The following is a 56,409-nucleotide window of genomic DNA, read 5'->3' as shown; positions in this document are numbered from 1 at the left end:
GGGGCCGGGCGGGAGCCGGTCCATCGGGACCGGCGGCAGGTCGCCGCCGCCGACGACGCTCATCCGGCGGAAGCGCCGCATGGTCAGCGGCAGGGTGTCCTCGCGGTCCTCGACGGTCGTCACGGAGCCGACGCTACGCCGCGGCCCGGGCCCCGGCACCCTCCCACGGTAGGAGATCGCCGGGTGCCCGATCGCCGCCCGGTCCGCGACGCGCGCCCGCCCGATCCCTCGGAACCGGTCGCTACGGCAGCAGGTGGTCGCGGCGGGCGATCGCGGCGGCCTCGGTGCGTCCGGCGGCGCCGAGCTTGCCGAGGATGTTGGAGACGTGGACGCTCACCGTCTTGGTGCTGATGAACAGCTGCTTGCCGATCTCGCCGTTGGAGCGGCCTTCGGCGACCAGGGCCAGGATCTCGAGCTCGCGAGCGGTCAGGGCCGCGCCTCCCGTGTGCGTCGTGGCCCCCGCGGCCCGCCCCGCTCCGGGCTCGGCGTGCAGGTCGGCCACCAGGAGCGGCGCGCGGAGCCGGTCGGCGATCGCGCGGGCCTGGTCGGCCTCCGCGCGGGCCCGGGCCGGGTCGCCGGTGAGCCGCAGGATCTGGGAGTACGCCGCCCGCACCCGGAGCAGCTCGGGCAGGTCGCCCACCTTGAGGGTGGAGTCGAGCACGGCCTCCCAGGCGGCGAGCAGCTCACCGCGCCGCGACTCGTCACCGCCGGCACCACCGAGCCAGTGCACGCGGTGGTGCTCGGCGACGAGCCGGTCGGACCACATCCGCCCCTCGGGCCCCCACGGGCCGCTGCGCTCGCGGATCGCCGTGAGCACCGCCTCGCCGTCGGCCAGCAGCCGGTCGGCATGCGCCACCAGGGCCCGGCGCTCGGCCGCGCTCGCCCCGGACATCGCCCGCGCGATCGCCACCAGCGCGAGCGCGGCCAGCCGGATCCGGCCGCCGAAGTACTCGCCCCAGATCCGGCCGAGCACCTCGACGACGTCGTCGTAGACGCTGAGTGCCGCGGCGGCGTCGCCGCGCAGACCGTGGACGTCGATCTCGGCGCCGGCGCTGTAGACCGCCACGCCGCCCTCGTCCTCCCAGAGCCCGCGCAGCGCGAGCAGCCGGTCGAGCACGTCCTCGCCCCGCGCCGCCAGCACCGCCAGGCGGGCCGGCTCGAGGATCCCCCGTGGGATGGGCGGACCGCTCATCGCGTCGACGCTGTCGACGAGGGCGACGACGTCGTCCCAGTCGCCGAGGAGATAGCTGATCCGGGTGAGCTGCCACCGGGCCTCGATGCTGAACGGCGCCCAGACCAGTCCGGCCTGCTCGCCCTGGGCCATGGCCGAGCGGAACCAGCGCGCGGACTGCTCCCAGTCGCCGGAGTCCTGATAGGACCGGCCGAGCAGCCAGCGGCCGCGGATCTCGGCCTGGAAGGCGCCGGCCCGGACGGCGCTGTTGACCGCCGACTCCAGCGCGCCGCGCAGGGCGTCCTGCTCGGATCCTGCAGCGGTCTTGACCCGCAGGCCGCTCAGGGTCGTGACGATGTCGGAGGCCAGCTCGGGCATGGCGAGCCGTTCGGCGAGGGCCAGCGCCTCGGTCGCGAAGGCCTCGGCCTCGTCCTGATGGTCGGGCCGGTAGGCACCGAGGATCCGGGCGTGGTTGGCGAGCACCTTCGCCCGCAGCGGGCTCTCGCCCGCGGGAGCGAGCGCCAGGGCCCGTGCCGAGACCTCGACCGGGTCGAGCTCGGTCTCGGTCATCGACAGCACCTCGGCCTGGGCGTTGAGCAGGCGGGCGCGGTCGGCGTCGGGCGCCCCGGGCGAGAGCTGGCCGAGCCGGGCGGTGACCAGCTGGCCCGCGCGGACGGCGTTGCCGCCGGTGATCAGCGCGTCGGCGGCGCGGACCACGAGCCGGGCGTGGTCGACGCCGAGCCGCTCGACCCGGGCGGGGTCCTCGAGCAGCTCGAGCGCCTGCTGGTAGTGGTCGGCCGCCTCGTCGGGCCCGCCGACGGCCATCGCCTCGTCCCCGGCCTCGATGCTCGCGGTGACCGCCCGGTCGAGGTCGTTGGCCCGGCGGGCGTGGAGGGCCAGCTCGGCGGAGGTGCCGCGGGCGGCACCGGTGGAGAGCGCGTCGACGTACCGCGCGTGGAGCCGGACCCGCTCCCCCGGCAGCAGGTCGTCGTAGATCGCCTCGCCGAGCAGCGCGTGGCGGAAGGCGTAGAGGTGGCCGCCGACCTCGAGGACGTTCATCTCCACGGCCTGCCGGATCCCGGCGTCGAGCTCGTCGGCAGGGATGCCGGCCGTGGCGGCGAGCAGGTCGTGGGCGACGCGCCGGCCGGCGACGCTGGCGACCCGGGCGACCTGGCGGGCGCCCTCGGACAGCCGGTCGAGCCGGACGAGCAGTAGGTCGGCCAGGTCACCGGGGACGTCGCCGTCGGCGCAGGAGCCGGAGGCCACCAGCTCCTCGACGAAGAAGGCGTTGCCCTCCGCCCGGTCGACGATCCGGCTCACCGACCGCTCATCGAGTCCGGTCGGGGCGAGCTCGTGGACCAGAGCCCGCACGGCTTCGGGGGGCAGCGGGCCGAGCGCGAGCCGCCCGACCTGCGGGAGGCGGGTCCACTCGGCCACCTGACGGCGCAGGGGGTGTCGGCGGTGCAGGTCGTCGGAGCGGTACGACGCCACGATGGCGACCGGGCGCGCGAAGGCCCGGGTGAACAGGAAGCCGAGCATGTCGCGCGTGGACTGGTCGGCCCAGTGCAGGTCCTCGACGACGAGCAGCACGGGCGCCTCGGTGGCCGCCGCCTCGAGCAGGGCGTGCACGGCCACCAGGGTGTCGCCGCGGTCGGAGCCGCGGCTGTGCTCGTCGGAGGTGTCGTCGCCGACGACGCGGGTACGCCGTCCCGGCTGGAGCCGCGCGAGGGCCGGGTGGACGGCGGCCACCGCCTCGACCAGGTCGGGGTGGCTGGCGTCGAGCCGACCCAGCACCTCGCTGAAGGGGAGGTAGGGCAGGGCGCTGTCGCCGAAGTCGAGGCAGTGGCCGGCCAGCACCTGCCAGCCGGCGTCGAGGGCATGGTCGCGCAGCGCCCGCAGCAGGCGGGTCTTCCCGACTCCGGCGTCGCCGGACAGCAGCACCGCCCGCTGGGACGTCCCGGCCTCGGCGGCGCTCACGGCGTCGTCGAGCACGGCGACGGCCTCGGCGAGCTCGGTGTCACGCCCGACCATGGTCAGGCTGCTGTGTGCGGCCACGGACACCATCATGGCGTCCGCCGCCGACAGGACCGGCACGGGTCGGACCGGGGCTCAGCGCGAGCGGCGCTCCACGCTGGGGTCGGTGGCCGCGAGCCGGCGCAGCCAGGACGCACGGCTGCGTCCCGCACGGCTGGCGGCCATGGTGCGCGCCGCCTGCTGACGGCGGTAGTCGTTCTCCGCGGTGATGAAGTAGTCGTTGCTCATGACGTAGAGACTCCTCGCCTGAGGTAGGTCCCTACATCGGACAACTGCCTTATCCGGACATCCCGGCTACCTCAGGTTCCGCCGTGCGTCGCCCCTAGGCTGGGCGGGTGGAGTTCTCCGAGGTGGTACGCCGACGGCGGATGACCCGCGCCTACACCTCGGACCCGGTCGACCCGGGAGTGCTGGAGCGGGCGCTCGACGACGCCACCCGGGCGCCCAGCGCCGGCTTCTCCCAGGGCTGGGCGTTCGTCGTGCTCGACACGCCGGAGGCGGTGCACGGCTTCTGGGCCGCGCAGACCGACGACGCCGGCCCGCAGGGCGTCCCCGACCGCTGGCTGGCGGGCATGATGAGCGCGCCCGTGGTCGTCGTGCCCTGCAGCCGTCGCGACGCCTATCTCGACCGGTACGCCGAGGCCGACAAGCGACGCGCCGGCCTGGGCGGTCACGACGAGGGCCGCTGGGCGATGCCCTACTGGCACCTCGACACCGCCATGGCCGCGCTGCTGGTGCTCCAGTCGGTGACCGACGCAGGGCTCGGCGCCTGCTTCTTCGGGCTGGTCCCCGGCCGGGTCGAGGCCGTCAAGGAGGTCCTCGGCCTCCGGGACACCGCGCAGGACGAGGCACCGCACCCGATCGGCGCGATCACCATCGGTCATCCCGCCCCCCCGGCGATCCGGGCGACGGGCGCGCAGGGCTCCGCGAGCCGCCGGCGGCGTACGCCGTGGCAGGAGGTGGCCCACCGCGGCCGCTGGGGCGCCGGCTGGTCCGGGCAGGAGGCCTGATGCCCCGCCCGAGCCCGGTCGTCACGCACCTGACCGCGGCCGACCTGCGCGGCCGGGCGCCGGTGCTGCCCCGGATCGCCCGCCTGCTACGCCCCTACCGCGGCAAGATCACCCTGGTGCTGGTGGCCGTGCTGGCCGCGGCCGCGCTGCAGGCGATGGTGCCCTTCCTGACCCGGGCGGTGTTCGACGACGCGCTGTTCCCCCTCGACGGCGGCGGCCCGCGCCTGGACCTGCTGGCCTGGCTGATCGGCGGCATGTGCGCCATCCCGATCGTGGCGGCCCTCATCGGCATCGTGCAGATGTGGCTGACCTCGACGGTCGGGAACTCCGCGATGGCCGACCTGCGCGGCGACCTCTTCGAGCACCTGCAGAAGATGGAGCTGGCGTTCTTCACCGCCACCAAGACCGGCGCGATCCAGTCGCGGCTCGCCAACGACGTCGCCGGCGTACGCACGGTGCTCACCGACACCGCGACGACGATCGTGCAGAACTCCGTCACCGTCACCGCGGCGTTCGTGTCGATGGTCGTGCTGAGCTGGCAGCTCACCGTGCTCACGCTGTTCGTGATGCCGCTGTTCATCGGCCTGCAGTTCCGGGTCGGTCGCGCGCGGCAGCGGCTCGCCCGGCGCACCCAGGAGTCCCTCTCGGAGATGACCGCGATCACCGAGGAGGCCCTCTCGGTGAGCGGGATCCTGCTCGCCAAGGTGTTCAACAGGTCCGAGTCGGAGGTCGAGCGCTACCGCGAGGCCAACCGCCGCCAGACCCGGCTCCAGGTCGACCAGGCGATGACCGGCCGGACCTTCTTCGCGATGGTGCAGACCTTCTTCGCGATCACGCCGGCGCTGATCTACCTGGCGGCCGGCTGGATCATCACCGGCCACGTCCCCGTCGGCGCCGACACGATCACCGCCGGCACCCTGGTCGCGTTCACGACCCTGCAGAGCCGACTGCAGATGCCGCTGCTCCAGCTGATGCGCGTGACGCTCGACGTCCAGACCTCGATGGCGCTGTTCCGCCGGATCTTCGAGTACCTCGACCTCGAGCCCGCGATCACCGAGCGGCCCGGCGCCGTCGCCCTCGAACCCGACCGGCTGCGGGGGCGGGTCGAGCTGCGCGGCGTCCGGTTCCGCTACCCCGAGCCGCGCTCGCTGTCCGGCACGGTCGACCGCGACCGGTTCGGTGGGACGGGGGTGCGGATCGAGGCCGACGCCGACGACGGCACCGACCGACCGGTGGGATCGGGCTGGGCGCTGGACGACGTGTCGCTCGTGGTCGAACCCGGGCAGCTCGCCGCCATCGTGGGCCCCTCCGGCAGCGGCAAGACCACGGCGACGTACCTCGTCCCGCGGTTCTACGACGTCACCGAGGGCGCCGTGCTCATCGACGGGTACGACGTGCGCGAGCTCACCCTCTCCTCGCTGGCCGACGCCGTCGGGATGGTCACCCAGGAGCCGTATCTCTTCCACGGCACCATCCGCGACAACATCGCCTACGCCCGCCCCGACGCGCGCCCGGAGGAGATCGTGCAGGCAGCGCGCGACGCCAACATCCACGACCGGATCATGAGCTTCCCCGCGGGCTACGAGACGATCACCGGCGAGCGCGGCTACCGCCTCTCCGGCGGCGAGAAGCAGCGCCTCGCCATCGCCCGGGTGCTGCTCAAGGACCCGCGGATCCTCATCCTCGACGAGGCGACGTCCGCGCTCGACAACGAGACCGAGCGGCTGGTGCAGGAGGCCCTGGAGCGCGCCACCCGCTCGCGCACCACCATCGCCATCGCCCACCGGCTCTCCACCATCCGCTCCGCCGACGTGATCTTCGGGCTGGAGGACGGCCGGCTCGTCGAGCACGGCAGCCACGACCAGCTGATGGCGGCCGGCGGCCTCTACAAGCGGCTGTACGACGAGCAGTTCTCCCGCGCCCCCGCCGGCACCCCCTGGTGCGACCCCCGGCGCGCCGACGTCCCGCTGTGAGGGCGTAGGAACAACCGGTCGACCGGCGAAACTGTCACTTGTCGGGCGTTGCAACGCCCGACAAGTGACAGAACAACCGGTCGACCGGTTGTTCCGACACGACTCACGGCTCCACGAGACCGGCCCGGATGGCGTAGCGGGTCAGCTGCGTGCGGTCGCTCATCCCCAGCCGGGCGAGGATGTTGGAGCGGTGCTTCTCGACCGTCTTGACGCTGATCGAGAGCAGCCGGGCGATCTCGCGCGACGACCGGCCCTCCGCGATGAGCTTGAGCACCTCGTCCTCACGCGGGGTGAGCACCGTCTCCGGCACCCGCTCGCCGCGGGCCAGCCGGTCGAGGTAGTCGCGCACGATGGCGCCCATCGCCCCGGGGTAGACGAACGCCTCGTCGCGCATGGCGGCCCGGCACGCCTCGACCAGGTCCTCGTCGACCACCGACTTGAGCACGTAGCCGCTGGCGCCGAGCTTGAGCGCCTCGAAGAAGTACTGCTCGTTGTCGTGCATCGAGAGCATCAGGATCCGCGGCGGCTCCCGGCGCCGGTTGATCTCCCGGGCGGCCTGCAGCCCGGTCATCGTGGGCATCGCGATGTCGAGGACGACGAGGTCGACGTCGTGCTCGCGCAGCAGCGCCACGGCCTCGGCCCCGTCGGACGCCTCGGCCACGACCTCGATGTCGGGCTGCTGCTCGAGGATCAGCCGGACCCCGTGCCGGACCAGCGCATGGTCGTCGGCCAGCAGCACCCGGATCCGGCGACCCGTGACGAGGGCGCTCATGCCGGCACCCGCAGCCGCACCGTCGTCCCCTGCCCCGACGAGACGACCTCCACCGACCCGGTCACCAGGTCCGCCCGGTCGCGCATGCCCGCGATGCCGGTCCCGTTGCCCCGGCCGCCGGCGGGGGGCAGTCCCTGCCCGTCGTCGACGACCTCCAGCACCACCTCGTCGCCCAACCGCAGCAGGGACAGCTCGACCCGGGACGCGCCGGCGTGCCGGACGACATTGGTCAACGCCTCCTGCGCGACCCGGTAGATCACGATCTCGGCCTGGGGGCTGAGATCGGGCAGCCCCGGCCCGAAGGTACGCCGCACCGCGGGCCCGCCGTACCGCGCGACGTCGGTCGCCAACGACGCCAGCGCCGCCTGGAGGCCGAGGTCGTCGAGGACGCCGGGGCGCAGCTCGCGGGCCACCCGGCGTACGTCGTCCAGGCCGGCGCGGGCGCTCTCGCGGACCGCCGCGAGCTCGTCGCGCAGGTCCGGGGGCGCCTGCTCCTCGAGCCGCTTGAGGCCCAGCAGTACGACGGTCAGGCTCTGGCCCACCTGGTCGTGCAGCTCCTGGGCGATCCGGTGCCGCTCGGCCTCCTGCGCCGCGAGCGCCTGGGCGCTGCTGGCGCGGCGCTCGTCGTCGAGCCGCTCGAGCATGGCGTGGTAGCTGCGCACGAGCTGGGCGCCCGGTCCCTCGCCGCCGGCGTCGAGACGCTGGCCGACCCCGCCGAGCCGCACCGTCGCCATCTCGTGGATGACCCGGTCGACCGGCGCCAGCGCCCGCCGCAGCAGCACCGCGGTGACCCCGAGAACCAGGGCCAGGCCGACCACGAGCACCACGGCCTCGGAGACCACGACCTGCCGGGAGACGCGGGCGGGTGAGAGCAGGAGCACCAGCAGGCTCGCGCACAGCACGGCGCCGTTGATCAGGGAGACCTTCCAGTAGAGGGAGGAGTTCGCGAGCCGCACGGTGTCCACCTTCGCCGACCGGGGCGCCGCGGACCAGCCACCACCCCTCACCGGCACCGAAAATGGGGGCTAGCACCCATACCGTGCCACGCTCCCGGCGACTTGGCTTGAGCCATGGCGTCCACCCTCTCCTCCTTGCGTCGCGCCCTCGGCCTGCGTTCCGGCAGGCGGCACGACGCTCCCCGCTCGCGCGGCGGTGACGCGCCGGGCCAGCCGGTGTTCGTGGTGCCGGTGACCGTCCGCGACCGCACCGACGACGACGCCGACATCCGCCTCCTGCTGGAGGCCAAGCTGTCCTCGGCCACCCTGCCGCGCGCGGAGGTCGACCGGATCGCGCTCGCGCTCGTCGTACCCGCTGCGGGCGCGTGGGTACGCCGCCAGCGGCTCGCCGCCCTGGAGGACTCCCTCGGCCCCCGCCTGCGCGAGGTCGAGGAGGGCGTGTGCCACCAGACCCGCGCGCTCGGCGCGGACCTGCTCTCCGTCGAGGTCGTGGCCGTCGAGCACCTCCTCGTGTCCCCGTCGGCCGACGCCGACCAGGGCGGTGAGCATGGGGACCGCTGAGCTGGAGCTGGCCGTCGCGGTCGGGATGCTCTGCGCGGCGCTGGGATTCGCGATCGGGCTCGCGGTGGGGCGCGGCAGGCAGCCGCGCTGGGCCGAGAAGGGCAGCTTCGTGCACAAGGTCTCGATCGGGTTCGCGACCCTCGACCGGATGGACGGCGTGCTGCTGCGCTTCGAGGTGGAGCCGGAGTCGAGGATGACCGGCGTCGAGGTCGGCGAGCTGCGCCTGCCGCCCGGCGCGGCGGTCTCGCTCATCACCCGCGGCAAGGACGCACTGGTGCCGTCCGGCCGCACGACCCTGCGCACCGGCGACCAGGTGCTGGTGGTCACCGCGCTCGGCAAGGTCGACGAGGTCGAGGAGCGGTTGCGCGCGGTGAGCCGGTACGGCCGGCTGGCCGGCTGGTACGAGTCGCTCGAGCCGCCGAACTCCGCGCGGGCGTTCGGCGTCCGGACCGCCGGGGAGAGTGCGGCGTGATCCTCACCTCCGCCGCCCTCTCCATCTTCATCGTCGCCTACGCCCTCATCGCCACCGAGCGGGTGCACCGCGTGGCGGCGGCGCTCGGCGGCGTGGCCGGCATGGTGGTGATCGGGCTCGTCGATGCGAACTCCGCCTTCTTCGACCACCACACGGGCATCGACTGGAACGTCATCTTCCTGCTCTTCGGGATGATGATCATCGTCGGCGTACTGAAGCAGACGGGCCTCTTCGAGTTCCTCGCGCTGTGGGCAGCACTCAAGTCCGGCGGTCGGCCCTACCGGCTGCTGGTGCTGCTCGTCCTGATCAGCGCCACGGTCGCCCCGATCCTCGACAACGTCACCTGCGTGCTGCTCGTGGCGCCCGTGACCATCTCGGTGTGTCGCCAGCTCAACCTGCCCTCGGCGCCGTACCTCATCGCGCTCATCCTCGCCTCCAACATCGGCGGTACGGCCACCCTGATCGGCGACCCGCCCAACATCATCATCGGCAGCCGGGCGGGCCTGAGCTTCCTCGACTTCCTCATCCACTCGCTGCCGCTGACGATCATCCTGCTGGTCGTCTTCGTGGTCATGGCCAAGTGGCTGTTCCGTCACGATCTGTCCCGGTCGGTCGATATGGGTGACGTCCTGGGCGACCTCCACCCGCGCGACGCGATCACCAACATGCGGATGCTGCGGCGCTGCCTGATCGTGCTGGGCCTGGTCATGGTCGCCTTCAGCCTCCACACCGTCCTGCACCTCGACCCGTCGGTGGTCGCGATGATGGGGGCCGGCGCCACGGTGCTGGTGTCGCGGACCGAGCCGGAGGAGTTCCTCGAGGAGGTCGAGTGGGGCACCCTCGCCTTCTTCATGGCGCTCTTCGTCCTGGTCGGCTCGCTCGTCCAGGTCGGCGTCATCGGCCGGATCAGCGAGCTCGCCGCCGAGGCGATGGGCGACCGCGAGCTGCTGGCCTCGACCGCGCTGCTCTTCGGCTCCGGGATCGTCGGCGCCTTCGTCGACAACATCCCCTACACCACGGCGACCGTCCCGATCGTCGAGGAGATGGTCGCGGCGACCGGGACGTCGGGCGCCGACAGTCCGCTGTGGTGGGCGTTCGTCTTCGGCGCCGACCTCGGCGGCAACGCGACGGCGGTCGCGGCCGGCGCCAATGTCGTCGTCCTCGGCATCGCCGCCAAGTCGGGCGAGCCGATCAGCTTCTGGAAGTTCACCAAGTACGGCCTCGTGACGACCGTGGTGACGCTGATCATCGCCTGGGTCTACGTCTACCTGCGCTACTTCCTGCTGGCCTAGTCGCGGCCCGGTCTGATCGTCGTACCGGACATTCCGGTCGTGTCTGCAGGAGATTCACGACCGGGATGTCCGGTACGACGCGCTCACCCAGCCCCAGGATCCGGACCCGGGCGCTCAGGGCTGCGCGGGTACGACGTGCGCATCCGGCCCCGGGAAGGCGAGCGACTCGTGCCCGTCCTCCCAGCGCACGAGGTAGGGCGGCCCGCCGTCCGGGCCGCGCACCTCGAGCACCTCCGCCTCGCGGCGGTGCATCGAGACCGTCCGCCCCTCGACGACCAGGCGGTCACCCACGCGCGCGTGCATGTCTCCACCATGCGCCTGACCCGGCGTCGGCACAAGGGCCGCCGGGTGGTCGGCTGCCGGAGGCGGCGGCCGGCATGTAACACGCTGTCCACCTGACTACCCGGCGGTTCTCAGCAGGATCCAGCCAGCTCGCACGGCGTGTCGTGCTGAAAGGCGGCGACCAGTCGGGCGGACAACGTGTTACTGCCCCGCCCGTACGCTGGGCCCCGAGGTGAGCGCGATGCCCGAGAGCGACGACCGGAACCAGGACCTGCCCGGGGACCGGCCCGCCTCCGCCGGGGAGGCCGACCAGTCGGACCGACCGGCCACCCGCCCGGTCCAGGACCCCCGGGCGGGGCAGGCCGCCGCCCGCGCCCGGATCGAGCAGCAGCAGAGCTGGGTCGACCTCCAGGTGCGCCAGGCGATGGAGCGCGGCGACTTCGACGACCTGCCCGGTGCGGGCAAGCCGATCGCCGACCTCGGCGCCACCCACGACCCGGACTGGTGGGTCAAGCGGCTCGTCGAGCGCGAGCAGATCACCGTGCTGCCCGCCGCACTCCAGCTCCGCAAGGACGACGCCGAGCTCGACACCGCCCTCGACCGGCTCGGCTCCGAGCACGAGGCGCGCGCGTTCGTCGAGGACTTCAACGCCCGGGTCCTCCGCGCCCGCTACACCCCGGTCGACGGCCCGCCGCTGATCACCATGCCCCGCGACGTCGACGCGACCCTGGCCGCGTGGCAGGAGCGCCGGGCGGCCCGGCGTACGACCGCGGTGGCCATGGAGCCCGCGCCGAGCCGCCACTGGTGGCGGCGCCGCTGGTCGCGGCGTCGCTGAGTGCCCCACCGTCTCGCGAGACATCCGTCATACCCGGAGGGCGTGACTCACGGGTAGGTTCAGCCGACGTGAGCCACAAGAGCGCCAAGGACTTCTTCCGACCGCTGGCGGTGGGTGCGCCCCAGCCGCTGCGCGAGATCCCCGCCCGGCCGAGCCGCGCGATCCACTTCTTCGATCCCAGCAACGAGAAGATGGCCGCGAAGATCCCGGCCATGGTCGGCACCGTCGACGTCCTCCTGGGCAACCTCGAGGACGCGATCAAGGCCGACAACAAGGTCGCTGCCCGTACGGGCCTCGTGAAGATCGCCCAGGAGACCGACTTCGGGCCCACCCAGCTCTGGACGCGCATCAACGCGCTCGACAGCCCGTGGGTGCTCGACGACCTCACCACCCTGGTGCCCGCGATCGGCGAGAAGCTCGACGTGATCATGGTCCCGAAGGTGCAGGGCGCCGAGGACATCCACTACGTCGACCGGATCCTCGCCCAGCTCGAGGCCAAGGCCGGCATCACCAAGCCGATCCTGATCCACGCGATCCTCGAGACCGCGCGCGGCGTGGCCAACGTGGAGGAGATCTGCGGCGCCTCGCCGCGCATGCAGGGCCTCTCCCTCGGCCCGGCCGACCTCGCGGCCGACCGCAAGATGAAGACGACCCGCGTCGGCGGCGGCCACCCCGGCTACCTCGTGCGCGAGGACGCTCCGCGGGGCGCGGACGGCCTGCCGGTCCTCGACGCGCAGCGCGCGATCTTCCAGCAGGACCTGTGGCACTACACGATCGCCAAGATGGTCGACGCGTGCGCGACCCACGGCATCTACCCCTACTACGGGCCGTTCGGCGACATCAAGGACACGGTCGCCTGCGAGGACCAGTTCCGCAACGCGTTCCTGCTCGGCTGCGTCGGCACCTGGTCGCTGCACCCGGTCCAGATCAAGATCGCGAACCGGGTCTTCTCCCCCTCGCCCGAGGACATCGCCCACGCCCGGCGTGTGGTCGCCGCGATGGGCGACGGCACCGGCGCGGTGATGATCGACGGGAAGATGGAGGACGACGCCTCCCTCAAGCAGTGCCTGGTCCTCGTCGAGCTCGCCGAGAAGCTGGCCGAGATCGACCCCGACCTCAAGGCCGTCTACGACGCCATCCCCGCCCCCGAGGAGGCCTGATGTCCGAGTTCAAGCCGCTGCGCTCCGTCCTCTACATGCCCAGCTCCAACGAGCGGGCGCTGGAGAAGGCGAAGACACTGCCCGCCGACGCGATCATCTTCGACCTCGAGGACGCCGTCGCGCCCGACGCCAAGCCGGCCGCCCGGGAGGCCGCCGCGGCCGCCGTCCGGTCCGGCGAGTACGGCGGGCGCCACCTGATCATCCGGGTCAACGGCATCGGCACCGAGTGGCACGTCGACGACATCCGGGCGGCCGCGGCGGCCGGGCCGGACGTCGTCCTCGTCCCGAAGGTGAACTCCGCCGACGAGGTCCGCCAGCTCGTCGCCGCCCTCGAGGCCGCCGGCGCACCGGAGCGGACCACGCTGTGGGCGATGGTCGAGACGCCGATCGGCATGCTCAACGCGCTCGCGATCGCGCAGGCCTCCGAGCGGCTCACCGGATTCGTGATGGGCACCAACGACCTGGTCAAGGAGCTGTACGCCGAGCACGTGCCCGGCCGCGCCCCCGTGATCACCGGCCTCGGCCTCGCCCTGCTCGCGGCCCGCGCCGCCGGCATCGTGATCATCGACGGCGTCTACAACGACGTGAAGGACATCGACGGCTTCCTCGCCGAGGTCGAGCAGGGCCGCCAGATGGGTTTCGACGGCAAGACCCTGATCCACCCCGGCCAGGTCGAGGGCGCGAACGCCGGCTTCGCCCCCGACGAGAAGGCCGTCGAGGATGCCCGCGGCCTGATCCGGGCGTGGGAGGACGCGCGCCGGTCGAGCGACACCGGCGTCGTCACCTACAACGGCAAGATGGTCGAGAGCCTCCACGTCGAGTCCGCGGAGCGCACGCTCGCGATCCACGAGGCGATCCAGGCGCTGCAGTCCTGACCGACCCGTCGCATCTGAACGTCCCAGAGGCACCGACCCGTCGCGTTTGAACGCGACGGGTCGGTGCGTTCTGGGGTCGGTCCGGGCCGGAGCGGCGCGCCGGACCATGTTGCTGCCGCACACTATTGCGCGAGCCGTAGTAGTGTGCGGCGCATGGACACCACCCAGCTCCTCCGCGGCGTGCTCGACCTCGCCGTCCTGGCGGTGGTCGAGCGCGAGGACGGCTACGGGTACGACGTCCTGCGCCGCCTGCGCGCCGGCGGCCTGGCCGAGGTCGGCGACGCCTCCGTGTACGGGACCCTGCGCCGCCTCTACGCCGCGGGCGCACTGACGTCGTACGTCGTGCCGTCCGACGAGGGCCCGCACCGCAAGTACTACGGCATCACGCCCGCGGGCCGCGACCAGCTCGCCCAGCAGGCCAAGGAGTGGGTCTCCTTCGCCGGCACCGTCACCTCCCTCCTCCCGACAGGAGCCTCGGCATGAGCACCGACCACACGCTGGCCCGCCCCGAGGTCACGGCCTTCGTCGAGGAGGTACGCCGCCACCTGGCCGACCTCGACGAGGAGACCCGCGACGACCTGGTCGGCGGGCTCGAGGCGGACCTGGCCGACCAGCTGGCCGACGGCACGCCGCTGGCCGACCCGGCGGCGTACGCCACCGAGCTGCGCGCGGCCGCGGGACTGCCCGAGCGGGTACGCCGGCGCCGCCGGATCGACACCAGCGGCTGGCCGCGGACGCCTGGCGAGCTGCTCGACCGCAGCCGGGATGCCTTCCTCGACCGGGCGACGGACCCACGGATCCGCCCCGCCTGGGACCTGCTCGTGACGCTGCGTCCGGCGTGGTGGGTCGCGCGCGCCTGGGTCGCGGTCACGCTCGTCGACGTGGCGGCGGGCGGCTGGGAGGCGATCAGCCTGATCCCGACCCTCGTCGTGCCCGGGCTCGGCGCCCTGCTGCTGCTCGTCGCGATCGTGCTCAGCGTGCTCATCGGCACCGGCCGACTCTGGCCCGGCTCCGGACCCGACCGCCCGATCGCCAAGCGAGCGATCCTGCTGGCGGCCAACACCGCCGCCGTGCTCATCCCACTGACCTGGAACCTGCCGTGGCCGTCGTACCTCAGCTACGACCAGTACGGCGACGACGGCTACGCGCAGGGCTGGTCCGACGCCACCCGCCAGGGCCTGCTCAACCACGGCGAGCCGGTGACCGACATCTTCGCGTACGACGCCGCCGGCCAGCCGATCCCGCTGGTCCAGCTCGTCGACCAGGACGGCCGGCCGCTCGACATCGCGCCCGGCGCCGCCGTCCGGTGGGACGACCGCAGCGGCGAGCCGATCGTCGCCTGCCCGGCCCGCAACGGGGACGCGCCGGTCCGCAACGCCTTCCCGTTCGCTCGGCTCGCACCGGGGTCGGGTGGACCGTGCACCCCCGAGCGTGCCCTGGCCGCCTTCGCGCCGAGCTTCCCGCTGGCGACCCTGCCGCCGGTCGCGCCCGCGTGGCCCGCGCCCGCCGAGCCGGTCACGCCGGTGCCGACCGACTGATCAGCGCTCCTCGACGCCCAGCGCGATGGTCAGCGCGAGGACGGTGTCCGGCTCCTCCAGCCGGTCGCCGTACAGGTCGCGGACCTGGGTCATCCGGTAGCGGATCGTCTGCGGGTGCACAAACAGCGCGGCCGCCACGTCGTCGCGCCGCCCCTGGTGGAGCAGCCAGGCGCGCAGCGTCTCGCGCAGCTTCGCCGCGGTGGCCGGGCGCAGCGCGTCGAGCGGCGCGAGCACCCGGGTGCGGAGGTCGTCGAGCGCGGCCGGGTCGGCGGTGAGAACCAGTCGCGGCAGGTGCGCCTCGGTGTCACCGGCCAGGCCGAGGTCGCGGGCCCGCACCGCCCGGTCGTACGACGAGCGCACCTCCAGCCACGCACGCGGGGGACCGACGACGCAGTCGCGCCCCTGCACCGAGCGCAGCAGGGTCGGTCGCCGGCGATCGTGGGCGTCGGGGACGAGCAGCAGCGCGGCGCCGTCGAGCTCGGGCAGGTCGCTGGCCTGGATCGTGCCGCGGCGCAGGGACTGCTGCAGCGCGCCGGCCTGGGACTCGGGGACGATGACGGCGGTCAGGGTCGCCGGCGGCGTCCACTCCGCGCGCTCGGCGGCGGCCAGGACGCTCGCCTCGGGAGCACCGGTGAGGAGCTGGCGGGCGAGGCGCTCCATCATCCGCTGGCGGACCCGGCCCTCGGTCGCGGTCTCGTCCTGGTGTCCCGCGACGCACGCCGCGGACAGCTCGTCGATGTAGGCGAAGACCAGGGCGGCGAAGGAGGCCATCGTGGCCGGCTCCATGCCCTCCTCGACCGCACGCGCGGAGAGCCGCTGCCAGCACACCCGGGCACCGATCCGGAACGCGGAGAGCAGCGCGTCGGTGCTGCGTCCGCTGCGCGCCTCGCCCCGGCCGAGCTGGTAGGCGCCGTCGACGGCCGAGGCGCGCGGAGCGAGCGCGTCGGGCCCGCGCCGGTCGCTGGTCAGTGAGAGGAAGCCGCCGAGCGCGACCTGGACGGCACCCCGGATGGTCTCGCCCATCGGGCCGCCGAAGGCGTCCTCGTAGGCCGGCACGTCGCGGATGATCTGGTCGACGACGTCGTCGGCGACGGCCGCGAGCTCGGCCCGGATCGCCGACACCGTGGCCGGCGGGAGCAGGACCCGCTCGTCGGTCCCGGCCTGGCGCAGCACCCGACGTGACATCGCGACCCTTTCTTTGTCTTCTCTGAACAAAACCGGGGAGTAGATTCACCGGCTGAGGTCATGAGTTTAGCCTTCCCGGCTGGGACTCTTGAGATGTGAGTACGACGACCGCCGCCCCCGACGCGGCCGCCCGGACCGGCCGCCTCCGCACCGGCCTCCGCTCGCTCCTCGACGCGGCCGTGACGCCGCTCAGCGTCGACGACCTGCTCGACCACTTCGCCCCCCTCCGCGCCGGCGCCGCGACCGGCCTCCAGGGCCGGATCGTCTCCGTCGAGAAGGAGACCGCCGACGCCGCGACCCTGGTGATCAGACCCGGCCGCGACTGGGCCGGGCACATCCCCGGGCAGTACGTCCGCGTCGGCGTCGACGTCGACGGCACGCGCCTGTGGCGCACCTACTCCCTGACCCACGGCCCCCGCCGTGACGGGCACATCTCGATCACGGTCAAGGCGATCCCCGACGGCGCCGTGTCCCAGCACCTGGTCCACGGCGCACGGGCCGGCCAGATGCTCCACCTGGCCCAGGCCGAGGGCGACTTCGTGCTCACGCCGCCGCGGTCCGGGCGTCGCCAGAAGCTGCTGCTCGTCACCGCCGGCTCCGGCATCACCCCGGTCATCGGCATGCTGCGCAACCTCTACTCGCGCAACGAGTCCGCTCATGACACGGCGACGGCGGCGTACGACATCGTGCTCGTGCACTCCGCGATGAAGCGCGACGAGGTCATCTTCGGCGCCGAGCTGCGCGCCCACGCCGAGGCCGGCCGGCTGCGCCTGATCGAGCGGCACACCGACACCGACGGCCTGCTCACCACCGACGACCTCGAGACCGAGGTCCCCGACCTGGCCGAGCGCACGGCGTACGCCTGCGGTCCGGCGGGGCTGCTCGACACGCTCGAGGCGTTCTACGACCAGCGCCGGATGACGCTGCACACCGAGCGCTTCCGCCCGACCGTCGTCGACGTCGCCGCCGAGGGCGGCACGCTGACCTTCGCCGGGAGCGCCGCCACGACCGTCGAGACCGACGGCTCCGTCCCGATCCTCGACGCAGCCGAGTCGGCCGGCGTCCTCATGCCGAGTGGCTGCCGAATGGGCATCTGCATGGGCTGCGTGCTGCCCATGAAGTCCGGCGCGGTGCGCGACCTGCGCAACGGCGAGCTCACCGTCGCCGTCCCCGGCGAGACCCACCCCGACGGCGTGAAGATCCAGACCTGCATCAGCGCCGCCGCCGGCGACTGCACCCTCGACCACTGACCCGTCGCATCTGTACACCTGAATCACGCCGACCCGTCGCGTTCAAACGCGACGGGTCACCGAGAAGGAGCCCCCATGACGACGATCACCAACAAGCCCGAGAACCCCACCGCCCACCTGTCCCCCGAGCAGATCGAGGAGCTCGGCGCCGAGCTCGACGCGATCCGCCAGGAGATCCTCGACGCGCGCGGCGAGGAGGACGCGGCGTACATCCGCAGGATGGTCGACGTGCAGCGCAAGCTCGAGCTGGGCTCGCGCGCGGTGCTCCTCGTCAGCGCGTTCCCGCCGGCGTGGCTGCTCGGCACCGCCGGCCTCTCGGTCGCCAAGATCCTCGAGAACATGGAGATCGGCCACAACGTCATGCACGGCCAGTGGGACTGGATGCGCGACCCGAAGATCCACTCGACCACCTGGGAGTGGGACAACGCCTCCACCGCCGAGGGCTGGAAGCACTCGCACAACGAGGTCCACCACACCTACACGAATATCGTCGGCAAGGACAACGACCTCGGCTACGGCATCATGCGCGTCGACGAGGAGCAGCGCTGGTACCCGCTCTACCTCGCGCAGCCGCTGTGGAACTTCATCAACGCCTGCTTCTTCGAGTACGGCATCGCGGCGTACGACCTCGAGCTCGGCCGCAACCTGCGCACCCCCAAGGAGAAGCGCAGCGAGGAGTTCAAGCGGAACCTCTCGAACACGCTCAAGAAGATCCGCAAGCAGGCGACCAAGGACTACGTCGTCAACCCGGCGCTCGCGCTGCCGACCGGCTCCTTCCTGCCGGCCCTCGCCGCGAACTTCACCGCCAACGTGATCCGCAACCTGTGGTCGCACTCCGTCATCATGTGCGGCCACTTCCCCGAGGGCGTCGAGACCTTCGAGCTGAAGTCGATCCCGGAGAAGGAGACCCGCGGCGAGTGGTACCTGCGCCAGATGCTGGGCTCCGCCAACATCTCCGGCTCGAAGCTGATGCACATCATGACCGGCAACCTGTCGCACCAGATCGAGCACCACCTCTTCCCCGACCTGCCCAGCAGCCGGTACGCCGAGGTGGCGCCGAAGGTGCGCGCCGTCTTCGACAAGTACGGCCTCAACTACCACGCGGCACCGCTCCCCCAGCAGGTCGGGAGCGCCTGGCACCGGGTGATCCGGCTGTCCTTCCCGAACGGCTGGCTCGCGACCACGAACGCGAAGAACCTGCCGAGCCAGCTCAAGCTGCTCTACGCAATGACCACGGCCGACAAGCGCAAGCGCCGCGTCATGCAGCGCCTGCTGGAGAGCGCCGCCGCCAAGAAGGACCTGGCCAAGGCCGCCTGAGCCGTCTGAGCCGGCTGAGCCGGCTCAGCCCACCGCAGGAGCAGTGGCTCGGCCGACCTCCCAGGCGAATCCCACCGTCGGCGCGTAGAGCCGGGCGAACAGCTCGGGGTCACGCAACGCCAGCCACTCCCGGAGACCGACGAATCCGGCGACCGTCCCGAGGTGGGGGAAGCGATCCCCCACCGCGGGGTCGGCGTCCTCGGCCGCACGCGCGGTGCTCGCCTCGTGCTCGGTGAGGCGATCTCCGAGCACCACCGGGACGGCGGCGCGGACGTGCTCGGTGTAGTCGGGCTCGCCGAACGCGAGTGAGCTGAGGAGCCGCGGATGGCCGCAGATCCATGCGGTCGTCCCCGTGATGCGCGCCAGCTCCTCCCAGTCCGCGAGCTCGAGCACCTCACCGAGGCACCAGCCCACCGCCGTCACGAGCACGTCGGGATCCAGGTCGTCGCGCCAGGGTTGCGTGGTCGACCGGCTCCCGTGACCGCCCGCGACGGCGGTCATGACCGGATGCGGTCCAGGACGCGGAGGAACGCCTCGTTGGCCTTCGCCAGGACCTCCTCCTGGTCCAGGTTCAGCAGTCGTCGCTCCCGCATCACGATCTGGCCGTCGATGATGCTGGAGTCGACGCAGCTCCCGTTGGCGCTGAAGACCAGGTGGGAGTAGAGGTGGTCGGGGTCGCCGTGGATCAACGGCGTGAACATCTCGTTGCGGAGGTCGAGCGTGATCACGTCGGCCTTGCGGCCCACGGCCAGCCGGCCCGTGTCGTGCTTGAGCGCGTCCGCGCCGTTCCGTGTCGCCATCCGGACGACGTCGGGCGCCTGCTGGAGGCTGGGGTCGACGCGCGCGGCGCGGTGCATGAGCGAGGCGAACTTCATCACCTCGAACGGATCCCGGCTGTTGTTGCACTCGGCCGCGTCGTGGCCCAGGCCGACGTTGATGCCGGCAGCGAGCATCTCCGGCAGTCGGGCGATCCCGTTGCCCAGCTTGGCGTTCGAGCTGGGGTTGTGGGAGATGTGCGTCCCGGTCTCGCGCATCAGCGCGATCTCCACGTCGGACAGCCACACGCAGTGGGCGGCGATGCAGTCGGGTCCGAGCAGGCCCGCCTCGTAGGCCACCTCCGTCGGGCGCTTGCCGAAGCGCTTGACGCTGTCCTGGACCTCGGTGAGCGACTCGTTGAGGTGGACGTGGATGCCGGTGCCCAGCTGGTCGGCCAGCGCCCGGGCGTCGCGCAGCAGGCCCGGGTCGGCGAGCGGGAGCCACTCGATCCCGACGTACACCTCGATCCTCCCGTCGCCCCAGCCGTGGACCTCGCGGTGAGCGGTGAGGTTGTCCTCCAGCGTGTCCAGGTCGTGCTCGTCGAGGGCGACGTCGTTGGAGAGCACCGCCCGGATGCCGATGTCGCGCGCGGCGCGGGCGAGGTCGGGCAGCCGCCGGTACATGTCGTTGACGGTGGTCACACCGGACCGGATCGACTCCATGTAGCTGGCGGCCGCTGCCCAGTAGGCAGCCTCCTCGTCGAGGTTGCGGATCAGGGGGTACCAGCAGGTATCGAGGTACTCCCACAACGGCAGATGATCGCTGTATCCCTTGCCGATCGCCGTGTGGTAGTGCAGATCGACCAGGCCGGGCATCACCAGCTGACCGGACGTGTCGAGCACGACGTCGCCGGGACCGGTCGGCGCGTCGCCCGCGCCCACCTGGACGATGCGGTCCTGCTCGATGACGACGTGGCCCTCGGGGTGCACGGACAGGTCGTCGTCCATGGTGAGGACGGTGCCGCCGTTGAGGACGATTCTGCTCATCGGAGCCTCCTAGGGGTGTGGGGTTCGGGGGTGTCTCTCACCAGACGAGGACGTTGCGGCCGTTGACCTCACGCCGCCGGAGGCGCTCCAGGCCGGTGCCGACCTCGTCGATGCCGTAGCGGGTGTCGATCTGGGCCGAGAGCTGTCCCCGGGCAGCCAGCGCGATCGCCGTCTCCAGGTCCTGCTTGGCCGCGGCGACCGAGCCCATCACCCGGACCTCCGAGAGGATGAGCTCGACGGGGTTGATCACCAAGTCCTCGCCGGTGTAGCCGATGATGACGGCGCTGCCGTGCCGACCGAGTCCGCGGATGCCGGCCAGCATGCTCGCACTGGTGCCGACCAGCTCGAAGAAGTGGTCCGCACCCAGTCCGTCGGTGGCGGCTCTGATCCGGTCGGCGACCGGCTCGTAGCCGGCGTCGTCGAGGACGATGACGTCGCTCGCCCCGGCCTCCCGGGCGAGCGTGGCCTTGGCGTCGGAGTCGGCGATCGCGATCACCCGGGCGCCCGCGGCCCGGGCGACCTGGATCACCATGAGCCCCACGCCGCCGACGCCGTCGACGACGACGGTGTCGTCGAGGGCGACCTCCGAGAGCCGCAGCGCGTGCACGGCCGTCATCCCGCTGCAGCTGAGGAGGGCCGCGTCCTCGAAGGTCACGTTGTCGGGCAGCTTGATCAGGTTGGCGGCCGGCACCGGGATCACGTCGCGGAAGGTGCCGTCCTGGGTGAAGCCGATCTGGCCACCGGGGTCGGCGCACACCTCCTCGCGGCCGGTGCGGCACCACAGGCAGTGCCCACAGCCGATGAAGTTGTAGATCGCGACCCGGTCGCCGACGGCGACCCCTGTGGTCCCCGGAGGCACGTAGCGCACCACGCCCGCGCCCTCGTGACCGAGGATGAAGGGATAGGCGGGCGGTTCGAGCATCTTGTCGAGGATGTGGAGCTCCGTGCCGCAGATGCCCGCGGCCCGGGCCTCGACCAGGACGAGGTCGCTCTCATCCGGCTCCGGCACCTGCTCGACGTCGAATGACCCGTCGGCGCTCATCACTACGGCTTTCATTGCTGTCCTTTCGCACGCATGGGTGGGGCTCAGTCGAGGTTGACCCAGACCGTCTTGGTCTGGAGGTAGTGGTCGAGGGCCTCCTCGCCGAGCTCCTTGCCGAAGCCGCTCATCTTGAAGCCCCCGAAGGGAACGGCCGGGTCGAAGTAGCCGTAGGTGTTGGCGTACACGGTGCCTGCGTGGATCGCGGCGGCGATCCGGTGCACCCGCGCCACGTCGCGGGTCCAGACGCCCGAGCAGAGACCGTACGACGTGTCGTTGGCCGCCGCGACCGCCTCCTCCTCGGTGGCGAACCTGCCGACCATCGCGACCGGGCCGAAGATCTCCTCCCGCATGATCCGCATGTCGGGGCGGACGTCGGTGAAGACGGTGGGCCGGACGAAGTTGCCGACCTCGGGAACCGCCGAGCCGGCGTCCGACGCGATGCTCGCGCCCTCCTCCAGGCCGGACCTGATGTAGCCGTTGACCCGCGCCTGCTGCTCCTCGCTCACGAGCGGCCCCATCGTCGTCCCGGGCTCGAGGCCCGATCCCAGGCGCACCTCCGCAACCCGCTCGACCAGCCGCTTCGTGAACTCGTCGTAGATGTCGTCGTGGACGTAGACGCGCGCGCCGGCGATGCAGCACTGGCCCTGGTTGAAGAAGACCGCGCCGAAGGTGCCCTCGACGGCCGCATCGAGGTCGGCGTCGGCGAACACCAGGCTCGGCGACTTGCCGCCGAGCTCCAGCGACACCTTCTTCATGTTGCCCTTCGCGGCCTCCATGATCTTCTGGCCGGTGGAGGTCTCGCCGGTGAAGGTGACCTTGTCGACGTCGCCGTGCGCGGCCAGGGGGGCGCCGGCCGAGGGGCCGAGGCCGGTCACGATGTTGACCACGCCGGGCGGGAAGCCGACCTCCGCGAGCACCTCGGCCAGCCGCAACGCCGCGAGCGGCGTCTGCTCCGCGGGCTTGAGCACGACGGTGTTGCCCGCGGCCAGCGACGGCCCCAGCTTGTAGCCGCACATGAGCAGCGGGAAGTTCCACGGGATGATGGCACCGACGACGCCGACGGGCTCGCGCCGGGTGTAGACATGGAAGTTCGCACCACCCATGGGCGCGATCGTGCGCCCCTCGATCCGGCTCACCGCACCCGCGTAGTACTTGAACAGCCCTGCCGTCAGCGGTACGTCGACAGCCAGCGACTCCGAGGTCGGCTTGCCGTTGTCGATGGCCTCGAGCTGGGCGAACTCCTCGGCGAGCTCCTCCAGGCGCGCGCCGAGCCGCCACAGCAGCTCGCCGCGCTGGGCGGCCGGCAGCGCGGCCCACGCCGGCAGCGCGGCGCGCGCGGCGGCGACGGCCGCGTCGACGTCCTCGGCGTTGGCCGAGGCGACGGTGGTCAGCAGCCGTCCCGTCGCCGGGTCGTGCACATCGATGCGTTCACTTCCGCGCGACGCGACGAACTCTCCCCCGATGAAGAGCCCGTGCTCTCGGGACGAGAAGGCCTCTACTGACTCGAGCAGTGCAACCATGGCGCATCCTCACATGTAATATCTGAGATCTGACATCCACCTTAGGTGGGCCATGTGATCTGCGTCAACGAATTGCGCGGAGCAGTCCCCGGTTCACCCGGCCCTGCTCGAGGGGACGCCGACGCGCCCGCCCGCTGTCCCGGATCCGACGATCCGGGACAGCGACGGGCGCGCTGCGCCGGCACCTCGCGAGGTGCCTCAGGCCTCCTCGGCGCGGAAGCTCCGCAACTGGTCGGTCATGACCGACCGCACATGGGCGCGCATCCGCTTCTCGGCCGCGGCGGCGTCGCGCTTCACGATGGCGGCGCAGATCTTCTCGTGCTCGCTCAGGGAATGCTCGATCCGCCCCGGGATGCCCACAGTGAGCCGACCGATCCGCCGCTGGTGTCCGTCGAGGTCGTGGATGATGTCGTTGATCCACTTGTTGTCGGACGCGGAATAGACCAGGCGGTCGAAGTTCTCGAAGAGCTCGATGACCTTCTCGAGCCGATCCTCCTCGACAGCACGACGGGTCTCCTCGACGTTGCGCTGGAGGTCGGCGCGCACCCGGTCGTCCTCGACCTCGGCGGCCCGCGCGGCACAGCGCCCCTCGAGCAGCTCGCGCACCTCGTACATCTCGCGGAGATCCCGCTTGCTGTAGCCGGCCACGACAGCGCCGCGGTAGGGGATCAGCTCGACGAAGCGGTCCTTCTGCAGGCGGACGAAGGCCTCGCGCACCGGGGTCTTGCTGACTCCCAGGGACGTCGAGATGTCGACCTCCCGCAGGGCCGCGCCGATGGCGTGGTCCCCGTCGATGATCGCGTTGCGGAGGTGCTCGTACACCCGGTCCTTCAGCTGGAGGTGGCGCAGCTCCCCGCCCACCCGTTCAGTCGTGCTCATCGTCGGCACCTCCTCGAGACCCTCGTCATCCGGACCGGCCACAGCGGGCCATTACGATCTCACATTGGAGATACAATATTCTACTTGTCGGCCACCGGCACACCCTCGACCATCACCGGCCGACCGTCGAGCTCCAGCGTCGCGCGCTGCATCACGCAGTCCAGGTGCGCCGGTGCGTCCACGGTCCCGCCGTAGGCGATCGAGTTGCCGAACGCGACATGCGCGCTCCCCAGCGTCGACTCGGTCTCCATCGGGACGCCGCAGACCCGACCGTTGGGGTTCAGGCCGAGCGAGACCTCGGCCAGGTTCTCCATCCGGCCGTCCGCGCACCGCTCGATCATCGCCGTCAGCCGCTCGCCCTCGGCACCCTCGACCCGGCGCAGCGCGCCGTTCTCGACGTGGAGCGCCACCGGCCGGGCGACCGGCCCGCGGCCCATGAAGAGGAAGTCCGCGTCGACGACCACGACCCCCGTCGAGCTGCCCTCCACCGGCGCGGTGCCCGACTCGACGTCCGGCGGGCACATGTAGGCACCCGGCTCCCGGGCGATCCCGTAGAGCGCACGTCCGCCCCGGCCCCGCACCGAGCCGCGGAGGTCGGTCCCCGCGGGGGTCGTCAACCGGTAGGTGTCGGCCGCGGCCCACGCCTCGGCCAGGCGCTCGGTGACCGAGCGCAGCTCGTCGAAGTCGACGTCCAGAGGACCGCCCAGGCGGAAGGTGTCGGCCACGACCCCCGGCATGCACAGGTAGCGGGTGCCGCCTGCCGTCGCCTGCTGCCGGGCCCGACTGGACCCGATGAACGTCGACGTCAGCTCGATCGCCGCCGAGGCCCCGTCGAGGATCCGGGCGACCGCTTCGGGAGGCTCGCTCCCCGGGACGGCGTAGCGCGGCATCCGCGCCACCACCGCGATGCAGCCACGGTGGTCGAGGCCCCCCACCAGGGCCTCGACCACGAGGGGATCGGTCTCCTCGTCGACGAGGAGCACCACCTCCTCCCGCCTCCGGACGGCCAGGCACTGGTCCAGGACGGTCGCGAGGGTGCGGTCGGGGACCAGGTCAGGAGACACGGGTCCCGCCCACGACCTGGTCGAAGACCCCCTTGAAGTTGCGCATCGTCGCGAATCGGTCCTCCCCGAGCGGGAAGACCGTGATGCAGTCGATCCCGAGGTCGAGCATGTTCTCGACGTGGGCGCGGGCGCGATCCTGACCGCCGGCGAGGGCCATCCGGTGTACGAACTCGTCCGGAAGCAGGCGCGCGGCCTCCTCCGCCTCCTGGAACTCGCCACCGACGTACATCGTGCGGACCTTGTCGATCAGCTCCCGCGACAGGCCGGCCATCTCGCAGTAGCCCGGGGCCGTCTGCGGGAACCAGGCCGCGATGGTCCGGCCGGCGGCCAGCGCCGCCTCCTCGTCCTCGTCGACGGCACCGTAGGCGAACACGGTGATCTTCGGTCGCTCCGAGCGCCCGGCGGCGTCGACGCCCCGGTCGATGTGGTCGAGCGCCCACTGCAGTCCCTCGGGGTGCAGGCCCGCCAGCAGGATGACTCCGTCGGCCACGCGGCCGGCGAGCTCCAGCGTCTTGGGACCGCTGCAGGAGATGTAGATCGGGATCTCCCGGTCGGCGGCGACCCGCATGTGGGCATCGTCGAGGCTGAAGCCCGCACCCTCGAGCGTCACGTGCTCACCGGTCCAGAGCTGACGGATCGCGCCGATGGACGACTCCAGGCGCGCGAGCGTCGCCGGCTTGGACCCCAGGGCCAGGAGCGGTCGGTCGCCGGCGCCGATCCCCAGCGAGAAGCGGCCGTCACTGATCTCGTCGATGGTCGCGGCGGCGGTCGCCGTCACCGCGGGATGCCGGGTCACCGGGTTGGTCACCGCGGTGCCCAGTCGCAGCGTGACGCTGCGCCGCGCGGCGAGCGTCAGGTAGGCGTAGACGTTACGTGCGTGCAGCGAGGAGTCGGTCAGCCAGAGCTCGTCGAACCCCGCCCGTTCGATCTCCTCGACCGCGTCCTCGAACTCCCGGGGCGGGTCCACCGGCTGAAGAGCGACACCACTGAGCATTTGTTCCGTCCTTTCGAGGTCAAGCTGACCGTTCGGTGATGGTACGAGCGAGCGCGTGCAGGCCGAGCCGGATCGCGTCGGGATCGATCCACTCCTCCTCGGTGTGGGTGCCGTCGCCGTAGGTGATCCCCAGGGTCACGGCCGGGATGCCCGCCGCGTAGGCGACATTGGCGTCGGTGCTGGCCGCGGTGAGCCGCGCGGTGATGCCGACCTCGGCCAGGGCATCCACCGCCGTCCGCACCAGCGCGTGATCGGGATCGATCCGACCGGCAGGCCGGTTGCCGAGGGGCTCCACCTCGACGTCGACACCCTCGTGGCGCCGGGCGACGATCTCGTCGACGGCTGCGCCGAGCGCGGCGAGGGCTGCCGGATCCTCCGCACGGAGGTCGACGTCGAAGCTGGCGTGGATGGCTCGGGAGTTGATGGACTCACCGCCCCGCAGCAGACCGACGTTGCGGGACGACCGGACGCCGGCCGGCTCGGGCAACTGCGCGATGGCCTGCACCATCGCGGCGGCGATGTGCACCGCGCTCGGCGCAGCGGCGTCCTCCCACGCGTGACCGCCTCGGCCGGAGATCCGCACCCGCTTGCGCACCGAGCCGACCCCCACGACGTTCACCCGCCCGAGGTAGTTGCCCTCGAGCGCGACGAAGGTCTCCACCGGCTCGGGGAGGTGTGCCAGAGCGGCCCGGGCACCGGCGAGGTCGCCCAGGCCCTCCTCGCCCACCGTCGCCAGGACCCACACCGGCGCCGCGGTCCGCGAGGGCAGGAGGCTGTCGAGAGCCGACAGCGCCGCGACGGCCACGGTGTCGTCCCCGCATCCCGGTCCCACGACCCGGCCCGCCTCGCGGCGCAGCCCGTGGCGCACCTCGCGGCCGAAGACAGTGTCGAGATGGGCGGCCACGACGACGGCGCCCCGCCCCGGATCCGTGCCCTCGCGCAGGCGCGCCCAGAGGTTGCCGACCGGTTGCCGCTCGACCTCGAGCCCGTCGGTGTGCCACCAGTCCGCGACGCGGGCGACCCGGTCACCCTCGTCGAAGGGCGGCGCGGGGATCTGGGCGAGTTCGAAGGTGCGCTCCAGCACGCGGGCCGCCTGGGCCGCACAGTGCGCCAGCGGCGCACCCGCCTCGGGGCCGGCCTCCCGCTCGGTGCCGCTCATCGAGCACCGGGCCGGGTGCGCAGCTCGGCGAGGATCTCCGCGGTGTGCTCCCCCAGCCGCGGCCACCGGCCCGCGCTCGGGAGCGGTCCGTCGACCTGGAGCGGGACGCCCAGGACGGGCGTCATCGCCGGCGCCCCGGGATCGGCCTGGACCAGCCCGAGGTGACGCACCTGCGCCGAGTCGAGGACCTGGGCCAGATCACGCACCTCGGCCGCCGGAACCCTCGCCGCGTCGAGCCGGCTCAGCCAGTGCGCCCGGTCGCAGCGCCGCAGACGTGCTTCGAGCTCGTCGGTCAGGACCGAGCGGTTGCGCACCCGCGCGGCGTTGTCGGCGAAACGCGGGTCGTCCGCGAGCTCCGGAGCATCCAGTGCTTCACACAGCCGCTGCCACAGGGCCTCGCTCCCCGCGCCGGCGATGACGAGATGGCCGTCCTTGGCCCGGAAGGCGCCATAGGGCGCGAAGGTCGGCGAATGGCTGCCGATCCGGCCCGGCACCTCCCCGTCGACGAAGTACGACGGTGCCACGCTGGTGAAGCTCGCCACCGCGAACTCGAGCAGCGACGCGGCCACCCGGGCGCCCCTGCCGGTGCGGTTGCGTGCGTAGAGGGCCGACACGACACCGAGCGCGCACGAGACGGCGCTGCCGATGTCGAGGGCCGGCACGCCGACCTTGACCGGACCACTGTCGGGCTCCCCGGTCACACTCATCAGACCGCCCTCCGCCTGGAGGATGAGATCGAAGCCGCCGCGCCCGGCGTCCGGGCCGCTCTGGCCGTAGCCGGAGATCGATCCGTAGACGACGTGCGGGAAGCGGGCCGCGACACTCGCCGCGTCGAGCCCGAGCTTCGCCAGCGCACCTGGCCTGCCGTTCTCCAAGAACACGTCGGCGGTCTCCAGGAGCGCGTCCAGCTGGGCGCGGCCCTCATCGGCGGCCAGGTCGATCAGGATCGATCGCTTGCCGCAGTTGAGCGCACCGAAGAGCGCGCTCTCGTCGCCCACGAACGCCGTGCCCTGCTCGCGGTAGGGGTCGCCCGTCTCCGGCAGCTCCACCTTGATGACGTCGGCGCCGAGCGCGGCCAGGAGCCGGCCGGCGTAGGCACCGGACACGAACCGGGTCAGGTCCACCACCCGGACGCCGTCCAGCGGAAGATCACCGCTCACCACGGCTGCGGCTCCCGGTAGACGCCGAAGACCGCGCGCATCGTGTCGGCGATCTCGCCCAGCGTGGCACCCACCCGACCGGCCTGCATGATGTGGGGCATGCTGTTGGTCCCGTCGACCAGCGCCGTCCGCAGGGTCGCCAATGCGGCGGCGACGGCGTCGCCGTCACGCTCGGCGAGACGACCGGCGAGTCGCTCCCGCTGTCGCGCCGCGCTGGCTCCGTCGACCTCGAACAGCGGCGGCACGACACCGTCGTCGTCGACGTACCTGTTGACGCCGACCTTGACCCGCTCGCCGGAGCGGACCTCCTGCTCGTAGCGGTACGCCGACTCGGCCACCCAGCGCTGGGGGACGCCCTGCGCGAGCAGCTCGACGAGTCCCCCTCCGTCCTCGACCCGGCGGACGAGCTCCCAGGCCCGTTCCTCGATCTCGTCGGTGAGGTGCTCCACGAAGTAGGAGCCGGCGAGCGGGTCGATGACCTTCGCGACCCCGGACTCGTGGGCGATGATCTGCTGGGTCCGCAGCGCCAGCCGCACCGACTCCTCGGTGGGGATCTCCAACGCCTCGTCGTAGCCCATGACGTGGATGGACTGCGCGCCGCCGAGGACCGCGGCGAGGCACTGCAGCGTGGAGCGGACGACGTTGTTGAGCGGCTGTTGCGCCGTCAGCGTGGCGCCCGAGCAGCCGGAGAAGAAGCGCAGGCGGGCGGAGGTCTCCTTCTTCGCCCCGAACCTCTCCAGGGCCAGGCTGCTCCACATCCGGCGCGCCGCCCGGACCTTCGACGCCTCCTCGAACAGGTCGAGCTGACTGGAGAAGTGGAAGGACAGCCGCGGTGCGAACGCGTCGAAGTCCAGGCCGCGCGCGAGGAACGCCTCCGTGTAGGCGATCGCCGAGGCCATGGTGAGCCCGATCTCCTGGACGGCGTCGCATCCCGCCTCCCGCGCGTGATAGCCCGTGATCGAGATGCCGTTGAACCGCGGCAGGTGCTCCGAGCAGTACTCGACGACGTCGGCCACCAGCCGGATCGAGTGGTCCGGCGGGAAGATGAAGGTCTTGCGCGCCAGGAACTCCTTGAGGATGTCGTTCTGGAGCGTGCCGGCCACCTGCGCCAGGTCGGCGCCCTGGCGCTCGGCGGCCACCAGGTAGAACGCCAGGATGATCGGGGCGGTGCCGTTGATGGTGAAGTTCACCGAGAGCTGGTCGATCGGCAGGCCGGCGAAGACCGCCTCCATGTCCTCGACGGAGTCGATCGCCACGCCGACGCGGCCCACCTCGGAGAGGACCAGCTCGTCGTCGGAGTCGTAGCCCAGCTGGGTCGGCAGGTCGAACGCGACCGAGAGCGCCGTCTGGCCCTGGTCGAGCAGGTAGCGGAAGCGCGCGTTCGTGTCGTCCGCCGAGCCGTAGCCGGCGTACTGGCGCATGCTCCACAACCGCTCGCGGTACATGGTCTGATACGGCCCGCGGGTGAAGGGCGGCTCGCCCGGTCGGCCGAGCCGTCCCGCCAGGTCGTCGGCGACGGAGGTGGCGTCGTAGATCGGGTCGAGCGGGATGCCGGAGTCGGTCACGACGGGCCGAGGCTCACTGCTCATCGGGCACCTCCTCCTCGGTGGCGGCGATCGCGAAGATGCGCGCGACCAGGTCGTCGAGCGGCGTCCCCACCGGGAAGACGTCGCGGACGCCGAGGTCGCGCAGGCGGATGACGTCCGCGGGCGGGATGGTGCCGCCCACCACCAGGGGTACGTCGCCCAGGTCCTCGCCCGCGCAGGCGGCGAGGACCTGGCGGGCCACGTCGACGTGGACGCCGGAGAGCACGGAGAGCCCGATCACGTCGGCGTCCTCCGCGGCCGCCGCTCGGGCGATCTGGGCCGCTGTCTGCTGGAGCCCGAGGTAGACGACCTCGGCGCCAGCGTCCCGTAGCGCCATGCCGACCACTTTGACCCCCCGGTCGTGCCCGTCGAGCCCCGGCTTGGCGAGCACCACGCGGGGGCGCGGACGCACCCCAGTGCTCACGCCGATTCCCGAGGCGTGAGCGCCCGGACGGCGAACTCGGTGTAGACGCGGGTGGCCTCCACGATGTCGGCGACGGAGAGATGCTCGTCGGGGCAGTACACCGGCTCCCCGCCGGGCCCGAAGATGACGGTCGGGACCTTGTCGCCGAAGCTCGCCGTGTCGCCGAGCCACCCGGCCGCCTGGAGCGGGGGCTCGGCTCCGTCGCGCACCGACCGCACCGAGTCGCGCATCAGCTCGACGACCTCGTCGCCGGGCTCGGCGAGATAGCCCTTCTTGACGTCGACGAGCTCGACCTCGGCGCGGAAGCGGCTGTCGCGCGAGCGCGCGGAGTCGAGGCAGCGCTCGATCTCCGCCCGGACCTGATCGACCGTGACACCCGGCTGCGGGCGGCAGTCCACCCGGATCACGCACTCGTCGGGGATCATCGACGGTCCGCCCGGCGGCAGCCCGCCGTAGACGCGTCCCGGAGCCATATAGGTCTCGGCACCGAACAGGTCGACCACCCAGTCCTCGAGGACCGGCGTCAGGCGTGACTGGTCGAGCTCGATGATCGCGTGCGCGGCCAGCAGGTTCGCGTTGACCGCGAGCGGCTTGTGGCAGGTGTGCGCCGAGCGGCCCTGCACGGTGATGTCGAAGTAGTAGCGACCCCGGTGGCCGAGGAAGATCTCGTTGCCCGACAGCTCTCCGAGGACGGCGAGGTCCGCGGCGTACTCGTCGAAGTAGCGGATCGAGCCGAGCTGGTCGCCCATGTGGTCGGACACCGCGGCCATGGCGACCGTGCCGGCGAGGCCGACCCCCGAGTCGCGCAGCGCCTCCATGGCCACGATCTGGCACACCAGCGCGGCCTTCATGTCCATGATCCCGTGACCGTAGATCGCGCCGTCGATGAGCTCCCCGGAGAACGGCGAGGTCTTCTCCCACCCGATGGACACGGGCTTGGTGTCCATGTGGCCGGTGAACACGATCCGCTTGCCCGTCCCGAAGGCGAGCTCCCCGACCGCGTTCGGACGCTCACCCACGACGTCCTGCAGGCCCACGCCCTCGAACCCGGAGTTCTTCATGTAGTCCGCGAGGAAGCTCGCGAGGGGTCCCTCGTCCCCGAGCACGCTCGGGATCCGGCACACCTCCTGAACGAGCTCGTTCAGGCGCTGGTAGTCGATCGCCTCGACAGCCTTCTGGGCCGCGGCATCGATCAGGTCGGTCATGGATGGGTCCCTTCTTCTACCCGGGGCGAGGTGTACATATCTCGCGCTTGAGATCTGATATTCAATGTAGCGGTAGGCGCGGCAGCGCGCCAGCCCCCGGGCGGGACAACTCCGGACGCGCGGCGAGAAGCGCGCGGGACCGGCGAGGTACGACAGCTCAGCCCGAGGCCGCGCCACCCCGGGCCGAGCGGGCGGAGCGTCCCGCGCGGGACCGGGACGACCACACCCGCCGGCACCCGAGCCCGCAGCCGGCCGCCGTGAGCACCGCGATGCCCGGCCCCAGCCAGGTCGCCGGGGCCGCCTCCTGGAGGAGCACGAAGCCGCCGACCAGCAGGACGAACCACCCGAAGCAGCGGCGCAGCCGGTCCTCGGACAGGCGGCCCGCGAGCCGGCTGCCGAGGATGCTGCCGGCCACGGCCGCCGCGGCGACGCCGGCGGCGAGGCCCCAAGGGACCGACACATGACTGGCATAGCCGGCGAAGCCCGCGAGCGACTTCATGACGATCACGACCAGGGACGTGCCGACAGCGGCCGACATCGCGATGCCGCCGCGCAGGACGAGGGCGGGTACGACGAGGAAGCCGCCTCCGGCACCGACCAGGCCCGTCACCGCCCCCACCACGACGCCGTCGACGAGTGCTCCCAGCACCTGGGGCTCGTCGGCCGCCTCGATCTGCCGGGTGTCGCGCAGCATCGCCAGGGCAGTGGCCAGCATCATCAGCGCGAAGCCGACGAGCAGCAGGTGACCGGGCACCCGCGAGCCGAGGACGCCGCCCCCCAGGGCGCCCACGGTCCCACCCGCCCCGAACAGCAGCCCGGTGCGCCAGCGGATCCTCCCGGCTCGCGCGTGCGCCAGCGCCCCCACCCCCGACGTGACGCCGACGACCAGCAGCGAGGTGGCGATCGCCTGCTTCGGCTCCAGACCCGCGACATAGACCAGCAGCGGGACCGTCAGGATCGACCCGCCGCCTCCCAGGGCACCGAGGGCCACCCCCACCATGAGCGCCAGCGCGAGGACGACGGCGAGCGTCACCCGCTCGCGACCGTGACGGGAAGGCCGACCGCGCCGGCCGTGGCGAAGTGGTCGTCGACCGCGACCACGCGGCGCCCGGGCGCGAGCAGGAAGGACGCCGCGATCGACGCCCGGTAGCCGCTCTGGCAGTGCACCCAGACCTCGTCGTCGGCGACCTCGGCGAGCCGGGCCCTGAGCTCATGGAGGGGGATGTTGCGTGCGCCGACGACATGTCCGGCGGCGAACTCCTCCGCCCGACGTACGTCGAGCACCGGCACCTCGCGGGCCGACGCCTCGGCGGCGAGCGCTGCGAAGTCGGCCTGCTCGAAGCGCACCAGGTCGCGATCGCTCCACCGGCGCACCTCACCGGTGGCGGCGCCCGCGGGACGATCGAGGCCGATGCGGACCAGCTCACGCTGGGCGTGAGCGAGGTCGTCGGGCGTGGCCGCGAGCAGGGTGAGGGGGACGTTCCAGTCGATCAGCCAGCCCAGGTTGGTCGCGAACGCACCGTCGGTGCCGACGTTGTAGCTGCCCGGGACGTGCCCGTCGGCGAACTGCGAGCGATGCCTCACGTCGACGACCCACTCCCCCGCGTCGATCCGGCGGCGGATCTCCGCGGCGCCCATCGGCCGGGGCGGACTGAGGTCGGCGGCCGCGGGACCCGCACTGTTGAGCGGCGCGATGTGCGCGTAGTAGTCGGGCCAGGGGCCCAGACCGGCCAGGAGGTCGCGGACGTAGCCGTCCTCGTCCTGCGTGAGGACGGCATTGCCCCGCCGCTCCGCACCTATCGTCGATCGGGAGGCGCGTGACTGTGACGCCGCGCAGAACGATCCGAACCCGTGCGTCGGGTACAGCGCGGCGTCGTCCGGGAGCACAGCGCCGAGCCGTCGGGCCGAGGCGTGCTGGAGGCGCGCGAGGCGGTCGGTGTGCTCGGCGCCGAGGAGGTCGGGCCGTCCGGTCGAGCCGTAGAGCAGGGAGCCACCCGAGAAGACCGCGACGCCGGGCGTCCCATCCCCGTCGCGCAGGACGTAGGAGAGGTGGTGGAAGGTGTGCCCGGGAGTGGCGAGCGCCTCGACCCGGATCCGGTCGCCCACGGCGAGCACCTCGCCGTCCTCGACCGGATGGCGATCGAAGGAGACGTCCTCCCGCGCGCTGACGACGTAGTCGGCACCGGTCGCCCGCGCGAGGGCCAGTCCGCCGGTGACGTAGTCGTTGTGGACGTGGGTCTCCATGACGTGGGTCAACCTGAGGCCCTCACGCTCGAGCACCTCGAGCACCCGGTCGATGTCACGCTGCGGGTCGACGACGAACGCCACCGAGCCGTCGTGGACGAGGTAGCTGCGGTCGCCGAGGCTCGGGGTGTCGATCGGTACGACGCACAGGGCGTCGCCCTGGCCGCTCACGAGCCGGCCGCCTCGTCGATGCAGGCGCGCACCCGCTCGGCGAGCATGGGCAGCGTGGCCGGACGGACGCCGACGGCGTCCTCGATCGCGCTCGCGACGGTGGCGGCGCACGGGCCGATCGGGGGCTCGCCGATCCCTCGCGCGTGGAACGGTCCCACGCCCTCGCCGGACTCGAGCACGACCACCTCGATCTCCGGGCAGTCCGCCGCGGTCGGCATGGCGTACTGGTAGAACGCCCCGGTCAGGTTGACGCCCTCGTCGTAGACGATGCGCTCGGACAGGGCGTAGCCGAGCCCCTGCACGACCGCTCCCTCGATCTGGCCGCGCACGCTGGCCGGGTTGATGGCGCGACCCACGTCGTGGGCCGCGACATAGCGCAGCGGACGCACCGCACCGGTGCGGGTGTCCACCTCGACGTAGGCGGCGTGCGCACCGAAGGTGAAGTCGGGGACGATCCGCTCCGCGTCGACCCGCTGGGCGACCGGCGGTGCCGTCGGCGCGAAGTAGGTCTCCATCGCGTTGATCGCGACGCCCTGGGCCAGGCACATCATCACGACCTCGGCGAGGGGGACCACACCGTCCGGCGTGATCACCCCACCCTCCGCGAGGGTCAGCGCGGACTCGGGGTGACCGGCTCCCCGGGCGACGCCCTCGACCAGCTGGGCGCGCAGCGCTCGGGCCGCCGCCAGGACGGCATTGCCGGACATGTACAGCTGCCGGGTGGCGGTGGTCCGTCCGGCGAGGGGGGTGCGGGCGGAGTCGCCGAAGTGCACCGTCACCTTCTCCATCGGGACGTGGAGGACCTCCGCTGCGATCTGCGCGAGCGAGGACACCTGGCCGCCACCGACGTCGGGGACGCCGCAGCGCACCACCACGTCGCCGTTGCGCTCGCAACCGACCCAGGCCGACGCCGAGTCGTTCATCCAGGCCACCCGACCGTAGGGCTGCACGTTGCAGGCCAGGCCCAGACCCACGCGGTGGTCGGGCGACGACGGCTCGGGACGGGGCCCGATCCGCTCGAGCACCGCGTCGATGCACTGCGGCAGCCACACCGCCGTCTCGATCCGCTGCCCGGCCGGGATCCGATCTCCGGCGGCCAGCGCGTTGCGCTTGCGGACTGCCACGCGGTCCAGCCCACTGGCATCGGCGACCTTGTCGATCTGGGCCTCGTAGCCCAGCACGGGCTGCATGCCGCCGAAACCGCGGAAGGCCGAACCCGGGGTGTTGTTGGTGTACGCGGCGCGCGAGCGGACCCGGACGTTGTCGCACCGGTACGGTCCGGCGGCGTTCAGCGTGATGTAGAGGAGCACGAACCCGCTCAACAGCGGATACGCCCCGGCGTCGGAGACCACCTCGATGTCGTGCGCCAGCAGTCGGCCGTCCGCCGTCGCGGCGGTCCGGTAGGACATCCGGACCGGGTGCCGCTTGGCGCGGGCCGTGAGCGACTCCTGGCGCGTCCAGGTCATCTTGACCGGTCGGCCGGTGCGCTGCACGGCGAGCGCGATGTACGGCTCGACCGTCATGTCCTCCTTGCCGCCGAAGCCGCCCCCCAGGTACGGCGCCTGCACCCTCACCTTGGAGTCCGAGAGGCCCACCACATGGGCGATCCGGCGGTAGTGCTCGATCTCCTGGGTCGAGACGCGGATGTTGATCACGCCCTCGTCGTCGAGCCAGCCGACCCCCGTCTCCGGCTCGAGATAGGCGTGGTCGACGACCTGCGCCTCGTAGCGTCCCTCGACCACGACGTCGGCGGCGACGAACGCGGCATCGACGTCGCCCCGGTCGATCTCCCACTGACTGAGCAGGTTGCCGCCCTCGTGCACCTCCGGCCCGTCCGGTTCGAGAGCTCGCTCGGGGTCGGAGACCACCGGGAGCAGGTCGTACTCCACCTCGACCGCCGCTTCGCCCGCCACCAGTGAGCGCGGGTCCACAGCGACCACGAGCGCGACCGGCTCCCCGTGGTAGCGGACCCGGTCGGTGGCCAGCACCCAGGACGGGGGCAGGGGGCGGCCCTTGATGCCGGCGGTGTTGGTGGGGATCTCGTTGTTCGGCACGTCCTCGCCGAAGAGGACGGCGACGACCCCGGGGACCGCCAGGGCGGCCGTCGCGTCCTTGGCGACGATCCGGGCCGAGGGGACGGGTGAACGGACCACCCGGGCATGGAGCTGGCCCGCGACGTCGAAGTCGCCGGCGTAGCGGGTGCGTCCGAGCAGCTTCTCCCGCGCGTCGTTGCGGAGGACCGAGGTGTTGACCACCCGGGTCGGGCGCCGGACCTGGTCGCGGACGGCGTCGGTCATCGGGTCGCCCCCTCGCTGGCCGCGCGGACCACGGCATCGACGATGGCCTGATAGCCCGTGCAGCGACACAGGTTGCCGTGCAGGTGCTCGCGCACGGACGCGGGGGTGACGTCCTCGCCCGAGCGCAGCAGCTCGACCGCCGACATCAGCATGCCCTGGGTGCAGAAGCCGCACTGCGCGGCCCCGTGCTCCCAGAAGCTGGCCTGCAGCGGACTCAGCTCGTCGCCCTCGGACAGCGACACACTGGTCTCCACCTCGCCGCCCGCGGCCTGGACCGCGAGGGTCGTGCAGCCGGTCGTCGCACGGCCGTCGACGAGGACGGTGCACGTGCCGCAGGTCCCCTCGTTGCAGCCCTCCTTGACCTCGTAGGCGTGGGCCTGCTCGCGCAGCCAGCGCAGCAGCGTGGTGTCCGCCGGCGCATGCCCGGTGACCTCCGCGCCGTTCAGGACGATCGTGGTCTCCACGCTTCCCATCGCCTCGGTCACGACTGCTCCTTCCTCACCTCGGCGCAGGCGTCGCGCAGGGCCCGCTCCACCATCACCTCGATCAGCCGGCCGCGGTCCGCGCCGGCGCAGTAGGGGTCGTCGGCCACGGTCAGCTCGCGGGCCAGCCCCGCGACCGAGCGCACGGCCGACGCAACGCTCTGCCCGACGAGGCTCCGCTCCAGCCCGCTCAGGCGCGTCGGCCGGTCGGCGGCTCCCGTGACGGCGATCGCCACCTCAGCGATCCGGTCGCCCTCCAGTCGGACCCCCGCGGCGGCGGAGGCCAGCGCGAAGTCACCGGCGCGCCGGGAGTACTCCCGGAAGCCCCAGCCGTGCTGGGGCCGCAACGGCACCCGGATCGCGGTCACCAGCTCCCCCGGGGCCAGGTCGGTCTGGTAGTAGCCGAGCGAGAAGGGGCCCGCCGGCCGCAGCTCGGCGCCGGTCGCGCTCTCGACCCGGTAGTCCGCCTCGAGCACGTGACAGCTCATCGGGAGCTCGGCAGCCGCGTCTCCGTGGGCGACCGAGCCGCCGATGGTGCCGCGGTTGCGGATCCGCTGACTCCCGATCTGCCGGGCGGCGCGGGCCAGCAGGGGAGCATGATCGGCGACCAGCGGATCGCTGGTGAGCTCGGCGTGGGTCACCGCGGCGCCGATGACGAGATGCTCGCCCTCGATCGCGAGGGTGCGCAGCGCCGGGATGGTCGAGACGTCGACGAGGAACGCCGGCGCGGCGAGACCGAGGTTCATCATGGGCACGAGGCTCTGGCCCCCCGAGATCGGGCGCGCGTCCTCGCCGCCCTCCGCGAGCAGCACGAGCGCCTCGGGAACGCTGCGCGCGCGCTCGTAGGCCATCGTGGTGAGGACGTCGGACATCAGCTGCCCCCGTCCGCGCGCCGACGTCGACCGAGCAGCACGCAGAGCGCCACGACCGCCGCCAGGGCCGCGGCCCCGCCGGCGAGCGCCCGGGGCGGCATCAGCGACGAGTCGAGCAGGTCGATCGGCTCGACGGGTGCCGGCGCGGCCGCGTCGGCATCGGTCGCGTCGGTCCCCGCGGGCAGGTCGATCCTCGTCGCGAGACAGTCCGCGAACTGGCCCATCAGCTTGGCGCTGACGTCCTTGATCGGTCCCTGGCCGAGCTGGGCGACCCGGCCGGTGAGCGCCAGCTCGGTCGTCAGGTTCACCTCCGACCCGCCGGGGACCTCGATCAGCGAGGCCTTGATCGTCGCCTTCACCGCGCCGCCACCGCGGCCGTCGCGACCGCCGGCACGGATCGTCGCGATCCGGTTGACGTCGTCCTTCACCACGAAGGCCGCCTCGCCGGCGTAGGTCATGCTCATCGGCCCGATGCGGAGCGCGACGCGACCGCAGAGCACATCCTCGGCGACGGAGTCGACCATGGCGCCGGGGAGACAGGGTGCGACCCGGGCGAGGTCGGTGAGGAATGCCCAGGCCCGGTCCGGGGTGGCTGGGACGGTGAACCTGTTGTCGATGCGCACGCGTGCTCCTAGTCCTGGTCGCGGGTCACGGCGATCGCCTGGACCTCCAGGCGCCATGCCGGGTCGAGGAGGCCGGAGACCTCGACCACCGTGCTGGTCGGCCGGTGGTCCCCGAAGAACCGACCGCGCACCGACGACACCGTGGGACCGTCGGCGATCTCGCAGAGGAAGGTCGTGAGGGACACGACATCGGCCATCGTGAGGCCGACATCCGCCAGGCAGGCCGCCAGGTTCGTGAACACCTGCTCCGCCTGATCGGCCACCTCCGTGCTGTGCCGGCCGTCGCCGTCGACAGGCACCTGGCCGGAGACGAAGCACAGTCCGGCGGCGGTGATCGTCTGGGTGTAGGCGCCGAGCGGCGCCGGGCCGCGGGTCGCGCTCATGCGTGCTCCTCCACCGGGTTCTCCTCGTGGCGCGACCACTCCGACCACGAGCCGTCGTACAGCGACAGGTCAGCGAATCCGGCCGCCCGCAGCGCGACGAGCACGGCGGCCGCGGAGACCCCGCCGCCGCAGTAGAGGAGCGTCGGTCCGTCGCTTTCGATTCCGGCGGCGGCAGCCAGCGCGACCACCTCCTCGCCCCGCTTGAAGCGCCCTTCGCCGCCGACCAGTGCCGGTGCCGGCAGCCGCGTGGCACCCGGGATCCGTCCGGCCGAGGTCGAGAAGGTCTCCTCCATCCGGCAGTCGACCAGGCGTACGTCGCCGCGGTCCACGAGCGCGCGGACCTCGGCCATCGTCCGGCGCAGTCCGCACCCCGGTCGCACGGTGAAGACGGCCGGCTCCAGGGCGGAGGCCTCACCGGTCACCACCCGACCGGACCGCTCCCACGCGGGCAGGCCGCCGTCCAGGACAGCGACCCGCTCGTGGCCGTGGTGCAGCAGCGCCCAGGCCAGGCGCGAGGCGGTGAAGAGCTCGTTGTCGTCGTAGGCGACGACGAGCGTGTCGTCGCCGATGCCGAGCCGCGACATCGCCGCGGCGAACTCCTCCGCCTCGGGCAGCATCCCCTCGACGCCGTCGACGGTCGTGCCCCAGTCGTCGAGCCAGTCCGCGTGGACCGCGCCCGGGATGTGCCCGGCGGCCCACAGGTCCCGGCCACGGGGGCCGTCGGCGAGGGACGCGCGGGTGTCGACGACCCGGATGTCGCAGGTGCCGGGTCGGTCGAGCAGCGCCGCCAGCGCACTCGGATCGAGATAGAGGTCCACGTCATGCTCCCAGGTAGCTCGCTCGGACGTCGGTCAGTCGGGCAGGGTGCCGATCCGGCCGAGGTCGAAGGCCTCGGTCATGTGCAGGGGCAGCACGTTGTCGCCGCCCAGCTCCTTGAGACGCACCATCTGGTCGTAGGCCTGGAAGAGGTCGGTGTGACCTCCGGGCGGGATGACCTGGAAGTGCTCGGCCTCCTCCTCGGAGGGGTAGAAGTTCTCCTTGAGCACGCACATGCCGGCGATGACATAGGTGCCCTCCGAGGTCTTGACCACCGCCGACTGACCGCCGTGGGTGTGGCCCGGCGTGAGCAGGAGGTCGAAGCCGTCGGCGATCTGGTGGTCGCCGTCGAGCTGGGTCAGGCCCATGTCCTCGATGCGCTGGTAGTGCTCGGCCGGGGCGAAGGAGGTCGCGAACATCTCGTGCGACGGCGTGCGCTGCCACTCCTCGCGCTGGACCAGGATCTCGCTGTCGCCGAAGGGCTCCATCGTCATGCAGTGGTCCCAGTCGAGATGGGTCAGGATGGTGACGTCGATGTCGGAGGGCTTCATCCCCCGCTCACGCAGGTGGGACTCGATGGGCTTGACGTCGACGACGTCGGCGAAGACCTGGCCGACGTGCACCAGCTCGCGGTCCACCGGGCGGATGTGCTGGTTGTAGTCGTCGGCACTGCACCCGACATCGACCAGGGCGGCGAATCCCTGGCCCCGCACCAGCCACGCGACATAGGGGATGTCGATGGGCACGCCGGCGTTGTGCATGTACGTGAACCGGCTCTTCTCGCGGTGCGGGCCGTAGGCCACGACCAGCGGCTCGATGGTGAACATGGGCGATCCTCCTCCAGCGCCGACCCCGGCGCCTCCTGGGTCTGTGCCGACCCGACTCGAGTCGGGCGTAACTGAACGTCTGAACAGCAGATGCTGGCGTCCATCGAAGGACACCTTCTCGCTGTGGAACGGGACACTAACTCACGGTCAGACGTCTGGGAAGTACTAACTGAACACATAAATAGTTAGTTGGAGGGGTGCGCACCGCTCGCCCGGTGCCGTACTGTTCCGGTGACAGGACCGAGACTCTGGGGGCGGAGGCCGATGGACGAGCAGGTGGACACGGCGCCGGCCGGGCGGCGCGCGGGCCGGACCCGCGACGCGGACCGGTCGCGGGCCGCGATCCTCGACGCCGCCGAGCAGCTCTTCGCCGATCTCGGCTTCCAGGGCGCCTCGCTGGCCGCGATCGCGGACCGCGCCACCGTCTCGGTCGGACTGCCCGCCTACTTCTTCGGCTCCAAGGAAGCACTGCACGACGCCGTGCTGCACCGGGTGTTCGACCGGCGCAACGCGGCGCTCGACGAGGTGGCGACCCGGGCGGAGCAGGTCCTGGACGACGATCCCGAGGCGGGCGAGGAGGCATTGCGCCTGCTCATCCGCGGCTACGTCGACTTCCTGCTGTCCAACCCCACCTTCGTCTGGCTGCTGACCCGCGACGCCCTGGAGCACGCGGGACGGCGCGAGGAGCTGCCCCGCCACGACCAGCGCTTCGCGGACCGGATGGTCGCGGTGATGACCCGAGCGGGGGTCGCCGAGGCGGCCCTCGCCCCCGAGCAGCTCTTCCTGAGCCTGATCGGCATGTGCTACTTCCCCCTCGAGCACGACGCCACGATCGTCGCGGGCATGGGCCAGCGCGGCTGGACCCGGGCGTTCCAGGACCGGCGCGTGGACCACATCGTGCGGCTGCTCCTGCACCAGATCCCGTAGCAACGAGGACCGACCGGCTCGGTCCCCTCCCAGGAGGTCCCGATGGACGACAGGCGCTGGACCACCCTCTACACCGACGCGGTCGGCCGGGCGGAGCCCACGTCCGCACCGTCGCTGACCGAGGCCTGGCGCGCCCGGGTCGCGCGTCACCCGGACGCGCCCGCGATCGCCTACTTCGACACCGTCCTGACCGCACGCGAGGTCGACGAGCTCTCCGACGCCCTGGCCGCGGGCTTCCACTCCCTCGGCACCCGCCGGGGCGACCGGGTCGGCATCTACCTGCAGAACATCCCACAGTTCGCGCTGTGCCTCCTCGCCCTCTGGAAGCTCGGCGCGACCGGCCTGGTACTGAACCCGATGTATCGCGGCCAGGAGCTGCGCCACCTGGTCGACGACGCGGACGCCATCGGCATCGTGTGCGCCGACGCCGACGTACCCGACGCGGCGGCGACCCTGACCGGCAGCTCGGTGGAGTGGATGGTCAGCACCAGTCCCCTCGCCTTCCAGTCCCGCCACGACCCCCGCGTTTTCCCCGACGGCGGCCGGCGGCTCACCGCGGCCGAGTACGACCTCGAGGAGCTGATCGCCGAGTTCCGCGGGATCGGACCGCGGGCAGCGACGCAGAGCGGCGAGGACGTCGCCCTGTTGACCTACACGTCCGGGACCACCGGCCCGCCGAAGGGCGCCATGAACACCCACGCCAACCTGCTGGCGGTCACCGGGACCTACGCCACCTGGATCGAGCTGCGGCCCGGCGACGCGGTCTATGCCATGGCCCCGCTCTTCCACATCACCGGAGCGGTCATCAACGCGACGATCGCGCTGCTGCACGATGCTCTGCTGGTGATGACCAACCGCTTCGACCCCGCGGTCGCGATCGACGCCTTCAGGGAGCACCGGGTGACCTTCACGATCGGCTCGATCACGGCGTTCAACGCCATCGCCCAGCTCCCCCACGCCTCCCGCGAGCACTTCGCCTCGCTGCGGTCGGTCTACAGCGGCGGAGCACCGATCCCGCCCTCGACCATCGAGCGCTTCCGTGAGCGCTTCGGCGTCTACATCCACAACATCTACGGGATGACGGAGACCTCCTCCGGGGTGATCGCGGTGCCCCTCGGCGCCCAGGCGCCCGTCGACGAGGCCAGCGGCACCCTGTCGGTGGGGGTCCCGCTCCCGGGCCTCGACGCCCGCGTGGTGGACTCCTCCGGACGCGTCCTGCCCGCCGGCGAGCAGGGGGAGCTGGTGCTCCGCGGGCCCCAGATCGTCCCTGGCTACTGGCGCAGGCCCGAGGAGACGGCAGCCGCCATCCCCGAGGGCTGGCTGCACACCGGGGACGGGGCGATCATCGACGCCGAGGGCTGGGTGTACCTCGTCGATCGGCTCAAGGACCAGATCAACACCTCGGGCTACAAGGTCTGGCCACGCGAGGTGGAGGACACCCTCTACGCGCACCCCGCGGTGCACGAGGTCGCCGTGGTCGGCGTCCCGGACGACTATCGCGGGGAGGTGGTGGTGGCCCACGTGTCGCTGAAGGCCGGAGCCCTGGCCGCTCCCGAGGAGCTGATCGCGTTCGCCCGCGACCGGCTCGCGGCGTACAAGTGTCCCCGGGTCGTGCAGGTCGTCGCCGACCTCCCGAAGACGCAGACCGGCAAGATCCGGCGCAACGTGCTGCGCGAGCAGGAGGCGGCCCGCGTCGACCCCCGCACCACCAGGTCCTAGGGGCGCGCGGACGGCGACGCCTCGACGAACTCGACCAGGACGCCGCCGAAGGAGCGCGGATGCGCGAAGGCGATCAGATGACCGCCGCCGCCCGGCCGCGGGTGCCGATCGATCAGCTCGACGCCGTTGTCGCTGAGATGACGGAGGACTCCCGCGAGGTCGTCGACCTCGAACGCGACGTGGTGCAGTCCGGGACCGCGGCGGGAGAGCGAGCTGCGCACGACCCCCTCGCCCGTCGCCTCCAGAGCCTGCAGATGGCACTCGCCCACGGGGAGCATCCGCTCGACGAAGCCGGCCGCGGACTCCTCGCTGTCGACGTCGAGGCCGAACAGCTCCTGCAGCCGCCCCACCAGCGCGGCGCCCTCCTCCTCGGCGAACGCGACATGGTGGATCCGCCGCAGCCCGGGCAGCGCCGGCGTCTCAGCCATGACGGAGGAGGACGTGCTTGACGAAGGTGTACTCCTCCAGCGCATAGCTCGACAGGTCCTTGCCGTAGCCCGACTGCTTGCAGCCGCCGAAGGGCATCTCCGGGGTCACCGGGAAGTGGTCGTTGACCCAGACCGTCCCGAACCTCAGGGCCTTCGTCATCCGCATCGCCCGACCCACGTCCTGGGTCCAGACCGACGCGACCAGGCCGTACGGCGTCGCGTTGGCCGCGCGGACCGCCTCCTCCTCGTCGGCCACCCGCTGGATCGTCACGACCGGCCCGAAGATCTCCTGCTGGATCAGGTCGTCGGCGTCGGTCGCACCCGCGACGACCGTCGGCTCGTAGTAGAAGCCCGGCCGCTCGGGCGCGGCGCCGCCCGTGAGCACCTCGACCCCGCGCCCCCGCCCGTCGACCAGGCCCGCGACCCGGGCGCGCTGGGAACCGCTGATGAGGGGGCCGAGGGTCGTCGCCGGGTCCGACGGGTCGCCGATGACCAGGCTCCGCGCACCGCGGACGACCTCCGCGACCAGCTCGTCGTAGCGCGCCGGGGTCACCAGGACCCGGGTCGCGGCGGTGCAGTCCTGCCCGGCGTTCCAGAAGCCGCCGCCCACGACCGCGGCGGCGGCCGCCGCGACGTCGGCGTCGTCGAAGACCACCACCGGCGCCTTGCCGCCCAGCTCGAGGTGCACCCGCTTCAGGGTGTTCGCCGCCGCTCGGGCGATCGCCCGGCCGGTCCCGACCGAGCCGGTCAGCGCGACCATCGCCACATCCGGATGCTCCACGATGGCGGCGCCGACGTCGTTGCCGCCGGCGACCACGTTCAGCACGCCCGGGGGGAGGACCTCGGCGGCCACCGCGGCGAGGCGCAGCGTCGAGACCGGGGTCAGTGGAGCCGGCTTGAGCACGATGGTGTTCCCGGCCGCCAGCGCCGGACCGATCTTCCACAGTGCCATCATCAGGGGGTAGTTCCACGGGGCGATCTGCCCGACCACGCCGACCGGCTCGCGCCGTACCAGTGAGGTCGCGCCCGGCAGGTACTCCCCCGCACTCCTGCCCTCCAGCACGCGCGCCGCGCCCGCGAAGTAGCGCAGGCTGTCGAGCCCGCCGTCGACCTCGTCGCCCACGGTGCCGATCGGCTTCCCCGCGTTCCGGGAGTCGTCCGCCACGAACGCGTCGCGATGCTCGGCGATGGCGTCGGCCAGTGCGAGCAGCAGTCCGGACCGATGGGCGGGCGTCGTCTCTCCCCAGGTGCGGGCCGCCCTGGTCGCGGCGGCGACGGCGCGATCGACGTCCTCGCGCCCCGAGTCGGGCGCGGTGGTGAAGGCCTCCCCCGTGGAGGGGTCCACGACAGGGATCCGTGCTCCGGAGGCGGCCTCGACCTGCTGCCCGTCGACCAGGTTGGCGAACGGGGTGGGTGCGACACTCATCGGGCGGCTCCGGATCCGATCGGCCCGAGCAGCTGCTCGAGATAGGGGTTGGTGAAGGTGCCGCCGGGATCGAAGGCGGCCCGGACGGTGCGGAAGGCGTCCCACTCCGGATAGAGGCGGGACAGGTCGGCGGCGTCGTATGGATGCCACTTGCCCCAGTGCGGCCGTCCGCGGAACTGCGCGAACACGCGGGCGCAGTCGGCGAAGACCTCGGCGTTGTCCTCGCCCATCACCCCGGACACCGAGATCGCGCACGACGCCCGCCCGGCGAACGGGCTGAGGTGGGCGTCGTCCGCGGCGACGAACCGCACCTCCAGGGGCAGCGGATGCTCGGGGTGGCGGGAGCGGAGCATCGCACGCAGCTCACCGAGGGCGTCGATGGCCTGGTCGACGGGGACCATGAACTCGAGCTCGTGGAAGGTCGGCTCGCAGGGATCGGCGAAGACCCGGTACGCGCGGTCGATCCGGCGCGGCGTCTCCTGCGCGACGGCGTCGGCCGGCAGCTGGTCCATCGTCCTGATCAGGACCGTGTCGTCGCCCAGGGGCGGGTCGAAGGTGAACCAGGCCGAGGCCGCCGCCGGACTCGGGAACCAGTAGCAGAGGAAGTGGCGGTGCCGCGCCAGCCGCTCGCGCCACGAGTCCACCAGCTCCGCGAAGGTGCAGGGCACGAGCTCGGCGGCCAGGCAGTAGGCATCGGCGACCTGGAGGGTCAGCTCGGTGATGACGCCGAGGGCGCCCAGCGAGGTCCGGACGGCGCGCAGCCACTCCGGCGTCGACGCGTCGACCGACACCACACTGCCGTCGCCCCGTACCACGCGAGCCCCGACGACGGCACTCGACAGGGATCCCAGGTGCCGGCCCGTGCCGTGCGTGCCGGTCGCGACCGCGCCCGCGATCTGCTGCCCGTCGATGTCGCCCTGGTTGACCAGGCCGAGGCCGTGCTCCCACAGCAACGGGCCCAGGTCGTGGATGCGGGTGCCGGCTCGCACCCGCACCTGCCGGGACTCCCGGTCGACGCCGACCAGCCCGGACAGGTCGCGCAGGTCGACGACCTGGCCGTCGGTGGGCACCAGCGCGACATTGGAGTGGCCGGAGCCGGCCGCCCGCACGACCCGTCCGTCCCGGACCGCCCGCTCCACGGCGGCGACCACCTCGTCCTCGGCGCGTGGGCGCACCACCTCGGCCGGTGTGCAGGTCTGGTTGCCGTACCAGTTGGACCATCGCATGGCCGGGCTCCTGTCGTCGTACGTCGTGGGGTGGGAGGGGTGCCCCGGGCTCAGTCGGTCGCCACCGCGAGGTCCGGCCACTGCCGGCAGTCGTAGGCCATGTCCCAGAACGCGACCTCCAGGCGGCTGGCGGTGGCGAACGCCTCCCGCAGCGACTCCCGGCGGCGCGGATCGGCCCGGTCGGCGAGCTCGTCGAGGTTCGCCTGCATCCGGTCCAGCCGGGCGCCGTAGAAGTCGCCGACGAAGAAGTCCATCCAGGCGGTGTAGAGCGAGTCGGGTGCGATCCGGTCGACGAGCTCCAGGGCGATCTCCCGATAGCTCACCGCGCACGGGAGGATCACCGTCATCACGTCGAGGGCGTCGCCGCGGTAGGCGGTCGAGGTGAGGAACGAGGTGTAGGCCAGCGTCGTCGGCGCCATCCCCCGCGACCCGCCGCGGTCCGCGGCGCCGAGGTCGACCACACGCTGGAGCAGCTCCCGGTTCCGGGGCAGCTCGTTGTCCACGATGTTGTCCATCGAGTCGCGCAGCCAGGCGACCTCGTCGACCGAGCGAGCCCGCGCGGCGCCCAGGGCCATGCACTTGGCGTACTCGGTCAGGTACATGGTGTCCTGCTCGAGGTAGAACCGGAAGCGCTCCAGGCTCAGCGTGCCGGCGGCCATGTCACCCAGGAACGGATGCCCGTGCAGCGAGCTCCAGATCTCCGGGCACGATGCCCGCAGCCATCGGGCGGTCGACGTCGTCATCCTCGCTCCCCCTCTCCCCCGGCCGGCCCGGTCGGCCGCGCCGTCCAGCGCCGCATCTCAGCCGACCAGCCGCATGATGCGCGCGAAGTTGTCGCCCAGGATCCCGTCGAGCTTCGCCTGCGGGATCTCCGGCATGTCCAGGCGGCGGGCGATCTCGTTGACGCCCAGCACCTTGTCCCGCAGCAGCACCGGGTCATAGGTGAAGCCGGGATGATCCGATCCGAAGACGACCTTCTCCAGCGGGACGAACATCTGCTCCAGGTGCAGCAGCCACCGGTACAGCTCCTCCGAGGTCACGGTGGAGACGTGATAGCTGAGCTCGGCGAAGAAGTTCGGGTGCTTCGTGCACATGAACATCGCCTCCTCGACCCATGGCGTCCCGCAGTGAGCGATCAGGAGACGCACGCCGGGGAAGTGACGGCCGACGTCGTCGAGCAGTGCCGGACGGGCGAAGTCCATCCGCGCGTCGACGCGCGTGGAGCCCGCCTGGTGCACCAGCACCGGGATGTCGAGCTCGGCCGCCTTCTCGAAGATCGGGAAGGAGAGGATCGGGTCGGCCGGTGACCAGTGCTGGTACATCGGGTACAGCTTCAGGCCCTGGAGGCCGAGCTCGAGGACGGACCTCTCGAGCTCGGCGACGGCCGCCTTGACACCCCGATGGTTGGGGTTGACCGAGCCGAAGCCGATGAACACGTCCGGGTGCTGGGCCTGCAGGTCGGCGATGTAGTCGTTGCACTTCTCCGGTGACGGCGGGCCGGCGACCGAGGTGACGCCGAGGTTGTCGACGGTGCCGATCAATCGGCCGTCGAGGTACTGCGGCGACATCGCCAGCAGCACGATCCGATCGAACCCGGGGTGCGCGGCGATCGACTCCTCGGGGCCGATCTCCAGGAAGCCGTCGTGCGCCAGCCCGCAGGCGCCGTACTCGGCCTCGGTCGGCATCCGGTGGCTGGGCAGCTGCCCGCGGGACCGGTAGATGCACAGGGCGCCCTCGCGTCCGTACCGCGCGGTGAACTCGGGATCGGCCGCCAGGCCGAGGATGTGGGTGTGGGCGTCGATGATCACGCGTCAGGTCCTTCGGATCAGGGCCGGGAATCAGATCATGTTTTGCATGTGAGATCTGAAATCGTAGCCGCTTCGCCGTCGCGCCACAACGGTTCCGCCCCGTCGATCCGTCGCCCCGGCCGCGCCTCCCCCGGGAACGGCGGGGCACGGGAGCCCGGTGCGGCGGGTCGCGGACCACGCGGGGGCCGCGGGACGGCCGGCGGCCGGCGGCCTCGGTCGGCCGACGGGAGGGATGCGCTCAGGAGGCGCTGACGAACGCCTTCAACCGGTCGTCCATGACGCTGGCGATGTGCGCCTGCATCGCGCGCTCGGCGCGACGCTCGTCGCGGTTGCGGATCGCGTCGAGGATCCGCTGGTGCTGCTCGACCGACTTCTCGAGCCGGCCGGGGATGTCGACGGTCAGCCGTCCGATGCGGCGCTGGTGTCCCTCGAGGTTCTCGACGAGCTCGTCGAGCCACTTGTTGCGGGAGTGCCGGTACATGAGCTGGTCGAAGGCGTCGAGGAGCTGGGCCACCCGCTCGACCCGGCCCTTGCCCAGGGCCTCGCGCGACAGCTCCACGTTGCGCTCGATCTCGGCGACGTCCTTCTCGGTCGCGTGCCGAGCCGCGGATCGCGCACACGCACCCTCGACGAGCTGGCGGACCTGGGAGATCTCCTCGAGGTCGGCGGCGGTGTAGCCGGCGACCACGGCACCGCGATACGGGATCAGCTCGACCAGGCGATCCTTCTCGAGTCGGACGAAGGCCTCGCGGACGGGGGTCTTGCTGACGCCGAGGCGCTGCGCGATCTCCACCTCGCGCAACGCGACGCCCACGTCGTAGGTGCCGTCGATGATGCCGTCACGCAGGTGGTGGTAGACGCGGTCCTTCAGCTGCATGTGCTCCAGTCGACCCTGGTCGTCCACGCCCATGTGACTCCCTCGAGTGATGTCGATGTGGTGGGGGCGAGACTACTGCACCCACCGCGGCGGGACCCGGCGCGCCGCCGGATCCCGCCGCGACATCAGGGCAGCGAGGGCCACTGCTCCCCGGCGTAGGCCGCGTCCCAGAACATCCACTCGTAGCGCGTCGCCGTCAGTGCGACCTCGGCCGCTCGCGCCCGCTCCTCGCCGCCGACGACCTGGGCCAACGCATCGACGTCGTCGAGGATCCGGTCGACCTCCTCGAGATAGCCGGAGCCCGCGTAGTTGTCGATCCAGCGCTGGTACGCCGGGTCCGAGGAGCCGCTCGCCACGAGGTGCACACCCACCTCGGCGTAGACCCACATGCACGGCAGCACGGCCGCCAGCCCGGTGAAGAAGGACCCCGTGTGCACGCGCGCGGTCACGAAGTCGACGTACGCCGCCGCGGTGGGACTCGGCACCACCCGCGCGAGGAGGTCGGGGGGCCCACCCAGCATCGCGACCAGCTCGGCATGCAGGGTCGACTCCGCGGCGACCGCGCCCGACGCGTGCTCGAGCAGCGAGCGGGTCAGTGCCATCGTCGGCGCGGTCGAGCTGAGGGCCGCCAGCGAGCGGGCGTACTCGTTGACGTAGTAGGTGTCCTGGGCGAGGAAGCGGAGGAACGCGTCGGGCGCCAGCTCCCCCGTCGTCAGGCCGGTGATGAACGGGTGCTCGAGGATCCGCAGATGGGTGGGCTCGATCGCGTCCCACAGCTCACCCGTCCAGCCCTGGCGTCGACGCTGGGCGAGCTGGACCGTCATTGCGCGTCACCGCCCTCCGGAAGGAAGTCGGTGTTGACCACGACGGCCGCGTCGACCTCCTTGTCCAGCTGCCCGTTCGCGAGCAGCCAGTCGGCCAGCGCCTGCCACTCGGCGACGTCCATCTGGCCGAAGCCGTCCGGGTTCTCCAGCAGCGGCGCGGTCAGGTCGACCATGTCGCGCAGGCTCTCCTCGCTGTAGCCCTTGGCGACCGGCTTGATCGCGTCGAGAGCCGCCGCGTGGTCCTCCTGCGCCCGGGCGGCACCCTTCGCGGCGCCGGCCAGGAACCGCTTGACGACGTCCTGATAGTCCTTGTCCTTCGCCAGCTTGGAGCGATTGGCGATGAGCACGAGCTCGTCGTAGGTCGGCACGCCGACGTCGCCGACGGCGTACGAGACCGGGTCGAGCCCGTTCTCCTTGAGCTCGACGCTCTCGATGTTGGGGTACGCACCGATGATCGCGCTGACCTGGCCGGAGATCATCGCCGGCGAGTAGCCCTGGTTGATCGCGACGAACTTGATGTCCTCGTCCTTGAAGCCGTTCTCCTTCAGCGCATAGGCCCACATGGCCTCCGACACCGGGTCGCCCGAGGAGCCGATCGGCTTGCCCTTGAGGTCCGCGATCTCCTGGACGTCGTCGGTGCGGTTGAGGATCAGCGAGTTGAGGGTGGTCGGGATCAGGGCCGCGACGGCCACGACGTCGAGCCCCTGGGCCTCGGCGTTGATCACCGCGTTGGCGTAGGAGATCGCCAGCGGCATCTGTCCCAGGCTGACCATCTTCAACGAGTCGGTGTTGTTGGACGGGGGCTGGAACTTGACGGTCAGGTCCTCGTCCTCGAAGGCGCCCATGTCCTGGGCGGTGTAGAGCGAGATGTGGTCGGGGTTGGGGAACCACTCCAACAGCACGCTCACCTTGCCGTCGGCACCCGAGCCGGCGCCGTCGTCGCCGCACGCCGTCATGATGCCGGCGGCGAGCAGCAGACTGGTCCCGAGAAGAGTCGCCCTCCGGCGGACGCTGAGATTCCTCATCGGCGATCTTCCTTTCTTGCCCAAGGGCACACGAGCCGCTCGACGATCGAGACGGCCACGAAGAGTGAGATGGACATGAAGGTGAGGATGAAGATCGCAACGAACACCATGTCCGTCTGCAGTTGCGAGGTCGCCTGGATCATCACGTAGCCCAGTCCGTCGAGGGATCCGGCGAACTCGCCGAAGACCGCACCCACGGAGGCGTAGGTCGCCGAGATCCTCAGCCCCGTGAAGAACGACGGGAGCGCCGCGGGGATCTCCACCCGGCGCAGGATCGCCCACCGGTTCGCGTCGAGGGTGCGCATCACCTTGATCAGCTCGGGGTCGACCGACGAGAGGCCGTGCATGGTGTTGACCACGATCGAGAAGAAGCAGATCAACGCCACCACGATCACCTTCGGCATCAGCGTGTAGCCGAAGATGATGGCCAGGACCGGCGCGATGACGACGATGGGCACGGCCTGCGAGCCGATGAGCAGCGGCATGAAGGCGGTCCGCAGCGTGGCGGACAGGTGCAGCGCCAGGGCGATGACGACACCTACGGCGATCGCGAAGGCGAAGCCGATCAGCACCTCCTGGAGGGTCACCCAGGTCGCGCTGGAGAAGGTGTCGGACCATCGCTCGCTGGCCGAGGCCCAGATGTCGCTCAGCGAGGGCAGGATGTACTTCGGGACTCCGAAGGAGTCGCTGGCCACCTGCCAGAGGATGCCCACCAGCAGGAGGATGCCGGTGGGCGGCAGGATCCGCTTCACTGCCGCATTCCGCCGCTGCTGACGCCGGCTCTGCCGCTTGCCGGGTGCCGGCACCTTGGTGCGGGACGACCGGACGGTCTCGGCGAGGGTCATTCCGCCACCTCCAGCAGCGACAGGAGCTCGTCGCGCAGTTCGGCGAAGGCCGGGTGACGGATCAGCTCACGCCGGTTCTCCGTCTGGGGAAGCTCCACCTGCACGGTCTGCACGATGCGGCCGGGTCGCGCACTCATCACGACGACGGTGTCGCCCAGGAGCAGCGCCTCCTCGACGTCATGGGTGACCAGCACCGTCGTGCGCGGCGCCTCGTCGAGCGTGCGGCGCAGCCATTGCTGGAGGTCCGCACGGGTGATGGAGTCGAGCGCGCCGAACGGCTCGTCGAACAGGAGCACGTCCTTGCCCGCCGCCATGGTCCGCAGGAACGACACCCGCTGACGCATGCCCCCCGAGAGCTGGTGCGGGAACCTCCGCTCGAAGCCGGACAGACCGAACCGGTCGATCAGCTCGAGCACCCGCTCGCGGGCCTCCTTCTTGGAGATCCCGTGGTTCTCCAGCGCGAGGGCCGCGTTGCCCGCCACATCGCGCCAGGGCAGGAGGAGGTCACGCTGCGGCATCCACGCGCACCGCGCGAGCCGCTCCTTCATCGTCGTCGCGCCCTCGACCCGGACCACGCCTTCAGTGGGGTCGAGCAGGCCGGAGATCATCGACAGGATCGTCGACTTCCCGCAGCCGCTGGGGCCGATGATCGACATACGACCGTGGCGAGGCAGGGAGAGGTCGGCACCGGAGACGGCGACGGTCTCCCCGAACCGTTTCACGACGTTCACGAGATCGATGCCGTCGCCCGAGCGGCTCTCTGCGGATGGGAGCTGGCTCCCGGTTTGTGAGCGCATATCACTCCAAGGTTCGGATGTGAGATCTGACATATGATGTCCACAGCAGCATAGAGGTGGACCTGCGGGTTGACTACCCCGAAATCCCGGGCGAACGGGGGCCGGCCGCCTCCATCGCCATGTCCCAGAACTCCCTCTCGAGCCTGGTCGCGTCGGCGAAGATGCGCGCCAGGCGCCGGACCTCGACCGGGGGCAGCGGCGCCACGTCGGCGTCGAGACGCTCTCGCATCCCGACCACCAGCGCGTCGTACTCCGGCGCGGCGAAGAAGCGGAACCACTCGGCGTACACGGGATGCTCGACCACGCCGGAGGCATGTCGCCGAGCGATCTCGCCGTAGCTCCACGCGCAGGGCAGGATCGCCGCGCCGATCGCCACGACGTCACAGCGCGCGGCGACGCCGAGCAGATAGGAGGTGTAGTTGCGCGTCGCGGCGGCCATCACGGCGGAGTCATCGGAGTCATCGGAGTCATCCGAGCCATCGGCGCGGCGGCCGCTTCCCTCCTCGCACAGCTCGCGAACCCGATGCAGCAGTCGCCGGTTCTGCGGGATCTCGACGTCGACGATATTGGCGAGGGCGTCGGCGTAGCGCCGCAGCTCGTCGTCGTCGCGCGCCTTCGCGACGGCCATCGCGATCGCGCGTGCGTAGTGCGGCAGATAGAGCAGGTTCTGGGTGACGTAGTGCCGGTAGACCTGCGGCGGGAGCGAGCCGTCCGCCATCCCTCGCACGAACGGGTGCTCCGGCAGCGTGTCCCACACCTGCACCACCTCGCGCCGGGCGGCCTCGCTGAAACCGACGTCGATCGCCTGTGCGGTCATCTCGTCACCTTTCGCATATCAGATATAAGATGACAGTAGCCGTGCCCCTCGGGGAGGTCAACGGTCTCGCGGAGAGGGTTGACGCACCGCCCAAAATCGCATCAGATATGCGATATGGGCACTCCGCGCACTCTCGTCCTGGGTGATCCGGTCGTGACACTCGACCGGACCGCGACCATCGAGGACGGAGCGGTCATCGTGGCGGGCACCACCATCGAGGCCGTCGGTCCGCGTGCGGAGATCGCCGCCCGCGGGCCGTTCGACCGCGTCATCGGCGGACCGGACCACATCGTGATGCCGGGCCTGGTCAACGGGCACTTCCACTCCGAGCTCTCGGTCGGCCCCGGGCACTACCAGTACGTCTTCGAACAGGCGAACGTGCACGTGCACGGCGGCTACGGCCCGGCGCTGGAGCGCGATCTCTACCTCATCGCCCAGCACTCCATCGCCGCGATGATCCGCGGCGGGCAGACCTCGGCGGTCGACATGTACTACGGCCGGCCGTCCCTGCCGCGGTTCGGCACCGAGCCCGTGCTGCAGGCCTACGCCGACACCGGCTTCCGGGTGGCCTTCGGGCTGGTCGCGCGCGACCAGCACATCTACGCCCACGAGTCCGACGAGTGCTTCCTCGATCGCCTCCCTCCCGAGCTCGCGGCCGAGGTCCGGGCCTCGCCGATGGGCTATGCGTGGCCGCTCGACGAGGTGCTCGCCACCTATGAGCACCTGGCCCGCACCTGGGACGGGCACGACGGCCGGATCCGCACCGTGCTCGCCCCGGACTGGACGCCGGCCTGCTCCGACGAGCTCTACCTGCGCTGCCGTCGCCTGGCCGACGAGTACGACACCGGCATCACCTCGCACGTGCTGGAGACCCGGTCCGAGATGCACTTCAGCCACGACCGCTACGGGATGTCGGCCGTCGAGCGACTGCACCGGCTCGGCGTGCTCGGCCCCGACATGGTCTGCGCCCACTTCGTGTGGGTCACCGACGAGGAGCTGAGGATCTTCGCCGACAGCGGGGCGGTCGCGTCGAACAACCCCGGGTCGAACCTGCGGCTGTCGGCCGGCATCGCCCGGACCCGCGACATCATGGCCGCCGGCGGCCGGGTCGCCTTCGGCACCGACGGGATCTCGTTCAACGACGACGAGGACATGTTCGCCGAGCTGCGCCTGGCGTCGTACCTGTATCGGGACCCCCGCGACTTCGAGCACGTGCGCGCCGACAGCGAGCAGCTGCTGCGGGCCGCCGGCGAGAACGGTGCCCGAGCCGTCCGCCACGACGGCCGGCTCGGGCGCCTCGCCCCGGGCCTGCTCGCCGATCTCCTCGTGCTCGACCGCACCCGCATCGCGGCGCCCGCGGGCCGCTACGACACGACCCCGTTCCTCGACATCCTGATCGACCGCGCCCAACGCCACGATCTGCGCACCGTGCTGATCAACGGACAGGTCGTGATGGACGACGGCGTCCTGACCACCATCGACGAGACGGCTCTCGCGGCGGAGCTGGACACCGCCCTGCGCACCCGGGTCTATCGACCGGACGCGCGCACCCGCCGGCACCAGGAGCTGGGCCACCTCGTCAGCGGTGTGCTGCCCGACATCTACCGCGACCCCTACTCCCGCGAGGTCGTCGGAGGCACCCTCTTCAACGCGCGCGCCGTCCCGTCGCCCGGCCGCCCCTGAGCCGCCCGAATCCCTGGCCGCGGGGCCGAGCGGTTTCATCACGGTATGTAGGTGAGCCGGTGCTTCTGTAGCGGGGCCCCGCTACAGAAGTGACGCCTCGGCTACATACCGTGATGAAGCAGCACCCGGCCGCCACCCGTTCGGCCTCGGACGTTACCGACGGGTAGCATCGGGGGCATGAGCACTCGCGACGACCAGGTCAGCTGCACGGTCACCGACGGCATCGCCCACGTCCGGCTGGACCGTCCCGACAAGCTCAACGCGCTGACGCTCGACATCCTCGAGGACCTCGTCACGACGGCGCACGACCTGCGGCGCGACAAGACACTGCGCGCGGTCGTCGTGAGCGGTGAGGGCGACGCCTTCTGCGCCGGCCTCGACTTCGCGTCGGTGATGCGCAACCCGGCGGGGATCGCCAAGGCGTTCGTGCCCCGGCCGCTGCGCGGCACCAACACCTTCCAGGAGGCGCCGTGGGCCTTCCGGCGGATCCCGGTCCCGGTGATCGCCGCGGTCCACGGGCACTGTCTCGGCGGCGGCCTCCAGATCGCTCTCGCCGCGGACTTCCGGATCGCCACGCCCGACTCGCGCTGGTCGGTGCTCGAGGGGAAGTGGGGCCTGATCCCCGACATGTCCGGCGTCCAGGCCCTCAAGGAGCTCGTCGGGATCGACCAGGCCAAGCTGCTCACCATGACCGCCGAGGTCGTCGACGGCTCCCGCGCCCATGAGCTCGGCCTGGTCACCCGGCTCGACAACGACCCGCTCTCCGGTGCCCTCCGCCTGGCCGAGGAGCTGTCCCGCCGCTCGCCCGACGCGCTCGCCGCGGCCAAGCGGCTCTTCAACGACACCTGGACGTCGTCGCCCCGGCGCACCTTCGCCCGGGAGCGGATCGAGCAGGCCTATCTCCTCGCCGCCCGCAACACGAAGGCGGCCCGCGAGGCCGCGTTCAAGAAGGCGGAGGCGGTCTACGGTCCCCGCGGCCGCTGAGCCCGTGGCCCACTCGGGCCACGCCCTGGTCCCTCCGGACCACTCCGCTTCGGCCCCGAACGGCCGATGAGTCCGACAGCGCGGTCGGGTCATCCTGTTCGGACCGCCGCAGCACCGAGAGGAGGGCCGCCATGGACCGCACCGAGCACCTCAGCCACGACCTGCCCTGCCTCGCCTGCGGGCACGCGGCGCACACCTACCTCGCCTGCAGCGACACCTGCGCCTGCGCCCCCACCGTGATGCCCGGGTCGGCGGCCTTCGCCGTCGCCTGACAGGCTTCCGGGCGTGATCATCGCCCGTGCCGACGTCCTCGGCGCCCTGCTGACGGCGTACGTCGCCCTGAGTCTCGTCGCGCTCGGGCTCTACCGTGCCGACAAGCGCGCGGCCCAGCACGGCGGGTGGCGCATCCGCGAGTCGACCCTCCACCTCGTCGCAGTCCTCGGCGGCTGGCCCGGGGCGCTGGCCGGGCGCCGACTGTTCCGCCACAAGACCCGCAAGCAGCCCTTCGTGACCGTGCTGTGGCTGACCGTCCTCACCAACGCCGCCGCTGTCGCGACCCTCCTGCTGGCCGCGCCGTTCGAGCTCCACGGCCTGACCGGCTGAGCCGCCGGGGATCTCTCTGCACGGTTCCCGGCCCCGTCGTGTCGTATCCGTCGCCCCGGCTTCGTCGTCCTCATAGAAGCAGGCACCGACCACGAAGGAGAAGCGGCCATGTGGACCACCACCCCGAGCACCCAGCACCAGCACCTCAGCCACGACCTGCCGTGCCCCGCGTGCGGGCACGCCGTGC

Annotated in this window: 58 protein-coding genes (2 of these 58 only partly in view); 19 read left to right on the top strand and 39 right to left on the bottom strand. The window is 71.9% G+C overall.

Going from position 1 to position 56,409, the window contains the following annotated elements:
* From QJ852_03660 to QJ852_03650, 3 genes are all read right to left on the bottom strand, one after another.
* On the bottom strand, positions 1-123 hold the start of the coding sequence (locus QJ852_03660) for a cytochrome P450 (GenBank protein WGX97539.1). 1,281 nt of this gene lie to the left of the window's left edge; the window shows 123 of its 1,404 coding nt (coding positions 1-123); it begins with the start codon at positions 121-123; the stop codon falls past the left edge of the window.
* A 118-nt stretch (positions 124-241) separates the two neighbouring features.
* Positions 242-3,226, bottom strand: a complete 2,985-nt coding sequence (locus QJ852_03655; protein ID WGX97538.1) for an AAA family ATPase — start codon at positions 3,224-3,226, stop codon at positions 242-244.
* 54 nt (positions 3,227-3,280) lie between these two features.
* On the bottom strand, positions 3,281-3,433 hold the full coding sequence (locus QJ852_03650) for a hypothetical protein (protein WGX97537.1): 153 nt from the start codon (positions 3,431-3,433) through the stop codon (positions 3,281-3,283).
* Between the two features lie 107 nt (positions 3,434-3,540).
* On the opposite strand from QJ852_03650, the gene QJ852_03645 reads away from it, so the two are divergent.
* Both QJ852_03645 and QJ852_03640 read left to right on the top strand, forming a co-directional pair.
* Complete coding sequence (locus tag QJ852_03645) at positions 3,541-4,215, top strand: nitroreductase family protein (protein WGX97536.1); 675 nt, start codon at positions 3,541-3,543, stop codon at positions 4,213-4,215.
* Positions 4,215-6,188, top strand: coding sequence for an ABC transporter ATP-binding protein (locus tag QJ852_03640; GenBank protein ID WGX97535.1), 1,974 nt, complete (start codon positions 4,215-4,217; stop codon positions 6,186-6,188). Before QJ852_03645 ends, QJ852_03640 begins: the two co-directional genes overlap by 1 nt.
* A gap of 103 nt (positions 6,189-6,291) precedes the next feature.
* On the opposite strand, the gene QJ852_03635 is transcribed toward QJ852_03640, so the two are convergent.
* A complete protein-coding gene (locus tag QJ852_03635; protein ID WGX97534.1) occupies positions 6,292-6,960 on the bottom strand; it encodes a response regulator transcription factor in 669 nt (222 codons plus the stop codon).
* Entirely contained in the window at positions 6,957-7,916 is a 960-nt protein-coding gene (locus QJ852_03630) for a sensor histidine kinase (GenBank protein WGX97533.1), read from the bottom strand. Before QJ852_03630 ends, QJ852_03635 begins: the two co-directional genes overlap by 4 nt.
* Positions 7,917-8,030: 114 nt before the next feature.
* On the opposite strand from QJ852_03630, the gene QJ852_03625 reads away from it, so the two are divergent.
* Genes QJ852_03625 through QJ852_03615 form a run of 3 tightly spaced genes read left to right on the top strand, consistent with a single transcriptional unit; the run spans position 8,031 to position 10,241 of the window.
* Positions 8,031-8,477: a hypothetical protein gene (locus QJ852_03625; GenBank protein ID WGX97532.1), complete on the top strand. Its 447-nt coding sequence runs from the start codon at positions 8,031-8,033 to the stop codon at positions 8,475-8,477.
* Complete coding sequence (locus QJ852_03620; GenBank protein ID WGX97531.1) at positions 8,464-8,949, top strand: TrkA C-terminal domain-containing protein; 486 nt, start codon at positions 8,464-8,466, stop codon at positions 8,947-8,949. Before QJ852_03625 ends, QJ852_03620 begins: the two co-directional genes overlap by 14 nt.
* A complete protein-coding gene (locus QJ852_03615) occupies positions 8,949-10,241 on the top strand; it encodes an ArsB/NhaD family transporter (GenBank protein ID WGX99524.1) in 1,293 nt (430 codons plus the stop codon). The genes QJ852_03620 and QJ852_03615 overlap by 1 nt, the downstream gene beginning before the upstream one ends.
* Positions 10,242-10,355: 114 nt before the next feature.
* Here QJ852_03615 and QJ852_03610 read toward each other — a convergent pair whose 3' ends face one another.
* On the bottom strand, positions 10,356-10,544 hold the full coding sequence (locus QJ852_03610; GenBank protein ID WGX97530.1) for a DUF1918 domain-containing protein: 189 nt from the start codon (positions 10,542-10,544) through the stop codon (positions 10,356-10,358).
* A 220-nt stretch (positions 10,545-10,764) separates the two neighbouring features.
* Here QJ852_03610 and QJ852_03605 point away from each other — a divergent pair, with 220 nt between their 5' ends.
* The 5 genes from QJ852_03605 to QJ852_03585 all read left to right on the top strand — a co-directional run bounded on the left by QJ852_03605 (position 10,765) and on the right by QJ852_03585 (position 14,931).
* Positions 10,765-11,358 (top strand): DUF1992 domain-containing protein, encoded by a 594-nt coding sequence (locus QJ852_03605; protein ID WGX97529.1) that lies wholly within the window; start codon positions 10,765-10,767, stop codon positions 11,356-11,358.
* 68 nt (positions 11,359-11,426) lie between these two features.
* Positions 11,427-12,518 (top strand): CoA ester lyase, encoded by a 1,092-nt coding sequence (locus tag QJ852_03600; GenBank protein ID WGX97528.1) that lies wholly within the window; start codon positions 11,427-11,429, stop codon positions 12,516-12,518.
* Entirely contained in the window at positions 12,518-13,393 is an 876-nt protein-coding gene (locus QJ852_03595) for a CoA ester lyase (GenBank protein WGX97527.1), read from the top strand. The genes QJ852_03600 and QJ852_03595 overlap by 1 nt, the downstream gene beginning before the upstream one ends.
* A gap of 153 nt (positions 13,394-13,546) precedes the next feature.
* The gene (locus tag QJ852_03590) at positions 13,547-13,876 is read left to right on the top strand and encodes a PadR family transcriptional regulator (protein ID WGX97526.1); all 330 of its coding nucleotides are present in this window, start codon (positions 13,547-13,549) and stop codon (positions 13,874-13,876) included.
* Positions 13,873-14,931, top strand: coding sequence for a hypothetical protein (locus tag QJ852_03585; GenBank protein WGX97525.1), 1,059 nt, complete (start codon positions 13,873-13,875; stop codon positions 14,929-14,931). Before QJ852_03590 ends, QJ852_03585 begins: the two co-directional genes overlap by 4 nt.
* Here QJ852_03585 and QJ852_03580 read toward each other — a convergent pair whose 3' ends face one another.
* The gene (locus tag QJ852_03580) at positions 14,932-16,116 is read right to left on the bottom strand and encodes a helix-turn-helix domain-containing protein (GenBank protein ID WGX97524.1); all 1,185 of its coding nucleotides are present in this window, start codon (positions 16,114-16,116) and stop codon (positions 14,932-14,934) included.
* 95 nt (positions 16,117-16,211) lie between these two features.
* On the opposite strand from QJ852_03580, the gene QJ852_03575 reads away from it, so the two are divergent.
* Positions 16,212-17,366, top strand: a complete 1,155-nt coding sequence (locus QJ852_03575) for a ferredoxin reductase (GenBank protein WGX97523.1) — start codon at positions 16,212-16,214, stop codon at positions 17,364-17,366.
* A gap of 75 nt (positions 17,367-17,441) precedes the next feature.
* The gene (locus QJ852_03570; GenBank protein WGX97522.1) at positions 17,442-18,683 is read left to right on the top strand and encodes an acyl-CoA desaturase; all 1,242 of its coding nucleotides are present in this window, start codon (positions 17,442-17,444) and stop codon (positions 18,681-18,683) included.
* 24 nt (positions 18,684-18,707) lie between these two features.
* On the opposite strand, the gene QJ852_03565 is transcribed toward QJ852_03570, so the two are convergent.
* The 21 genes from QJ852_03565 to QJ852_03465 all read right to left on the bottom strand — a co-directional run bounded on the left by QJ852_03565 (position 18,708) and on the right by QJ852_03465 (position 40,233).
* Positions 18,708-19,184 carry a hypothetical protein gene (locus tag QJ852_03565; protein ID WGX97521.1) on the bottom strand — a complete coding sequence of 159 codons (477 nt, stop codon included), beginning with the start codon at positions 19,182-19,184 and terminating at the stop codon, positions 18,708-18,710.
* Entirely contained in the window at positions 19,181-20,485 is a 1,305-nt protein-coding gene (locus QJ852_03560) for an amidohydrolase (protein ID WGX97520.1), read from the bottom strand. Before QJ852_03560 ends, QJ852_03565 begins: the two co-directional genes overlap by 4 nt.
* A gap of 37 nt (positions 20,486-20,522) precedes the next feature.
* Complete coding sequence (locus tag QJ852_03555) at positions 20,523-21,542, bottom strand: alcohol dehydrogenase catalytic domain-containing protein (GenBank protein ID WGX97519.1); 1,020 nt, start codon at positions 21,540-21,542, stop codon at positions 20,523-20,525.
* Positions 21,543-21,571: 29 nt separating this feature from the next.
* Entirely contained in the window at positions 21,572-23,047 is a 1,476-nt protein-coding gene (locus tag QJ852_03550; GenBank protein WGX97518.1) for an aldehyde dehydrogenase family protein, read from the bottom strand.
* 198 nt (positions 23,048-23,245) lie between these two features.
* Positions 23,246-23,926, bottom strand: coding sequence for a GntR family transcriptional regulator (locus QJ852_03545; protein WGX97517.1), 681 nt, complete (start codon positions 23,924-23,926; stop codon positions 23,246-23,248).
* An 80-nt stretch (positions 23,927-24,006) separates the two neighbouring features.
* Positions 24,007-24,990: a hypothetical protein gene (locus QJ852_03540; protein ID WGX97516.1), complete on the bottom strand. Its 984-nt coding sequence runs from the start codon at positions 24,988-24,990 to the stop codon at positions 24,007-24,009.
* Positions 24,980-25,984 carry an LLM class flavin-dependent oxidoreductase gene (locus QJ852_03535; protein WGX97515.1) on the bottom strand — a complete coding sequence of 335 codons (1,005 nt, stop codon included), beginning with the start codon at positions 25,982-25,984 and terminating at the stop codon, positions 24,980-24,982. The genes QJ852_03540 and QJ852_03535 overlap by 11 nt, the downstream gene beginning before the upstream one ends.
* Positions 25,985-26,003: 19 nt before the next feature.
* Positions 26,004-27,143, bottom strand: a complete 1,140-nt coding sequence (locus tag QJ852_03530; protein ID WGX97514.1) for a M20/M25/M40 family metallo-hydrolase — start codon at positions 27,141-27,143, stop codon at positions 26,004-26,006.
* A complete protein-coding gene (locus tag QJ852_03525) occupies positions 27,140-28,303 on the bottom strand; it encodes a CoA transferase (protein WGX97513.1) in 1,164 nt (387 codons plus the stop codon). Before QJ852_03525 ends, QJ852_03530 begins: the two co-directional genes overlap by 4 nt.
* Complete coding sequence (locus tag QJ852_03520; GenBank protein WGX97512.1) at positions 28,300-29,892, bottom strand: methylmalonyl-CoA mutase family protein; 1,593 nt, start codon at positions 29,890-29,892, stop codon at positions 28,300-28,302. Before QJ852_03520 ends, QJ852_03525 begins: the two co-directional genes overlap by 4 nt.
* Positions 29,882-30,313, bottom strand: coding sequence for a cobalamin-dependent protein (locus QJ852_03515; GenBank protein WGX97511.1), 432 nt, complete (start codon positions 30,311-30,313; stop codon positions 29,882-29,884). The genes QJ852_03520 and QJ852_03515 overlap by 11 nt, the downstream gene beginning before the upstream one ends.
* Entirely contained in the window at positions 30,310-31,518 is a 1,209-nt protein-coding gene (locus QJ852_03510; GenBank protein ID WGX97510.1) for a M20/M25/M40 family metallo-hydrolase, read from the bottom strand. The genes QJ852_03515 and QJ852_03510 overlap by 4 nt, the downstream gene beginning before the upstream one ends.
* A 157-nt stretch (positions 31,519-31,675) precedes the next feature.
* Positions 31,676-32,551 carry a sulfite exporter TauE/SafE family protein gene (locus QJ852_03505; protein ID WGX97509.1) on the bottom strand — a complete coding sequence of 292 codons (876 nt, stop codon included), beginning with the start codon at positions 32,549-32,551 and terminating at the stop codon, positions 31,676-31,678.
* Positions 32,548-33,933 carry an MBL fold metallo-hydrolase gene (locus QJ852_03500; GenBank protein WGX97508.1) on the bottom strand — a complete coding sequence of 462 codons (1,386 nt, stop codon included), beginning with the start codon at positions 33,931-33,933 and terminating at the stop codon, positions 32,548-32,550. Before QJ852_03500 ends, QJ852_03505 begins: the two co-directional genes overlap by 4 nt.
* Positions 33,930-36,230 (bottom strand): xanthine dehydrogenase family protein molybdopterin-binding subunit, encoded by a 2,301-nt coding sequence (locus tag QJ852_03495; protein WGX97507.1) that lies wholly within the window; start codon positions 36,228-36,230, stop codon positions 33,930-33,932. The genes QJ852_03500 and QJ852_03495 overlap by 4 nt, the downstream gene beginning before the upstream one ends.
* On the bottom strand, positions 36,227-36,715 hold the full coding sequence (locus QJ852_03490; protein WGX97506.1) for a (2Fe-2S)-binding protein: 489 nt from the start codon (positions 36,713-36,715) through the stop codon (positions 36,227-36,229). Before QJ852_03490 ends, QJ852_03495 begins: the two co-directional genes overlap by 4 nt.
* The gene (locus QJ852_03485) at positions 36,712-37,584 is read right to left on the bottom strand and encodes a xanthine dehydrogenase family protein subunit M (GenBank protein ID WGX97505.1); all 873 of its coding nucleotides are present in this window, start codon (positions 37,582-37,584) and stop codon (positions 36,712-36,714) included. The genes QJ852_03490 and QJ852_03485 overlap by 4 nt, the downstream gene beginning before the upstream one ends.
* On the bottom strand, positions 37,584-38,207 hold the full coding sequence (locus tag QJ852_03480; protein ID WGX97504.1) for an SRPBCC family protein: 624 nt from the start codon (positions 38,205-38,207) through the stop codon (positions 37,584-37,586). Before QJ852_03480 ends, QJ852_03485 begins: the two co-directional genes overlap by 1 nt.
* Positions 38,208-38,215: 8 nt before the next feature.
* On the bottom strand, positions 38,216-38,590 hold the full coding sequence (locus tag QJ852_03475) for a RidA family protein (protein WGX97503.1): 375 nt from the start codon (positions 38,588-38,590) through the stop codon (positions 38,216-38,218).
* Positions 38,587-39,408 (bottom strand): sulfurtransferase, encoded by an 822-nt coding sequence (locus QJ852_03470; GenBank protein ID WGX97502.1) that lies wholly within the window; start codon positions 39,406-39,408, stop codon positions 38,587-38,589. The genes QJ852_03475 and QJ852_03470 overlap by 4 nt, the downstream gene beginning before the upstream one ends.
* Before the next feature lie 33 nt (positions 39,409-39,441).
* On the bottom strand, positions 39,442-40,233 hold the full coding sequence (locus QJ852_03465; GenBank protein WGX97501.1) for an MBL fold metallo-hydrolase: 792 nt from the start codon (positions 40,231-40,233) through the stop codon (positions 39,442-39,444).
* A 264-nt stretch (positions 40,234-40,497) separates the two neighbouring features.
* Between QJ852_03465 and QJ852_03460 the strand changes: the two genes are divergently transcribed.
* Both QJ852_03460 and QJ852_03455 read left to right on the top strand, forming a co-directional pair.
* Complete coding sequence (locus tag QJ852_03460) at positions 40,498-41,160, top strand: TetR family transcriptional regulator (protein ID WGX97500.1); 663 nt, start codon at positions 40,498-40,500, stop codon at positions 41,158-41,160.
* Between the two features lie 42 nt (positions 41,161-41,202).
* The gene (locus QJ852_03455; GenBank protein ID WGX97499.1) at positions 41,203-42,879 is read left to right on the top strand and encodes an AMP-binding protein; all 1,677 of its coding nucleotides are present in this window, start codon (positions 41,203-41,205) and stop codon (positions 42,877-42,879) included.
* Here the strand turns inward: QJ852_03455 and QJ852_03450 are convergent.
* From QJ852_03450 to tenA (QJ852_03400), 11 genes are all read right to left on the bottom strand, one after another.
* Positions 42,876-43,307 (bottom strand): VOC family protein, encoded by a 432-nt coding sequence (locus QJ852_03450; protein ID WGX97498.1) that lies wholly within the window; start codon positions 43,305-43,307, stop codon positions 42,876-42,878. The genes QJ852_03455 and QJ852_03450 overlap by 4 nt on opposite strands.
* Positions 43,300-44,733: an aminobutyraldehyde dehydrogenase gene (locus QJ852_03445; GenBank protein ID WGX97497.1), complete on the bottom strand. Its 1,434-nt coding sequence runs from the start codon at positions 44,731-44,733 to the stop codon at positions 43,300-43,302. The genes QJ852_03450 and QJ852_03445 overlap by 8 nt, the downstream gene beginning before the upstream one ends.
* Positions 44,730-45,959 carry a D-arabinono-1,4-lactone oxidase gene (locus QJ852_03440; protein WGX97496.1) on the bottom strand — a complete coding sequence of 410 codons (1,230 nt, stop codon included), beginning with the start codon at positions 45,957-45,959 and terminating at the stop codon, positions 44,730-44,732. Before QJ852_03440 ends, QJ852_03445 begins: the two co-directional genes overlap by 4 nt.
* A 50-nt stretch (positions 45,960-46,009) precedes the next feature.
* The gene (gene tenA / locus QJ852_03435; protein ID WGX97495.1) at positions 46,010-46,702 is read right to left on the bottom strand and encodes a thiaminase II; all 693 of its coding nucleotides are present in this window, start codon (positions 46,700-46,702) and stop codon (positions 46,010-46,012) included.
* Between the two features lie 57 nt (positions 46,703-46,759).
* Complete coding sequence (locus tag QJ852_03430) at positions 46,760-47,767, bottom strand: amidohydrolase family protein (GenBank protein WGX97494.1); 1,008 nt, start codon at positions 47,765-47,767, stop codon at positions 46,760-46,762.
* Between the two features lie 238 nt (positions 47,768-48,005).
* Positions 48,006-48,677 carry a GntR family transcriptional regulator gene (locus QJ852_03425; protein WGX97493.1) on the bottom strand — a complete coding sequence of 224 codons (672 nt, stop codon included), beginning with the start codon at positions 48,675-48,677 and terminating at the stop codon, positions 48,006-48,008.
* Between the two features lie 92 nt (positions 48,678-48,769).
* Entirely contained in the window at positions 48,770-49,468 is a 699-nt protein-coding gene (locus QJ852_03420; GenBank protein ID WGX97492.1) for a TenA family protein, read from the bottom strand.
* Positions 49,465-50,493 (bottom strand): ABC transporter substrate-binding protein, encoded by a 1,029-nt coding sequence (locus QJ852_03415; protein ID WGX97491.1) that lies wholly within the window; start codon positions 50,491-50,493, stop codon positions 49,465-49,467. The genes QJ852_03420 and QJ852_03415 overlap by 4 nt, the downstream gene beginning before the upstream one ends.
* Complete coding sequence (locus tag QJ852_03410) at positions 50,490-51,338, bottom strand: ABC transporter permease (GenBank protein ID WGX97490.1); 849 nt, start codon at positions 51,336-51,338, stop codon at positions 50,490-50,492. Before QJ852_03410 ends, QJ852_03415 begins: the two co-directional genes overlap by 4 nt.
* Positions 51,335-52,069: an ABC transporter ATP-binding protein gene (locus QJ852_03405; protein ID WGX97489.1), complete on the bottom strand. Its 735-nt coding sequence runs from the start codon at positions 52,067-52,069 to the stop codon at positions 51,335-51,337. The genes QJ852_03410 and QJ852_03405 overlap by 4 nt, the downstream gene beginning before the upstream one ends.
* 139 nt (positions 52,070-52,208) lie before the next feature.
* Entirely contained in the window at positions 52,209-52,952 is a 744-nt protein-coding gene (gene tenA / locus QJ852_03400; protein WGX97488.1) for a thiaminase II, read from the bottom strand.
* A 153-nt stretch (positions 52,953-53,105) separates the two neighbouring features.
* Here tenA (QJ852_03400) and QJ852_03395 point away from each other — a divergent pair, with 153 nt between their 5' ends.
* The 5 genes from QJ852_03395 to QJ852_03375 form a co-directional block, all read left to right on the top strand.
* On the top strand, positions 53,106-54,635 hold the full coding sequence (locus tag QJ852_03395; GenBank protein WGX97487.1) for an amidohydrolase family protein: 1,530 nt from the start codon (positions 53,106-53,108) through the stop codon (positions 54,633-54,635).
* Positions 54,636-54,812: 177 nt separating this feature from the next.
* On the top strand, positions 54,813-55,619 hold the full coding sequence (locus QJ852_03390; protein ID WGX97486.1) for a crotonase/enoyl-CoA hydratase family protein: 807 nt from the start codon (positions 54,813-54,815) through the stop codon (positions 55,617-55,619).
* Between the two features lie 131 nt (positions 55,620-55,750).
* A complete protein-coding gene (locus QJ852_03385; GenBank protein WGX97485.1) occupies positions 55,751-55,891 on the top strand; it encodes a hypothetical protein in 141 nt (46 codons plus the stop codon).
* 13 nt (positions 55,892-55,904) lie between these two features.
* Complete coding sequence (locus tag QJ852_03380) at positions 55,905-56,222, top strand: DUF1294 domain-containing protein (GenBank protein ID WGX97484.1); 318 nt, start codon at positions 55,905-55,907, stop codon at positions 56,220-56,222.
* Positions 56,223-56,330: 108 nt separating this feature from the next.
* Positions 56,331-56,409 carry the 5' portion of a hypothetical protein gene (locus QJ852_03375; GenBank protein ID WGX97483.1) on the top strand. Its footprint extends 77 nt past the window's final position, so only the first 79 of its 156 coding nucleotides appear in the window; it begins with the start codon at positions 56,331-56,333; its stop codon lies off the right edge, out of view.

This window comes from Nocardioides sp. L-11A (assembly GCA_029961745.1).
Lineage (GTDB): Bacteria > Actinomycetota > Actinomycetes > Propionibacteriales > Nocardioidaceae > Nocardioides.
The sequence above is the reverse complement of the archived record's forward strand: the minus strand, read 5'-3'. Positions and strand labels throughout refer to the sequence as shown.

Excerpts from the sequence above, each read along its gene's own strand:
- QJ852_03650 (WGX97537.1), bottom strand. The coding sequence starts at position 3,433 with ATGAGCAACGACTACTTCATCACCGCGGAGAACGACTACCGCCGTCAG.
- QJ852_03640 (WGX97535.1), top strand. The coding sequence starts at position 4,215 with ATGCCCCGCCCGAGCCCGGTCGTCACGCACCTGACCGCGGCCGACCTG.
- QJ852_03635 (WGX97534.1), bottom strand. The coding sequence starts at position 6,960 with ATGAGCGCCCTCGTCACGGGTCGCCGGATCCGGGTGCTGCTGGCCGAC.
- QJ852_03625 (WGX97532.1), top strand. The coding sequence starts at position 8,031 with ATGGCGTCCACCCTCTCCTCCTTGCGTCGCGCCCTCGGCCTGCGTTCC.
- QJ852_03620 (WGX97531.1), top strand. The coding sequence starts at position 8,464 with ATGGGGACCGCTGAGCTGGAGCTGGCCGTCGCGGTCGGGATGCTCTGC.
- QJ852_03610 (WGX97530.1), bottom strand. The coding sequence starts at position 10,544 with ATGCACGCGCGCGTGGGTGACCGCCTGGTCGTCGAGGGGCGGACGGTC.
- QJ852_03605 (WGX97529.1), top strand. The coding sequence starts at position 10,765 with ATGCCCGAGAGCGACGACCGGAACCAGGACCTGCCCGGGGACCGGCCC.
- QJ852_03595 (WGX97527.1), top strand. The coding sequence starts at position 12,518 with ATGTCCGAGTTCAAGCCGCTGCGCTCCGTCCTCTACATGCCCAGCTCC.
- QJ852_03590 (WGX97526.1), top strand. The coding sequence starts at position 13,547 with ATGGACACCACCCAGCTCCTCCGCGGCGTGCTCGACCTCGCCGTCCTG.
- QJ852_03585 (WGX97525.1), top strand. The coding sequence starts at position 13,873 with ATGAGCACCGACCACACGCTGGCCCGCCCCGAGGTCACGGCCTTCGTC.
- QJ852_03580 (WGX97524.1), bottom strand. The coding sequence starts at position 16,116 with ATGTCACGTCGGGTGCTGCGCCAGGCCGGGACCGACGAGCGGGTCCTG.
- QJ852_03570 (WGX97522.1), top strand. The coding sequence starts at position 17,442 with ATGACGACGATCACCAACAAGCCCGAGAACCCCACCGCCCACCTGTCC.
- QJ852_03565 (WGX97521.1), bottom strand. The coding sequence starts at position 19,184 with ATGACCGCCGTCGCGGGCGGTCACGGGAGCCGGTCGACCACGCAACCC.
- QJ852_03560 (WGX97520.1), bottom strand. The coding sequence starts at position 20,485 with ATGAGCAGAATCGTCCTCAACGGCGGCACCGTCCTCACCATGGACGAC.
- QJ852_03555 (WGX97519.1), bottom strand. The coding sequence starts at position 21,542 with ATGAAAGCCGTAGTGATGAGCGCCGACGGGTCATTCGACGTCGAGCAG.
- QJ852_03550 (WGX97518.1), bottom strand. The coding sequence starts at position 23,047 with ATGGTTGCACTGCTCGAGTCAGTAGAGGCCTTCTCGTCCCGAGAGCAC.
- QJ852_03545 (WGX97517.1), bottom strand. The coding sequence starts at position 23,926 with ATGAGCACGACTGAACGGGTGGGCGGGGAGCTGCGCCACCTCCAGCTG.
- QJ852_03535 (WGX97515.1), bottom strand. The coding sequence starts at position 25,984 with ATGCTCAGTGGTGTCGCTCTTCAGCCGGTGGACCCGCCCCGGGAGTTC.
- QJ852_03530 (WGX97514.1), bottom strand. The coding sequence starts at position 27,143 with ATGAGCGGCACCGAGCGGGAGGCCGGCCCCGAGGCGGGTGCGCCGCTG.
- QJ852_03520 (WGX97512.1), bottom strand. The coding sequence starts at position 29,892 with ATGAGCAGTGAGCCTCGGCCCGTCGTGACCGACTCCGGCATCCCGCTC.
- QJ852_03510 (WGX97510.1), bottom strand. The coding sequence starts at position 31,518 with ATGACCGACCTGATCGATGCCGCGGCCCAGAAGGCTGTCGAGGCGATC.
- QJ852_03495 (WGX97507.1), bottom strand. The coding sequence starts at position 36,230 with ATGACCGACGCCGTCCGCGACCAGGTCCGGCGCCCGACCCGGGTGGTC.
- QJ852_03485 (WGX97505.1), bottom strand. The coding sequence starts at position 37,584 with ATGTCCGACGTCCTCACCACGATGGCCTACGAGCGCGCGCGCAGCGTT.
- QJ852_03475 (WGX97503.1), bottom strand. The coding sequence starts at position 38,590 with ATGAGCGCGACCCGCGGCCCGGCGCCGCTCGGCGCCTACACCCAGACG.
- QJ852_03465 (WGX97501.1), bottom strand. The coding sequence starts at position 40,233 with ATGTTCACCATCGAGCCGCTGGTCGTGGCCTACGGCCCGCACCGCGAG.
- QJ852_03460 (WGX97500.1), top strand. The coding sequence starts at position 40,498 with ATGGACGAGCAGGTGGACACGGCGCCGGCCGGGCGGCGCGCGGGCCGG.
- QJ852_03455 (WGX97499.1), top strand. The coding sequence starts at position 41,203 with ATGGACGACAGGCGCTGGACCACCCTCTACACCGACGCGGTCGGCCGG.
- QJ852_03450 (WGX97498.1), bottom strand. The coding sequence starts at position 43,307 with ATGGCTGAGACGCCGGCGCTGCCCGGGCTGCGGCGGATCCACCATGTC.
- QJ852_03445 (WGX97497.1), bottom strand. The coding sequence starts at position 44,733 with ATGAGTGTCGCACCCACCCCGTTCGCCAACCTGGTCGACGGGCAGCAG.
- QJ852_03440 (WGX97496.1), bottom strand. The coding sequence starts at position 45,959 with ATGCGATGGTCCAACTGGTACGGCAACCAGACCTGCACACCGGCCGAG.
- tenA (WGX97495.1), bottom strand. The coding sequence starts at position 46,702 with ATGACGACGTCGACCGCCCGATGGCTGCGGGCATCGTGCCCGGAGATC.
- QJ852_03425 (WGX97493.1), bottom strand. The coding sequence starts at position 48,677 with ATGGGCGTGGACGACCAGGGTCGACTGGAGCACATGCAGCTGAAGGAC.
- QJ852_03420 (WGX97492.1), bottom strand. The coding sequence starts at position 49,468 with ATGACGGTCCAGCTCGCCCAGCGTCGACGCCAGGGCTGGACGGGTGAG.
- QJ852_03415 (WGX97491.1), bottom strand. The coding sequence starts at position 50,493 with ATGAGGAATCTCAGCGTCCGCCGGAGGGCGACTCTTCTCGGGACCAGT.
- QJ852_03410 (WGX97490.1), bottom strand. The coding sequence starts at position 51,338 with ATGACCCTCGCCGAGACCGTCCGGTCGTCCCGCACCAAGGTGCCGGCA.
- tenA (WGX97488.1), bottom strand. The coding sequence starts at position 52,952 with ATGACCGCACAGGCGATCGACGTCGGTTTCAGCGAGGCCGCCCGGCGC.
- QJ852_03390 (WGX97486.1), top strand. The coding sequence starts at position 54,813 with ATGAGCACTCGCGACGACCAGGTCAGCTGCACGGTCACCGACGGCATC.
- QJ852_03385 (WGX97485.1), top strand. The coding sequence starts at position 55,751 with ATGGACCGCACCGAGCACCTCAGCCACGACCTGCCCTGCCTCGCCTGC.